Origin of the sequence: Candidatus Accumulibacter phosphatis, from assembly GCF_012939955.1 — a bacterium.
In the GTDB taxonomy this organism is placed as follows: domain Bacteria; phylum Pseudomonadota; class Gammaproteobacteria; order Burkholderiales; family Rhodocyclaceae; genus Accumulibacter; species Accumulibacter delftensis.
Map to the genome: position 1 here is coordinate 1 of NZ_SPMY01000055.1, position 54,166 is coordinate 54,166.

A 54,166-nucleotide genomic window follows, 5' to 3' on the forward strand; every position below is an offset into this window, starting at 1 on the left:
AGAACCTCGGGAGTCAGCGTCGTCCAGCTCGCGGCCTGAAAAGTGAGCAACACGACCAGCGCATTCTTGTACAGGTTGTCGTTGAAGGCGCCGAGAAACTGCGTACCGAAGAAAGGCGCGAAGCGACGGGCCTTGAGCAGACCAAACTGGGAACTCATGCAATCTTCCTTTCAAAGAAGGCGCGCGTCTCGAAGAGTGTGATGCAGCAAAGCAGTGCGTAGCCGCCGATCGACGGTGACCGCAGCGACGACGTTTTTGCAGCGGGAAGCCTGCAAAAACGCCAAACACCTAGCCGTCGGCCAGCACGAAGTCGATGCGCCCGGTTTCGAGATCGGCCTTGACCAGTTTTACCTGCAAGCGGTCACCGAGGCGATAGCGTTTTGCCGTGCGCTCGCCAAGCATCTGATGCCGGGTGCTGTCGTACTGAAAGTAATCCTCGCCGAGTTCCGAAACATGCACCAGCCCCTCGACATAGACCTCATCGAGGGCAACAAAAACGCCGAAAGGTACCACCGCCGCAATCGTTCCGGCAAAGGTTTCGCCAATTCGGTCACGCATGTAGTAACACTTCAGCCAGTTGCTGACGTCGCGCGTCGCCTCGTCGGCACGGCGCTCGGTCTGCGAGCAGTGCATGCCGATCTCCGCCCATTTGCCCGGCAAGTAGCTCGTGCCGGCGAGTGCCGCCTTGATCGAGCGGTGTACCAGGAGGTCCGGATAGCGCCGGATGGGTGAAGTGAAGTGCGTGTAATGCTCGTAGGAAAGACCGAAATGGCCGACATTGTCAGGGCTGTACTGGGCTTGACGCAGAGAACGGAGCATCACCGTCTGCAGCAACTGCGCGTCCGGACGCTCCTGGATGCTTGCCAGCAAGTCAGCATAATCGCTGGCGGTCGGATCGTCGCCGCCACCGAGGCCAAGGGCAAATTCCTTGAGGAAATTGCGCAAGGCCGTGAGTTTCTCAGGGGTCGGCCCTTCGTGAATGCGGTACAGGCAAGGATGCCGGTTGGCCTGCAGAAATCCCGAGGCGCAGACATTCGCGGCCAGCATGCACTCCTCGATCACGCGGTGCGCGTCGTTACGGTGCACCGGAACGATGTTGTCGATCTTGCCCTGCTCATTGAACAGCATCATCGTCTCGATGGTTTCGAAATCGATGGCGCCGCGTTTGCCACGCGCTTCGCTCAAGACTTTGAACAAGGCGTAGAGCGCCTGCAGCTGTGGCTGCAGGCGGCGATGAACCTCGCTTTCAGGCTGCGCCGTCCCGGCCAGCCAGTTCCAGACCTGGTCATAGGTCAAACGTGCCTGCGAACGAAAAATGGCTGCATAGAATTCGTAATCGGTGATCACGCCGCCGGCGTCGATGGCCATGTCGCACACCATCGCCAGGCGATCGACGTCGGGGTTCAGCGAACACAGGCCATTCGAAAGTTTTTCCGGCAGCATCGGAATCACCCGGCGCGGAAAATAGACCGAATTTCCGCGCTCGCTCGCCTCACGATCGAGCGCCGTCCCCGGCTGCACATAGTGGCTGACATCGGCGATTGCCACCACCAGGCGCCAGCCAGCGCCCTGGCGCTCGGCGAAAACCGCGTCGTCGAAGTCTCTCGCCGTCTCGCCATCGATGGTTACCAGAGGTAGCGCGCGCAGATCTTTTCTTCCCTCGCTATCTGAGGGCCTGAGCCGCTCCGGAAGTTGCGCCGCCTCTGCGAGAGCGCCACTCGAGAACTCGAAGGGCAGCTCGTGCTTGCGCAGGGCGATTTCTATCTCCATGCCCGGATCGGCGTAGTTGCCGAGCACTTCGACGATGCGTCCGATCGGCTTCGAATGACGACCGGGTTGCTCGATGATTTCGACGGTGACCACCTCACCCGAGCGCACGCCGCTCCTGCTGTCCGGCGTCACCAGAATGTCCTGGTTGATGCGCCGATTCTCGGGAACAACCAGCGTGATGCCGTGCTCGACCAGTACCCGGCCGACAACGCGGCTGTTCGCCCGCTCGATGACTTCGACGATAACGCCTTCGCGACGCCCTCGACGATCGACGCCGACGACACGCACCAGGGCGCGGTCACCGTGCAAGGCCTTGGCCATCTGCCTGGCTTCGAGAAACAGGTCTTCGCCGGCATCGTCGGGAACCAGGAAGCCGTAGCCATCCGGGTGTCCCTCGATTCGCCCGGCAATCAGGCTGGCGCGCTCGGGGAGAATGAACGAACCTTTGCGGTTACGCAGCAGTTGCGCTTCACGCTCCATCGCCCGCAAGCGGCGCTGCAGGAGCTCCAGTTCGTGGTTGCGGATGTCGAGCAAGACGCACAGCGCGTCGAAGCTCACCGGCTTGCCCTGCTCCTCAAGGATCTGCAGGATGTACTCGCGCGACGGCAAGGGCTGTTCATAGGTCTTCAACTCACGCTCAAGATAGGGGTCGGCACGGCGTACTGTTGATAGTTTGCTTATTGACATTTTCTTTTGTTCCTATAGAATTCGGCCTCTCTGGAAATGCCCAGGTGGCGAAATTGGTAGACGCGCTAGGTTCAGGTCCTAGTGGTGGCAACACCGTGGAGGTTCGATTCCTCTCTTGGGCACCAGTCTTAAACAACAGAAGCTCTGATCAATCAGGGCTTTTTTTTGCGTCTGAGCAGCGCAATTCCCTTGCCCGTCCAACCCCGCCCGGCAAGGCCAGGGCCGGCCACGGCGAATTGTACGCCGACTACGCTTACGATGGCCTCGCTTCCCTGCGCGACGCGCAAACCTCCAGGTCGCGTTTTTTTTCCCTGCCAGCGCTGGCACGATCCCGTCGATCCGCGCCTTCGGCCGGGCCAGCGACGGCCTGCTCCAGCCAGCGCGAGCGGCTCCCGGGAGGCGATTTTTCCGGTCGAGGGCTCCGTGTAAATGATTTTCACAACCACTAGCCAGCACCTACAAAAGTGTGGATACTACGCTGCCGGAAAGTCGCCAGCCCCGCTGCTGCGAGTAAGTTCAAACTTTGCCAACCGTTAGGATTCCCGATGACGATACGACCGGAATTAATAGATAAGCTGCGCAACAAGCGCACACAGCTGACGGAAAACGTCAGCCCAGAAAAGTTGGAAGCGCTGCACGCCAAGGGTTTGCTGTCGGCTCGCGAACGCCTTGGATCCCTCTTTGTCGAGGGAACGTTTCAGGAACTAGGCCTGCATGCCTCGCACAGTGCCACCAACTTCGGCATGGCCGAGAAAATGCTGCCCGCCGACGGCGTAGTCTGCGGCACCGGCTACGTCGGCGACATGCAGGTCGCCGCTTTCAGCCAGGACTTCAGCGTCGTCGCTGGAACACTTGGCAAGATGCAGGCCAGAAAGATCAACCGCACCATGCGCCACGCCCTCAAGAACGGTGTGCCGGTGGTGGCCTTCAAGGATTCAGGCGGCGCGCGCATTCAGGAAGGTGTCGATGCACTTTCGGGCTACGGCGACGTCTTCTACTCGAACGTCCTGCTCTCCGGCGTCGTCCCGCAGATCGCGGTGATCTGTGGTCCCTGCGCGGGTGGCGCGGCATACTCGCCGGCGCTGATGGATTTCGTGATCATGACTCGCGAAAACGCGCACATGTTCCTGACCGGTCCGCAGGTCATCAAAGCAGTGACCGGACGCGCGACGACGATGGCCGAAGTCGGCGGCGCCGAGATGCACGCCACGATCAGTGGCAACGCCCATTTCATCGCCGAAGACGACCAGCACGCCATCGGTGTGGTCAAGCAACTGCTCTCCTACCTGCCGGCCAACAATACCGAGGATCCGCCGCACGACCTGTCGGTGCCGATCGAGGAGATGGAAGATCCGGGCATCAACGACTGCATCCCGGATAGCCCGTCGGAACCGCTCGACATGTACGCCGTCATTCGCCGTCTGGTGGACAATGGCGAGCTGCTCGAAGTGCATGCGGGCTTTGCTCGCAACATCATTGTCGGCTTCGCGCGCATCAGCGGCGTCGTCGTCGGCCTGGTCGCCAACCAGCCAATGGTCATGGCCGGCGCCCTCGACCTCAATGCGGCCGACAAGGTGGCGCGCTTCGTTCGCACCTGCAACGTCTTCAACGTGCCGGTTGTGACGCTGGTCGATGTCCCCGGTTTCCTGCCCGGCGTCGAACAGGAGCGTGGCGGCATCATTCGCCATGGCGCGAAAATGCTGTTTGCCTACGGCTCCTGCACCACCCCGAAAATTACGGTCATCCTGCGCAAGGCTTATGGTGGCTCGTATCTCGCCATGTGCAGCCAGGAAATGGGCGCGGACATGGTCTTCGCCTGGCCAACGGCCGAGATCGCGGTCATGGGTGCCGAAGCGGCGGTCAAGATTCTCTATCGCAAGGAAATCGCGGCGGCAGACGATCAATCGGCGAAAGCCGCCGAAATGGCACAGGAATACCGCGAAAAGTTCGCCTCACCCTACGTGTCGGCCAGCAACTTCTACATTACCGACGTGATCGAGCCACAAGACACCCGCTGGATGGTTGCCCTGGCCCTGCGCAAAGTGCTCGACAAGCATGAACTCAGGCCGACCAAGAAACACGGCAACATCCCCATGTAACCGGCGATGGAAGGAAGAAAAACCCCATGATTACAACCGCCATCATCACATCGCTACAGGTCTACGGCATCGCCATTGTAGTGTCGTTGGTCGTCGCCGTATTGATCAAAGTGCTGGTTGTAGTGACCGGCAGGATGGAAAAGCGCCCAGCGGTCGAAGTCCCGACCGGAGACGTTTGCCCAGTGTTCCTCGGCGTTCCGGACGAAGACGTCGCGGCCTTGTCGGCGGCGATCTTCGCGGCCATTGGCCCGCACCGCGTCTTGCGCATTTCACAACCCAGCCACGGCTGGGCAGTCGGCGGTCGCGCCGCCCAACATTCATCACATACGCCGGGCCACTCGCCCGGCCGAAGCCACCGCTAACAGGAGCAACACATGCCCAGACAATTCAAGGTCACGGTCAACGGACGCGAATACGACGTCAGCGTACTGGAACTCAATGCCGGTCAATCGGCGCCATCAGCAGCGCCCGCGGCCGTGGCCGCCGCGCCACAGGCCGGGGGAAGCGCGCCAGCTGCGGCCGCCGCGGCGCCGTCCGCCGCAGCTGGCGCTTCCGCTGGCGACGGCGATATCCTCGCCGGGATGGGTGGCACCGTCGTCGAAGTCAACGTCAAGGTGGGTCAGTCGGTGGCCGCTGGTGACCGACTGATGGTCCTCGAAGCCATGAAAATGAAGACGCCAGTGATCGCGACCCGTGCCGGTCAGGTGACGCGAGTACTGGTCGCTGCCGGCGATCCCATCGAGGGCGGACAGCCCCTGTTGACAATCGCGTGAGCGGATATCAGCCGAAACCCGACACCCCACATGCTCCGCGAGTCGGTGTACACGCCGACAAGCGGAGCGGTGGGCGCCGCGGCTAGGTACGAGGACTGAAGCGCATGGAAAGCATAAATTTTCTCGATCTGTTCCAGGGTGTAGCCACTCTGATCGCCGCCGAGCCGCAGATCATGATGGGGCGTATCTTCCTGATGTTGCTGGGCTTCCTGCTCATCTATCTGGGCTCTCGGAACGTCCTGGAACCTCTGCTGATGATTCCGATGGGCATGGGCATGTCCTCGGTAAACGCGGCGGTGATGTTCCTCGAAGGCGGCAAGCCGGGAACGCTCTTCGTCGATCCCTTGATTACCGACCCGCTCCAGTTGATCAACATTTTGCAGATCGACTGGTTGCAGCCGATATACACGCTCACCTTCAGCAACGGCCTGATCGCCTGTCTGGTGTTCATGGGTATCGGCGTGCTTCTGGATGTCGGCTACGTCATGGCCCGCCCGTTCCAGAGCATGTTCATCGCCCTGTTCGCCGAACTTGGCACTTTCGTGGTCTTCCCCTTCGCCATTGCTCTCGGCCTCACGGCACCCGAAGCAGCGTCGGTCGCCACCATCGGCGGCGCCGATGGTCCGATGGTGCTGTTCACTTCACTGGTTCTCGCCAAGCATCTGTTCGTGTCGATCACCGTCGTTGGCTACCTTTACCTCGGCCTGACCTACGGCGTCTACCCGTACATGATCAAGTGGCTGGTACCGAAGCACATTCGCGGCATCAGCATGGCTGCCGATCAGGGGCCGAGGATCAGCCGTTCGCAGAAGCTGATCTTCGCCGTCGTCGCCTGCACGCTACTGTGCCTGCTCTTTCCGGTGGCGGCGCCCTTGTTCTTCTCGCTGTTTGTTGGCGTCGCAGTGCGTGAAAGCGGCCTCGAGAACTTCGCCAAGCTGCTCGGCGAAACTTTCCTCTACGGGGCCACTTTCTTCCTCGGCCTGACCCTGGGCGTTCTCTGTGAAGCGAACACGCTGCTCGACCCAACGGTCTTGAAGCTGCTGCTTCTGGGCATGCTGGCTCTGGGAGTTTCGGCGCTTGGCGGTCTGGCGGGTGGTTACATTCTGTACTTCTGGAGCGGCGGCAAGTTCAACCCGATCGTCGGCATCGCAGGCGTGAGTTGCGTACCGACCACCGCCAAGATCGTCCAGAAAGTGGCCATGGCAGCCAATCCGCATGCGATCATCATGCCGCATGCGCTGGGAGCGAACATCAGCGGGGTGATCACTTCGGCGATCATCGCCGCGACCTTCATCTCGCTCTTGCGCTAAGCGGTAGGCAGAGGCCTGCTCACGTAACAGCGCCTGACTACGCGAGTAGTCAGGCGCTGTTTGCTGTTAAAACACAACAAGCCATTCATGGTCAGCGACAAGGCCTTGCAGCAAGGCCCTGTAGAGATCACAAGGACGCCCTTATTTCTGTTCGGAGTCGTGCGGCTGTTTGGTGGAATCGGCCGGAAACCCCGGCAGGGGTATGCCGTTGAACAGTGTGCGGGTCTGCGTTTTGAGCTGGTCCTGCATCTGGTGAAGCATCTTCCGGCTCTGCTCCATATAGGTGGTCATCATCGTCTGCATCGCCGGGCCCTGGAAATTCATGAACTGCGACCACATGTCGTTCTGCATCTGGCTGTTGCTTTCCCCATAGAGGGACTGCGACTGCTCCTGCAACTTCTTCTGGAAATCGACAAAGGACTTGACGCTCGTCTCCAGGTACTTGCCGAGCATGCCCTGCATCGCATGACCGTAGAAGCGGATCATTTGCGCCAGAAGATCGGCCGTAAACAGCGGCGCGCCCGACGCTTCCTCCTCAAGAATGATCTGCAGCAGAATCGCGCGCGTAATGTCTTCGCCGGTCTTGGCATCCAGAACACTGAAAACCTCACGGGACAGGACAAGGTCCTTTACATCGGTCAGCGTGATGTAGGCGCTGGTCTTGGTATCGTAAAGGCGACGATTGGGGTATTTCTTGATCAGTCGCAGCTGCTCGGGCATGACGATACTTCCTCCATCTGCAGGTAATTCAACGAGCGCGGCCTAGCGTCTCATGGTGCGGTGCAGCACAATTATACCTTAGCAAAAACCCTTGGCAAAAACCCTTGGCAAAAAAAACAGGCCCCTCGCGGGGCCTGTCTTGACCAAGGTGCAACAAAAAAACGACTTACTGGTAGTAGAGACCACCGCAAATGTTCATCGTCGAACCGGTCATGAAGCCGGCAATATCCGAAGCGAGATAGGCACACGCGCCACCGATCTCTTCCGGCTTGGCCAGACGCTTCATCGGCACGGTGTCGATGATGCTCTGCAGGATCTCCGGTTTGATGGCCAGAACCATCTGAGTCGCCACGTAGCCCGGGCAAATGGCATTGACCGTAACGTTCTTGGCGGCGAGTTCGGCCGCGAGCGCCTTGCTGAAACCAATCACGCCGGCCTTGGCCGCCGAATAGTTGGTCTGACCAGCCTGGCCGCGCAGCCCATTGACCGAGGAGATGTTGATGATCCGTCCCCAGCCACGCTCGGCCATCTTCGCCGAAACCTGCTTGGTCATGTTGAAAAGGCTCGACAGATTAGTCGCGATCACGGCATTCCACTGCGCCTCCTCCATCCTTCCGAACATCTTGTCGCGAGTAATTCCGGCGTTGTTGACCAGAATGTCGACCGGACCTGCCTTGGCTTCAGCCTCGGCGACCATGGCCACGCAGGAATCGTAGCTGGCGACGTCGCCGGCAACACAGATGAAATCGTTGAAGCCGGCCTCGGCCATGGCTTTGTTCCACTCGTCCGGCTTGTCGAACTCCGGATGGTAGGCAGCAACCACCTTGTGACCGGCCTTCGCCAGTTCCTGGCAGATAGCAGTGCCAAGCCCACCCATGGCACCTGTAACCAAAGCAACACGTTGCGTCATAACTCTTCCTTTCCTGTTGACGAATGAAACGATTGGCGGCAATCCACCACCACGATTACAACATCTGCTGACCAAGCCAGGCGGGAACACCACCTCGGTTCGGCAAAAATCTTCAGTCCTGCACGAAAAGCAGACAAGGTGCGGCAATTTCCCCAGAGCCTGCCCAGCCCCCGGCGAAAACGCCACCCGCCATTCTCCCACGACGATCAGCTGTTGACGAGCCCCTGGGCAGCGAAGTTGAGCAAGCCGCGCACACGGCGGAATCAAACAGTCCAGCGAACGCACCGTGCACGAAGCAAATGCGCAGTGCGAGCGCCCCCCCAGAGCATCCTGGCACACTATAATGCCGGCATGTATATCATCGTGATCGGCTGGCTGTACGTTACTGTATTGATGGCGCTGACCGAAAGCAGCGTCGTTGCCGGGATACTGAGCCTGACCTTCTACGGCCTGCTGCCGACGGCACTGCTGCTCTGGCTTTTCGGCGGCCCGACGCGTCGTCGTCGCGCCGCCAGGATGGCCAGCAACGCCAGTGACACCAGGAGCGAGACCAGGGGTGGCGCAAACGACCACCCGCCGCAGGATCGCTGACGATTTCTGGCTAACGCTCATGACAGTCGAGATACCCCGGATGATGAAAGTCATGACCGTCCCCCCTCTCACTTGCAGTGCGCATTCCGGCTTACACGCCGGAATCGTTCGCCGGGCAGGGAGCATGCTCCCCGAATTCCCCGTCTCACCCCCGCCCCTTCTCCCGCAGGGGGAGAAGGGAGGTTCGTGAGTCGCTTGCGCGACTTTCACATTAAGCGTCCGCCAGCCAGATCAACGCGGCCATCCGCCCCGTCACGCCATCTCGCCGATAGGAAAAGAAGCGCTCGGCTTCGCGCAGCGTACAGCCACCCCCGCCGTAGATGGCGTCGACACCCGCGCGCTGCAGGCTTTGCCGGGCCAACAGGTAGATGTCGGCCAGCCATTTGCGCGCAGGCTGCTGCGCCGTTGGCCCATTAGCCGCAGGGATATTTCTTGCCGGCCAATCCTGTGACACCGGCAGGAATGCCGCAGCAGCCTCCTGGTGTGCACCGACGAATGCGCTACGCACCTCTTCACCAACCTCGAAGGCCTGCGGGCCAATGGCGGGACCCAGATAGGCCAGCAACCGCACACCGGGCACAGCCAGCGCTTCCACCGCCCGTTCCAGTATACCGGCCTGCAAACCGCGCCAACCGGCATGCACCGCAGCAACCACGCTGCCCGATTGGTCGCAGAGCAAGACCGGCAGACAGTCGGCGGTCATCACCGCACAGACGACACCGGGAGCACGCGCAAATGCGCCATCGGCCACCGGCACCTCGGCGACGCCAAGGCCGGCAGCGTCCACCAGGGTCGTGCCGTGCACCTGCTCCAACCAGCAGGGCAATGCCGGTAGATGATCGGCAAGACGGCGACGATTTTCGGCAACGGCGAGCGCATCATCACCGACGTGGGCGCCAAGGTTGAGGCTGGCGTACGGCGCAAGGCTCACGCCACCGTCGCGACCGGTGATCAGGCTGCGCACCCGCCTCGGTGCCGGCCAGTCGGGAAACAAGCAGCCCTTACTGCTCACCCAGCTCCTCATCGTCGTCTTCGCAGTCACCGTCACCGTCGACGATAATTACTTCCGGGCCGTCATCGTCATCGTCCCAATCGTCATCGTCCCAATCATCTGCCAGTTCCTCGTCGCTGACGCACTCGCCAGCGCGCGCCGTGACCGCCTCCAGTCGCACGCTGTCGATCAGGGCCGCCATATCGTCTGGCAAGCCCGAGCGCCAGAGCATGGCCTTGCCAGTACCCGGATGAGTCAGCGACAAACGGCAGGCGTGCAGCGCCTGGCGCGGAAATTCTACCAGGCGGGGCACGCGGCTGGCACCGCTACCGTAGGTCGGGTCGCCGACCAGGGGATGCCCGATCGAAGTCATGTGCACGCGAATCTGGTGCGTCCGCCCGGTTTCAAGCGCGCATTCAATCAGCGTGCAGGCGAGAAACGGCTCCAGAACACGGTAGTGCGTACGTGCCGGTTTACCGGTGCGCACCACGGCCATGCTGGTGCGCAAGGTCGGATGCCGGCCGATGGGAGCGTCGACGCTACCCGCACGCTCGACGATGCCCCGCACCAGGGCCTGATAGCAGCGCTTCACTGAGCGTGCCTGCAACTGCCTGACCAGATCGGTCTGCGCCTCGAGCGTCTTGGCGACCACCATCAGCCCACTGGTATCCTTGTCCAGCCGATGCACGATACCCGCCCGCGGCACTTTGTCGAGTTGCGGCGCGTAGTGCAACAGAGCGTTAAGCAAAGTCCCGCTCCAGTTGCCGTTACCCGGATGAACCACCAAGCCGACGGGTTTGTTGAGGACGATCAGGCAGTCGTCCTCATACACCACCTGCAGGGGGATATCTTCGGGCGCCGAGGATTCGGCTCGTTCGTCCGGCACTTCGGCAACTTCGATGCTTTCGCCAGCCCATAGTTTCTGCCGAGGCTCGACGACGCACTCACCGCTTACCGTCACGCGGCCCTCACGTATCCAGTTCTGTAGACGGCTGCGCGAGTGCTGCGAGAGCAAGCGCGCAAGAACCTGGTCTAGCCGTTGACCGCTGCAATCGCCAGGTACGCTCAGGGCAATCCGGGGGTTTGCGCTATAATCCGCAAGCTCGCTGTTCCGCGTCGCCTCCTCCGCCAGTGCTTCTTTCTTCTGTGGGTTTTTCATCATGCGTAGTTTAGCGGTTATCGCAACCCTTTTCCTCGCCTTGCTGGTCACTGGCTGCGGGCTTCTTCCCGACAGCAAGGATGAGACCGTCGGCTGGTCGGCCAACAAGCTTTATACCGAAGCCAAGAATGCGCTCAATGACGGCTCCTACACCACGGCCATCAAGTACTTCGAGAAGCTGGAGTCGCGCTATCCCTACGGGCGCTATGCCCAGCAAGCGCAGATCGAGATTGCCTATGCCTATTGGAAAGATCTGGAGCCGGCCTCGGCGATCGCCGCCTGTGACCGCTTCATCAAGCTGCATCCGAACCATCCGAATGTCGACTACGTGTATTACCTGCGCGGTCTAATCAACTTCAACGAAGATCTCGGTCTTCTCGGTTCGATCAGCAATCAGGACATGACTGAACGCGACCCGAAGGGGGCCCGTGAATCCTTCGACTCCTTCAAGGAGCTCGTCACCCGCTTTCCGAACAGCAAGTACACCCCCCGATGCGCTACTGCGCATGAAATACCTGGTCAACGCATTGGCGCGCCTCGAACTGCACGTGGCACGCTACTACATGAAACGCGGCGCCTATCTGGCAGCCGCGAATCGCGCCCAGTTCGCGATGATCAACTATCCTGACACGCCGTCCAGCGAAGAAGCGCTGTTCATCATGGTCAAGGCTTACGACGCCATTGGCCTGCACGATCTGCGCGACGACGCCGAACGCGTCATGCGCAAAAACTACCCGAACAGCGAATACTATCAGCGCGGCCTCGATCGTCAGGAACCGTGGTGGAAGCTCTGGTAAGCCAGACGCACTCGCAACCGCCTCGCCCAGACCGCTCAGATTGACTGCTTGATGGCCAGCACTGCCTGATTGCGCAGGGTTCTCAGCAAGGACAGCTCTTGCTCGGCGATGACGATCTCCCCTGCCCGCTGGCGGTCGGCGTAGATCATCGCCACGGGGTTACCCCTGACGCAGAGCGGAAAGACGACGAATGTTTCCGCCGTCACCGCCTGGCGATACCAGGCCGGGATACGTGGCGCGATCTTCGCGTCACGGGTATCGCCGATCAGAATATCCACCCCGTTGGCTAGGGCCGCATGAAAAAATGTCGGCGCTGAACACCAGCGAAAACCGAAAGCGTACGGCAATCTCCGGAGCCTGCGGGCCAAAACCGAAACGACCGAGCATGGCGTTGCTGCGCCCGTCGCGAACACACAGGATGACGTTCTTGAAGCCCTTCGCCCGATAGATCGTTTCCAGGATGATGCGTAGCACATCATTGAGATTGAAATCACTGATCAGGGCGTTGCTGACGTCCTGAATCCCGGCCATCAGAATGGCTTCGCTGCTCGCTGAGGCGCCGGCCGCAGCGGGCCTGACATCATCGACCGCCGGCAGCGGGGAGACATCGGGGAGAATCGTACCGGCGAGACCATCCTCCGCGGCCCGCCGCTCTGCGGCACATGCTGGTCGCCCCGCTGCGCCGCCCCAGGCCTGCATCTGCTTGCCCAGAAGGGTCTTCTGCAGATCGAGGTGCATGATGCCGGCAAACTGCGACATCTGCTCGAATGACTTGCGCAGCGTTCTCTGCAGGCCCTGCTCGTCGAGCTCTATCACGTCGCCAAAACGCAGAACAATCCGGCGCAAATCCTTCTGCGGCTGTTCGCCTCCGGCAGCGGCGAGCAGACTACACAACTCGTTGGACAATGCTGCCAGCACGCGCAAGCGATCTTCCGCATTTACCGGGCGGCGAACACTCCCGACTGGCAGCTTGCGCATGCTGCTGACGATCAGCCGCGGGAAACCCCAGCTCTGCGCGATGCCGACGCCGAGGTCTTCGAACGAGAGACCGAGAACCTGCTGTGCCGCCAGATCGTCGGCGCAGTCTTTCTGCTGCGCCAGGCGCCGGATCTCGGCGCTTTCTTCCGGGAAATAGTACTGGCTCAGCAGACGGCCGAGGTTATGGAACATCGAGCAGATGAAGGCCTGCTCGACATCCCCGCGCGTCGCGCTTTTGCTGGCGAGCTCCTTGGCCAGAAGACCGGCCAGATTGGCGCGCAGGAACTCTTCCTTGAGCTGATCGGCATTGTCCTTGTTCTGCAAGTGCTCGAAAAGCATCACCGTAATGGCGATGCTGCGCACCGCATCAAGACCGAGAACGACGATCGCCCGCGACACGGTGCTGATGCTGCCGCCACCGGCCTGCCGATAGTGCACCGAGTTCACCATCCGCAGAATCTTGTTGGTCAGGGAAAAATCCTTGAGGATCGTGTTCGAGAGCTCGGCGAGGTTCTGATTTTCCGAAGCAGTGATCCGGTTGATCGCCCCGACCGACTCCGACAGCGCCGGGAAATCGCTCTGGTGGCGCATCCGCCGGAGCAGGAATTCGATCGTGCTCTGCCGTGAATCTGCCACCGGCGCCGGCGTTTCGGGCACCAGATCGACGCCGCTCCGGGTGCCTCGACCCTGCTCACTAATCAGCTCGAAACGTCCAAGGTCCTTGCTCACGGATTTCGCTCGCTTGCAAAAAACATTATTCTAGGCGTCCTGCCTTCGCGAGCCGTGTGGAAAAAGTCACAGCCGCCACGCAACTTCCCCTCACAGCCACAGCAAGCGCGGCGCCAAACCCGTTTCTCCATAGACGACCGCGAGCTGGCTGAAAGCACGACCAAGGGCAGCGACCTGCTGCTCATCGACAGGGAAGACGAGGTAACTCGGTTCCACCGGCCAGCCAGCATGGTGATCCTCGTCGCCATCGGCGATGTTGCTGGCGGCGAAGAAAGTGCAAGCCGAAGCGGCGATTCGCTCGCGCAAACGGCGCTGGCGAGGCTCGTTCTGGTGATCCGCGAGCCGCTCTCCGGGATTGTAGGCGGTCACGATTCCCCAGCCGATCGCTTGGCTCACGGACGCTGCAGGGGCGTCCAGCGGCGCAAGCGAAGCTGGCTGACGGCGCAGAAATTCATCGAACTCAGAGCTGACGAGGCCGATGCGCAAGTCGAACACGCGCTCGGGAGTCTCCACCCGATAGGTCGTCGCCAGGAATGCAGCTTCCAGCGCGGCCTCGGCCCTGCTCACGGCTCCTCGCCCAGCGCGCCAAGGTCTTCCAGATCACCCAGCCGCGAACGCACCTCGCTTGCCGGCAGGGCTTCCACGCCACGCAGCTTGCGCTCGATCTGCCGCGTCCGCACGCCAGCTGCTTCGATACTGCGGCTAGCCTGCTCGAGCTTCCTGTGCGTGGCCTCGAGCACCTCGCCGAACTTGCCAAACTCGGTCTTGATGGCGCCGAGAACCGCCCACACTTCCGACGATCGGCGCTCGATGGCCAGAGTTCGAAAACCCATCTGCAGGCTGTTTAGTAGCGCCGCCAGCGTCGTCGGCCCGGCGATACAGATGCGCAGATCGCGCTGCAGGCTGTCCACCAGTCCCGGTCGCCGCAAGGCTTCGGCATAGAGGCCCTCGGTCGGCAGATAGAGGATCGCGAAATCGGTGGTGTATGGCGGTTCAACGTACTTGTCGTGAATCTTTCGCGCTTCGTCACGCAGGCGAACTTCCAGCGCCTTGATTGCCGTTGCCGAGGCCAGCGGATCAGCCCGTTCCTGCGCCTCGAGCAAACGCTGATAATCCTCGAGCGGGAATTTTGCGTCGATCGGCAGCCACACCGGCCGTTGCTCGTCGTCGCCGATCGCGCGACCGGGCAAACGAATGGCGAACTCGACGCGTTCCGACGACTCCGGCCGCGTGGCCACGTTCTTGCCGTATTGCTCGCTAGTCAGCAACTGATCGAGGAGCGTCTCCAGCTGCACTTCCCCCCAGCTGCCACGGGTCTTGACGTTGGTCAGCACCTTCTTCAGATCGCCGACGCCGGCGGCCAGGGTCTGCATTTCGCCAAGCCCTTTGTGCACCTGCTCGAGGCGATCGCTGACCAGCTTGAACGACTCGCCGAGGCGCTGCTCCAGCGTGGCATGCAGTTTTTCATCGACCGTGCGGCGCATCTCTTCAAGCTTGCTGGCGTTGTCGGCCTGCATCGCCCCAAGGCGGGCCTCAAGTGCCCGGCGTAGCTGCTCGAAGCGCTGCTCGTTACTGTTCGTCAGACGCGCCAGTTGCTGCGCGAAGGATTCGAGCTGCTGCGCCTGCAAACGCCCCAACTGGGCCAACTGCGAGGCAAGGGTCTGTGAGACGCGGTTCAGCGACTGCGACTGCTCCTCGCGATCACCACGCGCGGTGCTTGCCGCCTCCTGCCGACCCAGCGACAACTCCTGTCGCAAATCCCGCTCCAGCCGCTCCAGGCCCCCTTGCAGGTCGCGCAAACGGACCGCCAGCACCTCGCGCGTCGTTCCCGCGCGCAACAGCAGTGCGAGCTGCAGAACGATCAGCACCAGCGCCAGCGCACTCACCGCATACAACCAGGCCTGGCTCACTGACTTGCCTCGGAAAGACCGGCCGCAAGCTCGGGAAGTGAAGCGTGCAAGCCTCTACAGCAGGGAGAATACAACCCGGTTTCCCTTGCCCTGCGCGGACGATTCCGACTTGTCGTCCGTCTTGACGATCTCGGCCGGGTGCAGGAACAGGCGCTCTGCCGGAACTTTCTCGACGAGCAGCCAGTCGCGGACTGCTTTGGCCCGCCGATCGGCCAGATCGCGCAGATCCTGCTCATCAAGCACCGTATTGGCGAGAATCAGTGTCTCCATTTCGGCAACCGGCAGGCTCTTCGCTATCCCGAGCATGTTGCGCGGCTTCTCGAAGTCCTCGTCACGGTAGACACGCTCCAGCAGCTCCGGATACTCCTCGCTGTCCATGTCTATCGTCCCCACCGCGACATCGGCATCGCCCTTCTTGCCGGCCTCGCTCTTCAACGCCCGCAGTTTGCTGTCGAGTCGAGCGCGCTTCAAGCCCTCGGGGTCGTTCTCCGAATCGGCCTGTCCGGTAATCTCGAGCTTGAGAGCGGGCCGCTCAAGCAAGGCCTTGGCCAGTGCTTCAAGGCGTGGCTTCGCCGAGCCGGCAAGCGACGCCCGACCGGGGTCGAACTCGACGTTCGACAGCTCTTCGCCACCGCCGAATACCGAACCCAGCAAAGCGAAAGGTGAGGTAACGACCTTGACCAGAAGATTGCCGATCAACTCGCCAAGCACCCCGCCAATGCTGAATTCCGGGTCATCGAGCGAACCCGCAACCGGCAGATTGATGTCGATTTCCCCCTTGCTGTTCTTGAGCAGGGCAACGGCGAGGCTCACCGGCAGCCTGGTGGCCTCCGGGCTATCGACCGCTTCACCAAAAGTCAGTTGATCGAGAAAAATCCGATTCTCGGCAGTCAGTTGCTTCTTCTCGATTTTGTACTTGACGAACAACGACAACTTGCCTTTGTCGATTGCATAGCCCGCGTACTTGCTGGAGTACGGCGAAAGCGCGGTCAATTCGATACCCTTGACGTCTGCCTTGAGGTCAAGAAAGGGATCAGCAATCAGCGGGTTGAGCTGACCGGCTATGGTCAGCGGTGCAATGTTGTCGTAGCTCCCACGTAGATCCAGCGTTGCAAGGCTGCCATCTGCCGAAGAGAGGCCACTGATCGTGCCACCGATCTTCTTCAAATCGGCCGAGTAGTTCGGCTTGATGAAATGGTCACTGAACTTGATGTCGCCGCCGCGCAAGTTGATCTTGCCGACCTTTATCGGCAGCTGCGGCGGTTCTGCGGTAGCAACCGGCGCGACTGCCTTGCCTTCCGCAGCGATCACGGCAGTCGCCTGCTTGGCTTTATCGGCCGCCCCGGCAGCGGCCGCCCCGGATTCGCGCACGATCTGCGAGAGATTGAGCTTGCCCTGCGGGTCGATGACCACGCGCGCAAAAAACTGCGCCAGCCCCACCTCGGCGATCGACAGCGAGTTCGGATTCAGGCGCGCGTCGATGTTGGCAAACGACAAGGATTTCCACTTCAGGAAGTCGGAGGAATCGAGCTTGTCGACCGCCGCGAAGTTGGCTACCACCACTTCCCCGGTGAAACTTCCCGCCAGCTTGCCGGCCTCGGCAGCACCTGCCGCGGGCGCCTGCCGCATGCGCACATCGCCACTCAAACTCACCTGGCCACTCGAAAGGACGACGTTCAACTGCTCCGTAAAATATGGTTGCAGCGGTATCAGTTCCAGCGTCTTGACGGCAAGCTTGAGCTCGGTAAGGAGTGGAAAAAACTTGACGGTGCCGCCGACCTCGACGTCGCCCTTCGTGTTGACTCTGAAACGCGTCGCGATCCTGGCGGTCGTGCCGGGCTCGGTAGACAGGTTCTCGGCATCCACCTTCATCGCTTCGATGCTGTGCACCACTACCGGCGACATGACGGAATCTTCAAAGCGCAAGCCGAGGTTTTCCCCACGGTACTTGGCGAGCGTCAACTCCCACGGCTTCGACGAATCTTCCTGTGCGGCTTCGACGGCGCGCAAGGACGGCGGCTCGACAAACAGGATGCTGCCGTCTGCGGTACGCCGGATCAGCAGCATCGCGTCGCGCACCGCAACTTCACCAATGAGCACTTCGCGCTTGGCGAGATCGAAACGGCCGCCCTGCACCGAGAACGCCTTGAGCTTGACCCATGGCTCGGCATCCAGGCTGAACGCCAGATCGAACTCGCTCGCTGCGCTGCTCTTGCTGTCGACATTCCTCAGCCTGGCGGCAAGCCCGTCAACGCGTGCATCGAACGGCTCTCCACGCGACTCGTCGCGCCAGCGCAAGGCCCCGCCAGTGATTTCGGCTTCGCCCAGCGACCACTCGAGCGGCGAACTCTTCGCCCTCGCTTCGTCTTCAGATACCGGCCGCCGCGGGGAGGCCTGTTTCGCGCTGAAAAAGTCGACCCAGTCAATGCTTCCCTGCGTGCTGACCCGTGCGTGTATCTCTGGCTCCTCGAGCGACACCCGGTCGATCACAAACTTGCCATTCAGCGGATCCAGGCTGCCGACCACCACATCCAGACGACGCAAGGAAAGCAGCGGGGCACCGGCAGCATTCTTGACGACCAAATCCTTGAGCGCGACGCCACCCGAAATCACCAGCGTCGAACGTCCTTCCTCCTGATGCTGGAAAGCCAGCTTGAGATCGCTGTCAAGTGCGCCGGAAACGACCTCGATCGGCAAGCCATGCGGCAGGTAATCGATATACTTGCCCAGTTGCACGTCGCGCAGTTCGAATGCCACGTCGCTTTCCATCGATGCGTCAAAAGGCTTGCTCTTGCCCTGCACAAGCAGCGGCGAGCCATTGATCGATGCCGAAAAAGTCGGCTCGACGAATATTGCGGTCGCCTGCGGCAAGCTGGAGATAAACGGCAAGCCGATATTCAGCTCGCCGAGCTGGTGCTTTTCAGCAAGCATCTGATCGTCGAAATCGATCTTCCCGCGCGAGATCTGGATGTTGTTGAGCGAAAACAGGGGTGTCGGGGCGTCCGACGCCGGCTGGGCGGCGAACTCATCAATCAAGTCGGAGAAGTTGAAGCGCCCGTCGGCCAGACGCACCACTCGGACGGTCGGTGCGACCAGGCTCAGCTCACTGATCACCGGCCCGCCACGCCATAGCGAACTCCACTCAGCGTCCACCTGCAGACTGTCGAAAGCCGCCACAGTCTCGCCACCACCCTTCTCCTGAATCGCAAATCCCGCGACTTGGACCAACAATGTGTAGGGGTTTATGCGCACGCTTTCCACTGCCACCGGCCGCTGCAAGGTCTTGCTGAGCTGGTCGACCAGTACCCACTTGGCAAGCAGCGGCAGACCGAGGAAGCCGAGCACGCTGAAAACGAGCATGGCAAGCGCGAGGCGCAGCACGTATTTCTTCAGTTCGATGGAGGCCGTAGCTTGGCAGTATCTGTTGTTTCGGTCATGGCAGCAGGCCGCAAGCTGGCTGGAGGAGGCGCGAATTTAGCACGAAGGCGAGCTTCCCGCATTCGCCGTGGCCATGAAAGCACCGCAACAGCCGAACCCAGTTGAAGGGCGATTCAGAAGCTGTTCTTCCATTCGCGCAGCGCGGCAAACACGGCGACCTCATCGGCCGCCTCGGGTACCCGGCGCCGCGCCGACGCGACCACTTCCGGCGCGGCGCAGCGCAGGAAGGGATTGGTGGCCTTCTCGATCGCGATCGTCGATGGTACCGTCGACCAGCCCTTGGCGCGTGCCACCGCGACTTCATTGACCCGCCTTTGCAGACAGCGATTAGCGGGCTCCACCGCCAGTGCAAAGCGTAGATTGGCCTCGGTATATTCGTGAGCACAATAGACCGCTGTCTCGTCGGGCAAGCTGGCCAAGCGCGATAGCGAGTCGAACAGTTGCGCTGCGCTGCCTTCGAACAGACGTCCGCAACCGCCAGCGAACAGGGTATCGCCACAGAACAGGCAGCCTGCGCCATAATAGGCAATGTGCCCAAGCGTGTGTCCGGGAACGGCGAGGACCTGGAACCCTATGTCGCAGAAAGCCGCGCGAATGCTTTCTCCACCGTGTAAGGGTTTGCTCACGCCAGCAATCGATTCCGCCGCGGGTGCGAACACCTCGGCCGGGTGATGGGCAAGAAGACTCATCACCCCACCCTGATGATCGGCGTGGTGATGGGTGACGAAAATGGTGCTCAGCGACAGGCCTTCACGCTCAAGAACCTCGAGCACCGGGCGTGCATCACCTGGATCAACCACGGCCGCTGACGCGCCTTTGCGCAACAACCAGATGTAGTTATCCTTGAAGGCTGGAATGCGGATGACGTCGAACATCGCTCAATTTTGGAAGAACTGCGGAAAATGTCAATTGCTGGCCTCGACGCCTGGCTTCAAACGCCGCAGGGACGGTACGTCATGGCCTGGGAACAGGCCACTGTCGACAAAATGGTCGCCGACGTGTTCGGCTACAATGCGATTCAGTTGGGCCTGCCACAATTCGACCTGCTCGCGCAGAACCGCATCCCCCTCCGCCAACTGGTGCACGACTCGGGCCAGGTCGATGTCCTCTGCGACCTGCGGCAACTTCCCTTCGCCGCTCACAGCATCGATCTGGTGGTCATGGCGCATAGCCTTGAGTTCGACGACGACCCGCACCAGATTCTACGCGAGGTGGAACGTGTTCTGATTCCCGAAGGCGAAGTAATTATTGCCGGTTTCAATCCAATCTCGATCTGGGGCCTGCGTCGCCGGCTACCCAACTGCCCGCAACACTTTCCCTGGAATGGTCGCTACCTTTCGCTGCAGCGCCTCAAGGACTGGCTGCAATTACTCGGCTTTGAGGCCGAGCACTGTAGCTTTGGCTGCTACGCCCCGCCCTTCCGAAACGACCGCTGGCTCAAGCGTTGGCATTTCCTGGAAGCCAGCGGCCAGCGCTGGTGGAATTTTGCCGGCGGCGTCTACGTACTGCGCGCGGTCAAGCGCGTGCATAGCATGCGCCTGATCCTGCCGAGCTGGAAACAGAAGGCCGCGCCGCGCAAGGCGCTGTCGGTGCTCAGAAAAAAAAGGAAATAGCAAGACATGAATGATCAGCAAGTCGTTATCATCCACGCCGACGGCGGCTGTCGCGGCAATCCCGGGCCGGGCGGCTGGGGCGCGCTCCTGCAGGCCGGCGAGAAAACAAAGGAACTGTGGGGCGGGGAGCGAGACACGACCAACAACCGCATGGAACTGACGGCCGCCATTTGCGCCCTCGAGGCGCTTAACGGACCCGCAACGGTGCACCTGCACACCGACTCACAGTACGTGCAAAAAGGCATCAGTGCCTGGATTCACAACTGGAAGCGCAATGGCTGGCGCACCTCGGACAAGAAACCGGTGAAAAACGCCGACCTCTGGCAACGTCTCGACGAAGCGGCCAGCCGGCACCAGATCACGTGGTTCTGGGTCAAGGGACATGCCGGGCATGCCGGCAACGAACGAGCCGACGTACTCGCCAATCGCGGCATGGACGAGCTGCGTGCCAAGACCTCCTGAGCACTGACCTGCGCCCTCGGCCGCCGCCTGCCCAAGGACCGACACCAGCCACCCGCCCGCGCCGACCACAGAATCCGCGCCATCGCGAGTTCTTAACCAGCAATGGACAATGCCCATGCGCCAGATCTTTCTCGATACCGAAACCACCGGCCTGGAGCACAGGCTTGGCCACCGCATCATCGAAATCGCTGGCGTCGAGATGTGCAACCGACGCCAGACCAATCACCATTTCCACCGCTACCTGAATCCCGAGCGGGATATTGACGCCGGTGCCCTGGCGGTGCACGGCATCAGCCGTGAATTCCTGCTCGACAAGCCGCATTTTGCCGACGTTGCCGCCGAGTTTCTCGATTTCGTGCGCGGTGCAGAACTGGTCATCCACAACGCCGCTTTCGACCTTGGCTTTCTGAACGCTGAACTGGCCATGCTCGACATGGCTCCGCTGGATACCATCTGTCACGCCGTCTGCGACACTCTGCGCATGGCCAAGGATCTGCATCCCGGCAAGAAGAACAACCTCAACGCGCTGTGCGACCGCTACGGGGTCGACAACTCGCAGCGGACCCTGCACGGCGCCCTGCTCGACGCTGAAATTCTCGCCGAAGTCTATCTGGCAATGACCCGCGGCCAGGAAAGTCTGATCATCGATCTCGGCGATGACAGCGCCAGCCGCATCGCAGCGGCCCGCCCGCTGCCCTCCTCGGGTCGGCGCAAAGCCCAGGTGGTCAGGCGCGCCAGCGACGAAGAAATCGCTGAACACCAGCAAGCGCTGGCAGACCTTGACGAAACAAGCAAAGGCAAATGCCTGTGGCTGCATTTGGAGGGCGGCAGCTGATTCAAGCCATTCACCGCGTTCACCGCATTCAGCACCTGCTCTTGCTCGCTGCGCGCGTGCGCGGCTTCCTGCTCGCAGCACTGCTGACCCCTCTCCTCGCCTCACTTGTCGTCCCGGATTTATCCGCGCTGAGTGCCGCCCACGCGGCGTCGACCGTGACATTGCCGCCGCTGCAAACCTGGATCGACCTCACCCCGACAGGAGGCCGCTTGCGCGCACCACCGGGCACCTATGCTGGCCCGGCCGTGATCAGCCGAGCGATAATCATCGACGGCGACGACAAGATCACCGTCGACGGTGGTGGCAAAGGCACAGTGCTGACCGTGCGCGCCACTGGCGTGACCATACGAGGACTGCATCTGAAGCACTCGGGTGATTCGCACGACAGCCTCGACTCGGGCCTGTTGATCGAAAACGGCAGCGACAATCTGGTTGAAAACAACGTCATCGACGACGTATTGTTCGGAGTCACGCTGCAAGCCGCCAACGACAATCGCATCATCGGCAATCGCATCCGCTCCCGGCACAGCGATCCTGCCGACCGGGGCGACGGCATCCGCCTCTGGTACAGCATGCGCAACCGCATCGAGAACAACGACATCGCACGGATTCGCGACATGACGGTCAGCAACTCGCTCCACAATCGCTTCATCGGCAACCGCGTCACGGATAGTCGCCGGGCGCTGAATCTGCTTTTTTCGCACCGCACGCTGATCGAGAGGAACCGCTTTGCCAACAACTCGACCGGCATTACCAGCGTCAACTCAAGCGGCGTCATCATCCGCAACAATCAGATCATGCATTCCGTGGACGCCAGCGGCGCCGGTATCGCCCTCAAGGAAAGCGGCACGACGCTGGTTCACGGCAATGAAATCATTCACTGTGCGGTTGGCCTGATGTCCGATTCGCCGACCCATCCGATCAACCGCATCACGGTGATCGACAATCGCATCGCCCACAACTTCACGGGAATCAGCTTCTACGGCGAGAGGGGTGGCCATCTCGTCTTGCGCAATCGCTTCGAGCACAATCTCTGGCAGGCGCTGGTCGGCGAGAGCGGCCAGGGCGATCACAACGAATGGCGAGGCAACTACTGGGACGACTATCAGGGCTTCGATCAGAACGCCGACGGGGTCGGCGACAGCGCACACGAAATCTGGGCCTACGCGGACCTTATCTGGATCGAAACACCGATGGCCAAGTTCTTTCGTAGCTCACCGGTGCTCGAATTACTCGACTTCCTCGAACGCCTGGCGCCGTTTGCCTCGCCGAAGCTGGTCCTGCGCGATTCGCAACCGCAAGCCCACCGCCAGCAATAGCTGCGGCAGGGAAAACCGGCGACAAACGCGCGGCAGACATCAGTGTCGACCGCGCAAGTGGCCGCAACGGGTATCGGCTGTATGGCTTATCAGCTGTCGCTGGGGGTTTCGGGTGGACGCCTGGGCCGCCGGCCATGCCGTTTGGGTGTCGCCCGGGAATCTGGCGAACGCCCATCAAGCGACGTACCATCCGCGGCACCTTCTGCTCTCGCGGCAGGCTGCCGCTGTTCCTGCTGGCGGGGAGGCCCAGCCGGGCGCGGGCCCGTCGGGGCGGCCTTGCGTTGCTCCGGTCGACGACCTGGCCCGGAGGCGTTCTGGCGCTTCTCCGGTTGTCCTGGCATGCGGTCCGAATTTCGATCGGACTCACGGTTTCCTGGAGCCAGGGTAATTTCGAGCTCGATAATTTCATCCCATTGCGGATCGCTGCGATCGCGCTCGGGGATGGAGAGAAGTTCACGGAGCCGGCGACGCGGATCCTGGGGAGGTGATTCGTTCATTTCAGCATTATGACTCACAGCGCCGCTATCGTCCAACAACAAGCGCAGCCTTCAGCCCTGACGCATGACCCAGCCGGTAACGCCGGCTTTTGCCGCCGAGGCGGTCAGATTGCGCATGGTTGGCGGCAAAGGACGGGGGGATGGAGTCAGCCAGGAGGATGTCGAAAGTTTTTTTGGACTGCGGTACGACCGCCAGGCCTTGAAAACACCGGGCTGCAGCATTCATGCTTCAGGGCTGAAACAGCGAAGAAAAAGCAGGGCTAGCTCCCCTCCCGAAAGCCTTCCCTCGCCTGGGGCGGAACGCGATAAGCGTCGAAGCGCCTTCAGCAGCCCGCGAACGAGGACTTGCCCTATTCTGCGCCCGCTTGCAAATGCCCGGTCTTCACCCAGATTACCGTTTCAACTTCCGTGTACGGGCAGTGCGCGCTCAAGTGCGGGCTGCGCAACCAACTACCGGCAGGATAACGGCCATGTTCATCGATGAATTCGCCGCTGAGCACGAAGATCTCCTCGCCTCCCCAGTGCCGATGCGGCACGAAGCGTTCGCCGGCCGGCCATTTGACGAGCGCCACGTGCTCGACCTCGTACGAATGCAGCGGCATCACCTGCAGTCCGCCCTGGCCCGGTAGCCAGGCCGCGCTGACGGTGTCGATACGCACGCTGGCGGTATCTCCAGCGGCAAATTGGTGCAACTTCACGAACAGCACGCAACCCTCCCCGCTAAAGGGTGCATGGCCACTGCCGGGTGGATTGCGAAGATAGCTTCCGGGTCCGTAATCACCGTCTTCGTCCGAGAAAACGCCTTCGAGCACGAGGATTTCTTCGCCGCCGGGATGCAGATGGTGAGCGAAGCGAGCGCCGGCGTCGTAGCGAACGATGCTCGTCGCGTGCCCACGCTCGGCATCCTCGCGGGCCAGGGGTTTGCGCCACACGCCGGGCATCGGGGTGACTTGCCAGGGCGCGGTCGCGGTATCAATGTGCGCGGCTTCAGCGAAGTTCATGTTGAGCATGCGGGCGGTGTCCTGTGGAAACACTCGAGGATAGATCAATCCGACGCCCGGGCAACGGCCTGATCGAGCCAGGCCAGCCACCTGTCCACCGCCGCCTGCCGCTTCTCCGCAGCGTCCCGCCAGTGATAATCGCCGTTGTCGTGCCACAGAAGCGCCCAGTCGCCGCCCCAGGTATCGGCAAGCACATGGCGGCTGACCCCTTCGAGCACCCGTTGGGCACGCAAACGCGCCAGTTCGTCCGGGGACATCAACAGCGGCAGCACTGCCCGGGCGGCGGGCAGGCCAAGGCGTACCAGCGCGCGCACTTCAGCGGTGAAATCCGCGTGCAAGGGCTCGGGGGAACGATGGATATGTTCCACGAGGGATGCGATTTCATCGCTCACGGCATCACGATGGGATGGTTGGAAACGGTGTGCGAGAAGCTGATCACCACGCGCCGATTGGCGCGCAAGCGTCCCGCGTCACGCGGCTGCGTGGCACCCGGCGCCGTGCCGTGCTCGGAGAAGATCTCGGTTTCGCCGAAGCCAAAGGAGAAGGTAATGCGCGTCGCATCGACGCCGGCCAGCAACAGCAGGTTTTCTGCGACATCGGCGCGGCGCTGCGAAAGATCGGCGTTGGCGGCTTCGCCACCACGCACGTCGGCATTGCCTTCAATGGCCACCGTGACATCGGGGTAACGATCCAGGTAATCCGGGATATCCGCCAGCTTGCTCTCCTCGCCGGCCATCGGCACATCCTGATTGGTATCGAAATAGAGCACGACAGGCTCGTGCACATAGTAACCGCGGAAACGCTCGAGGGCCTCGTCGAAGACTGCCGAGGCGCTGTCCTGCACGCTGGCGTATTCGTTCTGCACCGCGCCACTGCGAATCTGGAAGCCCCACGAGATGGCGCCATATATCGTCTGGTTGTCGGTGCCCTTGGCGACGGTCTCGAAATCCAGATCGCTGTCGAATGACAGGCTGGGGAAATCGAACAGGGAGGCCGCGCCGAAATCCGTTGGCGAGCGCAGCCAGCCGTACTGGTTGTCACCGCCGACGCCAAAATGTTCGATGTAGTTGGGCGAGCCGGCGTCGCCGCGCGGGGTCGCCGAGGGCAGGTTGTCGATCATCCAGCCGGCCGGGGCGCCGCCTGGCGTGCCGGGCGTCATCTGCTCCATGCGCCCGGCCTCGGTGCCCTGTACGCCGGTATTGCCGTCGACCATGTTGCGCCAGTCCACCGGCGCACCTGAAGACGGCGTCGTCGTTCCCGAAACGTCGGTGGCGTTGACCGCCTGGACGAGGCCGATCTCCGCCGAGTAAGGCCCGTTCGGATCCGGCTGAAAGGCAATCGTTCCCGACAGACCGGGTGGTGCCGCCTGCGTCGCCATGCCGATCTCGAAAACACCGAGCGCCACCGGCATGCTTTGCATCAGGTCACACTGCAGCGCGCGTGGCTCGCCCCCCTGCTGGGCGACGTGCGCCAGTTCGTGCGCCAGCAGACGATCGCCACCCGGCGTTCCTGGCGCATAGCGGCCGGGCGCGAAGAAAATATCCTTGCCGACGGTGACCGCGTTGGCACCCATCGAGGTCGCAATCCGCCCGGCGCTGGAGCCGGAATGGATGCGCACATCCTGTGGTCCCGACCATTCGGAAGGCAGCCGCTCGCCCGCGCTGGCCTGCCGTGCCAGCCACCCACCGAGCCGATCCGCACCCGGACGCCTGCTGATCGGCGTTACGTCGGGAGCACTTCGGGCACCTCCCGCCAGCATGCGCGCACCAGCGCGCTCGGCATCGACTTCGGCGTGCTGGTCGCGCGCCGGCCGCATCGTCATCTTGCCGCGTGCGGTCAGGAATTTGGGTACGCCAGGCGTAGCGGTCGACGCTCCGCGAGAAGGAAACACGGCCTCGGCAGCCTCGCTTCGCGTCGAGGTTTTCTTGCTCTGATAAGTCATCTTCGCCCTCCTTCCTTGCGCTCAGCGCGGGAACAGCCGTTCACCATTAGCGAAACTCAAAAAGCGTTGTGCACCGCCGGCGTCGTTCCAGGTAATGTGGATGGTCAGGTGCGGAAAACGGGTAGTCAGGTCCTGCAAGGGCCCCGCCATCGCCGGAGATCGCAAAAGGCCCGCCAGCCGCACCACGCCCGTGCAAGTGGAATCTCAGCGCGCCCGGCTTGGGCGAACGCACCGTTTCAACATGGGCTCGGCTCTCAGCCACTGAACACGGGGCCAGCCAGGGCCATCAGCGTCGCGCGCACGCGTGCGAAGGCCGGCGGCGCAGCGCTGCGTTCGATGCTCACGGAATGATGCCGCTCGCCGAGTGTAGCGTCGATTTGATCACGGAAACCGTCGCGCCCCGGGGTCAAGATCTCGCCCGGTAACGCGAAGAAATCGCCCTCAAGCAGCGCGTCGACCAGCTGCCGCTGCTGCCGGAGGTCCAGGCGCCGCAGCGCTTTTTCGGGCCAGGGTGCGCTCCAGTGCTGGCCACGCGTGCAGTCACGCGTCTCGACGTAGGCGAACAGCTCACCGGCGGGCGTCACCCGGATGCGCAGGTTGCCGCGACAACTGATCGCCTGAATGCGGCGGAACTCGATTTCCGGCTGCGCAGCTGTTGAAGGCTGCCCGGTGCTCAGCTGATGCTCCACTCGGATTGAGCGATGTCGGGGGCGGTCATGCGGCCGAGCGCCTCCCACAGGGTCACGTAATGACGCGGCAGCACGTCGATGCCGTTCGACATCTGGCTCGCGGTATCGACGCCCCACACCGCCGGCCCAGGCACCCCGGCTGCAGTGACCAGCCCGGAATAGAGCGTCTGCTGGGCGCCAAGAACGCCGGTAGTGTTGTTCTGATACTCGTCAGGCAGGCCCAGCATGTGACCGAACTCGTGCTCGCCGACCGAATAGCGGTTGGCGGCATACGTCGTTTCGAAGGCATGATCCACCGCTAGGTCGGCCCGGCGGTTGGCGGCGTCGCCGGCAACCCCCACCGACCCGTGGCCAAGGACGCCAATCGGTTGCGTCACACCAAGGCCGGCAAGGAAGCTGCGCACCGCCACCGCACGCCTCTCGGAGAGGTCGACGTTATGCGTGGCGTCACCGTCGAGACTGGCGAAGCCGTCGACCTTGAGCGGGATCAACGGATCGGACGGATTCTTCTGCCTGGCCGCATCGGCGAAGGCGACAAGGGCCGGCCGCATCACCGGGCTGATGACATCCGAATCGTTGCCGAACAACACCGGTGAAGCCGCCGCCGCAGCGAGTGCGCTCTCCAGGCGCTGGCGCTCGGTGGTAGCCACGCTGCCGCTGTTGAAGTCGGGCTCCTCGCGTACGTCGGACTGGTAGAGGTCGGCGCTTGCCGGGCGCTCGGGATGCGCCACGTCGGGGTCGTTGGTGGCCGACTTGTAGTCGATCCCCGGCCCGGGGCTCTTGTGCACCGTCGTCACGTAGTGCGCTGCAGCGTCGTCGCTGACCTCGACCGGCGTCACCAGCGGGATCGCCCTGAAGTCCCAGCAGGGCTTGCTCGAGGTCAGCGTATGCTGGGCGCTCCAGCGCGCCGCGACGCGACCGATATAGGCGCTCTTGAAGTCCGTCTTTTCCGTATCGCTCCAGAAGAAGCGGCTGAGGTCTTCGCCGGCCATGGTGCGGCTGATCCGTTCAAGCATTCCCGGCGCGTTGTCGGCCGAAACGAAATTGAACTTCATCTTTACCGTCACCGGCATAAGGCCGACCAGAGGAAAGTAGTCGGCGTCGAACATGCCGAAGGTGGTCGAGGGAATATAGCGTTCGAGGTGCATATGGCGCAGCGCGAAGGCGTCACGGCGGACGCCCTCTTCCGGCGTCAGGCAGCTGCCGAAAAGGCTGTCGAAGAGTGGCGTCGGCACCGTCGGAACACCTGCCGGCAGGGGCACACCGGCATCGGTCGGTGCGGCTGCCGCGGCAGCCGCAGCCGCCGCCGCGTCCGGCGTTGTACCGGCATCGGCGGTGACCCCGGCGTCAGGCACGCGGGAAACGGTGTTGCCCGTGCCGCCGCTGACCACATGGGCGAGTTCGTGCGCGATCAGCCGGCGCCCCGAATCGGACTCGGGTTCGTAGCGGCCGGGCGCAAACACGATGTCGTTGCCGAGGGTGAAGGCGCGCGCAGCCAGTGAGCGCGCCATGCTCCCTTCGCGCGATCCGCTGTGCACCCGCACCGCGCCGAGATCACGCCCGAACCGCGGCTCGAAGAAGTCGCGCGCGGACCTGTCGAGCGGGCGACCCGCGCCCAGCCCGGGCAGCGACGCCGACAGCGGCCCGGCCCCCTCGGCCGAACGCTGGATAGCGGAAGCGCAACGGGCGCAGGGTGCCTCCGGCGTACAGCCGTGGCATCCGTCGGGCCCCATCACCGCGGCGGCGATGCGCTCTGCCTGCCGCTCGCCGGCATCTTCCGGGCGGGAGACGCTCATTCCGCGCGCCGCAAGGAATCGCGGAGTGCCGGCAGCGCGTGTTGCAGTCGTGGGCCCGGATTTGGTATGCTCAGCTGAAGAAGCTGCCATGCTGCCTCGTGCCTGAGTCGTGAATGTCATCGTCTGTCCTCCGGGTTTCGCCTGCAGTAAGCTCCTGCAAGCCGACGAGCGCATCGATCTGCCCGCCGTACTCCAGCATAGCGCATGGTCGAAGGGTCGCGGTGCACCGACTCGCGGTCCAAGCCCAGCCATGTACCCGCCGTTCCGGCGGTCTCGACCGGCAGTGCCTGGCGTCGGACCGTTGTCTGCGAACGCTGGCCGCCAGCGACCAACAGGGGCCACGGCAGGCGATTTCGGCCGCATGCATCGATCCAGGTCAATTCAATCGGCGGCGCCATCCACACAGCCGAACTCCCCCATCCCTTCACGCACGGCATGTTCGATATCGTCACCCCAGATGGAATCGACAAGGAGATAGCCGCCGAAACCAACGATAAAGCCAACCGCGTTACCGAGGAGTGGCACCTCCGAGCCAAGCACTGCGCCCGTAATCCCGGCTGCCAAGGCTCCGCCGCCCCCGGCGACCGCTGTGCGGGCACCAGTGGCGTAGTAATCAATGTCGCTATAGTCGGCATCCAGGAAGGTTTCCTGGAAGGCCATCGACCCCAGCGAGATCACCGGCGCGGCAACGGCACCGACACCGGTCGACACAAAAAGGCGTCCCCCCAGGACACCGCTGCTGGCGAGCAACCCCGGCGTTTCACCGGCAACCAGGCCACGGCTGGCCCACTGCGACAAACCCAGCGCGGCACGACTTTCCACAAGTGCACCGCCGTAGCCGACCGGAATCGACGCCCCCACATTGAACATGCTGGTCGCCACCATGCCACCATTCAAGTCGCCTTCGCCAGCATGCCACAACAGGCGACCCGACTCGGTAAGCGCCGCCAGCGCGCCACTCACCCGAGCGGCACGCGCAGCGCTTCCACCCGACACCGTCGACAGGGCATCTTCAGTCGCCATCCCGTTGGCAACCAGGCGGTGATACTCGACGACCTCAGGTGGAAAGAGGACATTGCGCTGCAGGCGAGAAACGGCCAGCGTGTTCAGACGCTGCAGGGCCATCACCGAAGCCAGGGTCGCGCGCATCGGCGCCACACGCGCACCGGCACGCTGCGCGACCTCGCCGAACACCGCCTGGATTCGCACCGTGGCATCGACATCGCCGGAAAGGATCAGCGCTTCGATCTGCGCCCAGTTCGAGATCGCCGCAGCACCCTCGCCCACAGGCGCGCCATGTACCAAGGCATCGACCACCGGCGCCAGACGGCCCGCCGACGCCCGCTCGCGCCACGCGGAGGCGAGCCCGGCGTCGACGCTGCCGGCCACCGCGCCGCGCAGGTCCCCTGACAGGGCACGGGCACGCAAGCGCGCGGTGAGCTGGGCGCGAATGGTTCGATAGGCCCGGCTGGAAGGTGACAGCGCGCGTACCTGATCCCATGACGAGTAGGTGCCGTCGCCGTGGCTTATCGGATCGGCACTCAACGAGGCCTCGATGATCGCGCGGCTGGCATCGGTCATCCGCGACGGCGACGCGCTGACCGCGCGCTCGATTCCAGCCGCAAAATCGGCGCGCGAGAGGTTTCCGCCGGCGACCATCGTCTCGACTGCGGCACGCACCGCCCCGGCATGCTCATCCGGTACCAGCAGCCGGGCGCTCGCCGCCGCATCCAGATCGGTGCCAAACTCGGGATAGACCGGGCCCAGCATGTCTGCCGCAGAAGTCAGCGTCGAGCCCTCGGCAGTCGGGCTCATCATGCGCATGAACTTGGTCAGATAGTGATCCGGATTGAGCGGGCCGCCCGTATCGACGCCGCTCATCGAGTGGGTGAGCGACTCGAGGTCGCCCGTGCGCAGATCGAGGGTATCGAAGGTCGGCGCATTGGCCTGCAGGCTGTTCAGGTCAACCACGGATGGATCAAGGATGGTGGAAAGATCCGCACCCAGATGCAGCTCTTCGAACATCGTGCCGCGCCAATTGACGCCGGCACCCCGCATAGAGGCCGGATTCGCCGGATCTGTGCCCGGCGTCACTAACGGGCGAAGGAAGGCGTCGCGAATATAGAGATCGGTCGGGTTTGCGTAGAGGTCGGTCGGCAGAATCACTGCGGTCGACGCCCCCGACAGCCGCCCGGGGACGCCGGGAAAACCCCTTGCACCCGGATCGGCAAAGCTGAAGTCTGGCCCCATGCCTGATTCCGGCCCTGCAGAGAACCCTGGCCACAACGGTGCCGGCTCCGGAGTCGGTGGAGGGAGGCGAACGGTGAGCGCCTGCGAGAAGGGGTCGTGGCTGGCGTAGAACTCGTTCACGTCCACCTGCGGCACGTTGTAGCGAGCCAAAAACCGGTCGAACTGGGCGGGCGTCAACACCTGCCCCTCGTGCTGGAAAGCCGGGCCCTCCTCACGCGCAACATCGGCCAGCACCACCGCGAGCATTTCGGGCCCGATCGGCCGGATCTCGTAGAGCGTTGTCGGCACCGCCGTGATGCGCTCCTCGGCGAGCCAGGAGTGACCCATTCCGCCACGCCGGCGACGTTCGCCGGCAAGGCGGCGCCGCAGGTGGTCGTGGTCGTAGGCAGGCTGTGAGTCCGGACGGCGATCACCAAGGTAGGCGACAACACGCTGCCAATGAGCAAGGAGTTCGGCGTTGCTCAGCGCACGCGCCGACACCGCGCAGGGATCGTAGGCGGCACCCGCTCCAGGCGGCATCAGCGAGGGACGGGCAGCGCTTGAACTGGTGGCCAGCGGCACCGCGACGCTTGCCGCATCGGCACTGGTCATTCCGGCAAACTCGTCCTCCGGGAGGCGCCTGAGCACGCCCCCACTCCGCCCTCGCTGCTGTACCACGTGCGCCACCTCGTGGGCCATCAAGGCGAGGTCGTCAGTGCGCTCGCGGGCACCGAGCCAGATATCCCGACCACGGGTGAACGCGCGCGCACCGATGGCGCGAGCAGCGCGCGCCGGCGCTTTGCCCTGATGGACCCGGATTGCACCGAGATCGGTGCCGAGGGCTGCTTCGAGCTGACCGCGCACCGCGCCGTGCAGGCCGGTGGCAGCACTGCCATTGCGTGCCGGCCGGGCATCGCCGTCGGTGCCGCGGCGGCCACCATCGCCATCGTCGGGCGGCTCTGCGCTCAGGTACTCGCGGCGTAGCGGCTGTTCATCGTTGCCGGGCTCCGCGCTCTCCTCGACGAGATCCTCTGCGCATTGCGGGCACGTCCGCCGCAGCGGCGCCCCAGGATCGTGGCCGAGAAAGCGCGGAACCGTGGACCCCGCCACCAGCGCGCGCGAAAAGGCCTCGGCCTCGTGCTCGAGCGGGTCGTCCGGCTCTCCGACCTCGAGGCGCGCCTGCACCCCATCACCGCCGAGGCAACGCGGCACACCCGGCGTCGGACGCGTCGGCCCGGCACAGTCGCAGGCCCGGCGACTGCCGGGCGGAGCCGCATCGGGCTGAGGCCGCCGGTCGAGGACGAGGCTCATCCACTGCCTCCAACGCCGGCCGGCATCTGCTTGCCGAGCTTGCGATATTCGCTGGCCAGAGCGGCGCTCAACTCCGCCTCGCCGAGAGCAGCGCCCTGCGCACCGGCCAGTGCGGCGGCAGCGAGCACCACATTGCGGATGTGCCCGCCGGGGAGATCGCAATTGGCGGCCAGCCGATTGAGCGCCACGGCATCGAGGATATTCGACTCTCCAAGGTGGGCCAACCACAGTGCCCGCCGCTCGACCGGCCCGGGAGCGAGGAATTCGATGATCGCGTCGAGCCGTCGGGTAAAGGCCGAGTCGAAGCGTGCCCGGCTATTACTGGTCAGCAAGGTTATGCCCTCGAAGCTCTCGATGCGCTGTAAGAGGTAGTTGGTCTGCTGGTTGGCGAAGCGGTCGTTGGAGTCCTTGACGTCGGTGCGCTTGCCAAACAAGGAATCGGCCTCGTCGAAGAGCAACACCACTTCGGCGTGCTCGGCGCGGGCAAACAGCTCGGCGAGATTCTTCTCGGTCTCGCCGATGTACTTGCTGGTCACCGAGGCGAGATCGACCCGGTACAGTGGCAGCCCGAGACGGGTCGCCACCCAGCTCGCGGCAAGCGTCTTGCCGGTGCCAGACGGCCCGACCAGCAACGCCCGCACACCGGGCCGGTAGCGGGTACGCGCGGCAGCGCCGAGCCCGTTGGCAAGCGTATCGCGCAGGCGGCAGCGGGCGACCAGCGATTCAAGCACCTGCCGCAGGCCCGGCGCCAGCACCAACGCCTCATCGGCAATGTCGTCATCCAAGAGCTCGGCGAGCGCGCCGAGGTCGGCACCGACCCCGCGGCGAGCCACCTGGACGACATGTTTCACAGCGGGCGTTTCACCAGCACGGGCCGCCGCCGAGCGAGCTGCCTGGCCCAGTTCGGCGATGCGCCCGGCTCCGTGGCGATGATGCGCAGCGAGCTGATCAACCGCGACCGCATCGCCCAGCGCCGCGCGCCACAGCCGGGCGCGCTCGTCGGCCGGCGGCACCGGCAGACGCCACTGGCTCACGGCGCCGGCAGCCTCGATGCTGCCCTCGAGTCCGGTGGCGACCAGCAGCGGTCCATCGTAGCCCGGAATTTCGGGTAAACGCCGTCGCTCGCCCGGCGTCAGCGCCACCTGCAACACTGGCAGACGGTCCTGCAGCCATAGCCACGGCCCCAGTCCGTGCGGCGCGTCGCCCTCGTAGAAAGCCGGGCGACGACCGCTGGCCGCGGCCACAGCAAGCGCCGCCGCACGCGCCTCGCCGGGCACGGCACTGCGCAAAACCAGCACCCGGACACCGTCGTCGCGCAGGCCGGCAGCCTGGCTGTGCGCCGCCGCGATGGTCGAATCCGGCAGCATCGGCAGCCCGTCATCTTTGCTGCTGACGCCGTCAAAGCAGCCCTCGTAGCCGGCCAACGCCATGACCAGCGGCAACGGCGTGCGTACACAGCGTTCGCACAACGGGCGATCCTGCGACTCGAGCTGCAGCAAGCCTATCCGCCGTCCGCCACCTTCGGCCAGCAGGGCCAGCGCATGGTCTTCGCCGAGCCGCTCGCACAAGCTCGCCAGCAAGCCTAGCGTGGGCCGCGCGCTGCCGACGGGGTGCTGCAGCCAGATCAGCGTCCGCGCAGCCATCGGCGTCAGCTCGATGGCACAGCTCAGCGCGGTAGCAAGGGTTTCGGGGAGGCTCAGGGCTTCGCGGGCGGCGAGAGCGTAAAGCGCATTATCGCCCGCCGGTGGACCGGACAGCCAGGCCGACATCAGCGCCTGCACTACCGCCTCACGGCCTCGTGCAGCGGGTGCCAGAACACCACCACAGCTATCGATGGAACGGCCAAGCGCTTCCAGCCAAGCCGCTTCAGCACCCTGAGCAGCGTTGCAGTCAGTCGCCAGCAACGCCAAGGCCAGATCGGCCAAGCGCGGCAATTGCGTCGCCGCAGCCCCCGTCTCAAGTCCGGGATGTTCCGGTCGGTTCATCCCTGATCCCGCCCGTAGTGAAAGCGTAGTACCCGCCCCAGCCACGGCACCCAGCCCGGGTCGACGTCCAGGCCGGCGCGACGAATGCGCAGATCGACGGCATTGAGATCCTGGCGCACATCGACATGGGTGGCGGTGATGGCGATGCGTGCCGGACGGCAGACCAGCGAGTAGAGGCCGATGCCGACATGGCGGCGCAGATGGCGGCGGCAGTGCCCGAGCCAGCGCACGGCCTCACCATCGGCCTCGCGATCGACGGCCAGCGGCAGAACGCACAACAGCCACAGCGGATCGGCGTCGGCGATCGCCAGTCGCCGCAGCAGAGTGGCGAAAATGAGCTGCGGCAGAGCGCTCGGCGCGCTGTCGTCGCCGAGGAAGTCGGCCAGGCCGAGGCGGTTCAGCAAGGGGACCAGGAGCAGCAGGCCGCCAGCGGCCGTCGCAGCATCGCTGCTCAGCAGTGCTTCCCTCTTATCGACCGTGCTCGGCGAGTCCTTGGCGAGCGCTACGGGTGGCGCTGTCAACTCACGGCCAGCTTCCGGTGCCGTCGCTGGCGACTGCGCTGCTGACGGCTCGCTGCTGGCGACGGCTTTGCCGGCACCAGGCACATTCTCGGCAACCGGCGCAGGTGGGCCATCGCTGGCCGCAGCGGCCGCTTGCGGAGGCGCAGCCAAATGCCTGGGAGGGGCGCCCATATCTGCCGCGTGCGGGGATTTTGGCACGCTGCTTGCGGCTGGCGTGGCGGCCGGCAGCGCCGCGGGCAAGGCGCCAAGCGCCGCCTGCTGAGCGGCAAGGGCTGCGTCGAAAGCGTCTGCTGCGCATCGTTTTTTATCACCGCCATCACCGCCAGTGTGGCGGGCGACGCGCCTTGTCGCCAAGGCTTTGTCCTCCCCATGATCGGCGCCGCCACGCTCCCGGCGGATGTGGTGATCGACAGCCACGCCACACAAAACCGCCATATCGAGCAGCCAGCGATGGCGGCCATCGTCGCCACCAAGCTGCCCGGCCGACCAGTCGAGCAGCGACTGCCAGTGCGCCGGCGCGCTTGGCGGCGCTTGTCGTCGGGCGCCCTTGCAGGCCAACTGCAAACGGGCCACGTCGTCGCTCCGCAGGGCGAGCACCAGTGCAGCGCAAGCCGCGTCGCCGTTGGCAAGGAGCAGCGCCATCCAGCGCGGCAATGCCGCCGGCGCTTCGGGCAACTCGGCAAGCGACAAGGCCAGCGCGCGCAGCGCCGCAGCGCGACCAAGGGTGGGTCGATAGTTCGTCACGACCAGCGGCCAGCACCACGCCTGGCGCGCAGTGTCGGCGAGCAGTAAACGCGTCAGGGCCAGGTGGGCCGTCAGCGCATCGGCAAAACGCACAGCCGGTGCGGCGCCTAGCGCCGCATCGTCGACCAGCGAGCCATCGACGGCGATCGCCGCACGGCACACCGCTTCCAGGTGCAGCGCCACCTGCTGCGGCGACACCCCGGGCGCGAACGGAGGCAGCCGCACGCGGCGCAGCAGCAGTAGCTCGGCGCCGTCGCCCGGCAGGCTGGCGGTGCGCAGCGCGTCCTCGATCAGGAAGCCGGCACGGCGAGCGAGGGCATCGGCCGGCGCGCGGATCGACAGGCGGCGGACCGTGCGCTCGGCGAGCATGAGCCTTACCTGATCTTGACGCTGGCCAGCCGCGCGCTGCTCATCGCCAGCGGGCTGTCGGCAGCGACAAACTGCACCCGGCTCTCGGCAGCCAGGTCCAGGCGGTTGCCCTCGACGTGCAGCACCGTGGTTGACACCTCGCTGCTCGCCAGATCATCGACCCGTGCTCGCGCCACCACCCGGTCGCCCTGATACACCAGCGCCTGCATGCCGACCCTGAGCTTGAGGCCGTCGATAACACGAATCGGCAGGCGAATACCGGGCAGCGCAGTCACCGGCCCCGGCAGGCGACCGGAAATGATGCGATTCACCGGCGCGTGGCTGGCGAGCAGCAAGCACATGTGCACCAGGTCGTTGACCAAGCCCTCGGCCTCGCGGTCGCCGCTCTTCATCTGCCCGAACAGCCAGTCGGCGTAGGCCTGCAACTGGCGCCGCGTCGCATAATCGAGCTCGCCCCAGCGCGGCAGACCGGCCAGGTTTCTGAGCTGTGGCGTGGCGTCGAACTGCGACAGGCGTTCGGCCCAGTCGAGACGGATCGATGGCAGCACTTCCGAGAAGGCCTCGTGCAGACAGGCGGCAATGCGCGAGAGCTCTGCGAACACTTTGGCGGCGTTGCTGGCGACGGCGCCACTGCCGTGCTCGCCATCGATCAGGTCGCCCAGCGAGACGACTTTCTCGGCCTCGGCGCGCGCCCCCTGCCAACCCAGCGCAGAAATTACCAGCGGCTCGATACGCGTGGCTGCGACGCGCAGTTGCTGCACGGCGGCGAAGCGCTTGTCTTGCAACGCAAGGATTGCGCCAGCGACGCCACGAACGGCACTGGCTGGCGGCCGCGCCGCCGCCCGCAGGTTCATGATCTGACTGCGCAACTGCGCCGACTGCATGACCCTGACCAGGAGATCGACGCGGTCGAGTTTATCGAGCAGCGCCGGCAAGCGCGCAAACCAGCGCGACGGCGCCTCGCGCACGACGCCCAGCAGATCGGCGAGTTCGTCGGGGGCGTCCTGGTGCGCCATGAGACAAGCCGGTACCGGCGCTTCGAGCAAGCCGGGATCGAGCTGGCGCATCGGCGCCGGGCTGATCAGTTCGGCCTCGCGCGGACGCTGATAGGCGACGAACTTGACGTGATCACGCAGGATCTGCGTCCGGCGATCGTTGATCGCCGCCAGTCGCGCCTCCTCCTCGGCAATCAGCGCGCGCGTCACGGCGACGTCGTGGCGCGCCTCGGCGAGGTCCTCGCCGACCGCCAGCAGCCGCTGTTCCAGCACGGCGGTCTGCTTCCTGAGGCTGTCGAGCAGCGCCTCGCTGAGCGCAATGGCGTTGCGGTAAAGCTTGATGCGACCTTCGAGCTGACGCATCAGCGCCACCGTGTTGTCGGAAAGGTCAGCGCCGTCCGAGAAATAGGCCGACTCGTCAATCTTGCTGCGCCGCGGCGCCTGCAGCATCAGCGGCAAGCGCCAGCGCTGCTTGAGCACGGTGCGCAGCGGCAGGCTACGGGGCAGGCGGTTGAGCGTGTTCTGCTCCGCGGGATCGCCACTGTCGACGATCGGCAGCGGGCGGTCGGGATTGCCCACCTCCGCCTCGGTCTCGTAGAACAGCGCCGGATCACCACGCACGCCGTGGAAGGCAATGCTCTCGAAGAGGCCGGCGCTGTCACCCCCGTCCTCGACCTCGAGTTCGTCGGCCAGCGCGATCAGACCGCGCACCGCCTCGTAGCGCGTGGACGTGGTGTAATCCTTGGCCTCGTTGGCCTTGGGCGCCGCGAGCCGCTCGGCGATGCTCACCGTGCGCACTTCCGCCTTGCCGATCAGTGGCGCGGCGTTGGTGATGTCGAAGGGAACGAAGCTCGCGCTGCCAAGCAGCAGCCGGGTATTGGTGCTGTCGCGAACCAGCGCGTTCTGGTTCACCGTCGAGCTGCCCGCCTTGAAGGTGAGTCCTTCGCCCTTCACTAGCTCCTGCGTTGCCGATGAATCTACAGTCAGCGCCTGGGCGCCGCCGCTGGCAAAGGCGCTGCCCACTGCCCGTGCCGAGGCGGTCGAAATGCTGCCGGCCGAGCCAGCCGCGCCGCCGCTGGCGAAGGCTGCGGCAGTCTGCGCACCCGCCGGCGAGCCACCGCGGGCTGCCGCCGTGCCAAACTGGGTGGCCGCTGGCGTGTTCTTCAGTTCGTCGAAGAAACCGGCGATGCGCTCGGTCGACGCAACCGCGGTCTCGGCCTGGGCAATGCTGGCCAGCGCCGGTGAGATCGCCAGGCGAGTGGCGGCGGTGGTGCCGAGCACCAGTTGCCGGACGCGATAGATGTCGGTCTGCACCTTGACGAAGTTGTAATCGACCAGATCGTCGGCGCGGTCGGCGCGACTCTTGAGGTAGGCGATGAAACCGTCGAGGCCAAGCTGGAAGATCTGGTAGCGCTCCTGGGCCGAGAGATGGCCCAGCGCCGGGTTGTCGTAGAGACGCAGTGCGGCCTCTACCTGGCCGTTCACCGCCGCGCTGGTCGGCGCGCGCAGGTCACGCGCTTGCAGAAACTGCCACACCCCGCGTGGCTGGGCGCCGGCAGGCAGAGCGCCGGAGAACCACGGCCGCTCGACATTGGCCGCCGACAGCGCACCGGCGTGGGCAAAGGCGGCAGCGCCGTCGAAAAAGGTGAACGCCATGCCGTTCAGCGCCGCGCCGACGACATCGACGCCACTGCCGGCATCCACCGGCACCTCGAGGCGCTGCCAGCGGCCCGGCCGCGGCATCGCGCCGATACGCCGACGCGATGCCGTGCCTTCCGTGCCCCAACTGATTCGGCTCAGTCCCCAGTAGGCGCGGTGGTTCCAGCCGCCGGCACTGCGCCATTGCAGCATCAGCTGCGTCGGCGGATTGTCAGGGTCTACGAAGACCCACACGTAGAGCTGCTCAGCAGCCGCCGCGGTGAAGGTGGCGCTGGCATTTTCGAAGAAATGCTGATGCAGACCGGCCGCTGGCGGCTCGCTATGGCCGCCACTTGCCGGAGCGCCGCTGCCATCGACCGGCACGACCGCCGCCGAGGCATCGAACGGTGCCCACAGATCGTTGTGGGTCATGAAATCCCAGCGCTCGTCGCCATTTTGCTGGGCAGCCGTGGGAAGAACGCTGCAGAACCACTTCCTCGGCGCACCGCCGGTGGCAATCGCACCGGTCATCGCGAACGCCGCCTGGCCGTCGTAAAGGGTGAATGCCATGCCGTCGGCAGCCAGTCCTTCGAGGCCGACCAGCGCCGCCGGCAAGCGCAACTGCACCCACTCGCCGGGCGTCGGCAAGTCGCCGGCGCGGGCGCGTGCAAGCGTGCCTTCCGCGCCCCAGTCGATCAGGTTTTCACCCCAGTAGGCGCGGTGATCCCAGCTATCGGCATGCCATTGCAGCATCAAGGTGCGCGGCGGGCGCTCGGGGTTCAGGTACACCCAGGCATAGAGCTGCTCGCCCACAGCAAGGGTGAGCGTTTCGGTGGCTGCTTCAAAGAAATGCTGGTGCACGCCGGCGCGCAAGCCCGAGCGATGCCCGCCACCGGCCGGTGGCGGGCCCCAGGGGGCGAGCGTTTCGGCTTCGAGCGCTTCTGGATCTTCGCCTAGCGCCGGCACCGCCAGCGCCTTGCCGCTGATCGCCCGGGCCAGCACCGAGGCCCGTGTGCGCAGCCCCTGACGCGCGCCGAGCGCACGCGAGCGCTGCAACTGGAAGGCGGCCAGGGTGGTGGCGAATTCCGGGTCGATCACTTCACGGATCAGCAGACGCGGCTCGAACACCGATTGCGGCACCGGTACCAACAGGCGTACGCGTTCGCCCAGCGCCAGATCGAGCGGCGCCAGCGACGCGGCCTCGGCGAGCGCGGCATCGAGTTGTTCGCTCGGCAGCGGCGCGGCGTCGAGGGTAAAACTGGCCGGAAAGAAAGCGCTCGACAAGGTGTCGAGATCGACGACATGCGCCGGCAAGAGGCCGAAAGGCGGCAAACGCACGTAGTCAGCCGCCAATGTCGCGGCGTCTGGCGCCGGGTCACCGGCCGCGGCAATCTGCTCGGCGAGTTGTTCGAAGCGTGCTTGCCACAGCGCCGGCAACCGCCAGTGGATGCCGAGGTTGTCGGCGGCGCCGCCCATGCGCCCGTAGCGGGCGCGTCCGCCGCTGCGGACGACACTGGCACGGTCGAGGAATAGCGGCGTCCAGTCGCTGGCGCAGGCGACCAGGCCGATCGGCACGCCGAAGGCCTCCCAGGGCAACGCCGCGTCGGGAGCGAGCAGGCGTTCGGCGTCGAAAATGCGCCACGCCAGCTCATTGCGCCAACGCCCGGGCGCGCCGGCCGGCAGGGTCGGCAGGCTGAGGAACTCTTCCGGCCAGGCGTACCACAGCAGCCGCGCGGCATCGCCAATGCGCCAGTCCTCGAAAGCGATCACATTGCCCTTGCCGCAAGCGTCCAGCGAACACGGATCGGTGGGATCGAACTCGCCGATGCGGTCGGCGCTTACCGGCTGCAGGAGCAGGATGCCGACTCTTGGCAACGCATCCGGCAAAGCCGCCACCACCGCGCCGAGTGTCGGGCCAAGCACCTTGGCGGCAGTGCTACTATCCTCGCCGCCGGCCCCACCCATGCCGGCAAAGGCCGACGGGTCGGCTACCGCCGGCAGATCGGCCAGCGCCACTTCCAGCGCCTGCAGCACGCGCACATCCTCGCCATCGATACTCAGGCCCTGCCCCTGCAGCAGCGCCAGGCGGGCGCCAACAAGGCCAGCCGCGCTGCTCAACAGTGCCGTCTCCAGGCCGCGCACGACGCCCGGCGTGAACGCCTGACCACGCAAGGCGATATGCCGAGCGGCCCAGTTCTGGCGACCCGACAGCGTCGGCCCGGTGAGCGTACGGCCGGCAAACAGATTCGGCCGACGCAACCACCAGCGGCCGGCGTCGGCGGCAGTTTCCGGCGCCAGGCCGACGACTTGCTCGCCAGCCAGGGGCCTGTCGATTGGTGTGATGCTCACGATCCACCTCCTTCAGTCATTTGCGGTTGCCCCCGGCCTTGCCGGTGGCCTCGCTCGTACTTGCGGCGGGCGACGCCTTGCGGCGTTTGCCCGATGGCGTGGTGGCGGCTTTTTCGCCGGCTGTGGGAGTGTCGACGGCCGGCGCGGCTTGCGCTGCTGCCCGAGTCGTCGCCGCCCCCGCCCTCGTCGGCGGGCGCGGAATCAGTGTCGGCGTCGGCGCCGCTGTCGGCGTCGTCAGTGTCGGTTTGACGGCGGGCTCGGAGGGATTGAGTGGCTGCGGTCGCAGGACCGTGCCCGCCATGCGCGACAGCTCGGCGGAGCGCAGCTTGGCGGCTGCGCTATCGGCGCTGCGCCAGTCGCCGCCGTCGGCAATCGCCGCCAGCGCCGCGGTGCTCGCCACACTGTCCGGCCGGGCGCGTTCGAGGCGGATCAGACCGTCGCCGACACCGGGAGCCGAAAGATCCGCGGCCACCCGCAGCACGGCCGCTTGATCAAGCGTTTCGGCCCGGCCGAGTTCGCCGAGAGCTGCCGCGGTGAGACTTGGCGACTCGGCGAAGCGCGGACTCGCGAGCAGGCTCTGGACTTCCAGCGCGGCGCGCGGCGTGGCGCGCGCAAAGACACGGTTGCTGGCGATGTCGAGACCCAGCGCGCTGAGCCGCGACGAATCGGTGCTCGGTTCGAGGGTGTCACGGCCAGCAAGGCGGATCGCCTCACCGGCCAGATCGTCGCGATAGGCAAGATTGCGCCGACGCACGAACCATAAATCCGGCAAGGCCGCGAGCCGTGCCCACTCGGCGTTGGAAGGATCGCCGCTATCGATCGGCAAGGGCAAGCGCGGAATGCGCAGCTGCTGAAGGATTTCAAGCGGCTTGCGGGTCGCCACCAGATTTATCGCCGCCGGGCGCAGGGTGCGCGTGCGGGTCGTCAAGCGGCTGCTCACCGCCCGCCATTCGTTGCGCGGGATCGGCGCCAGCAGCAATATCGAGGTCGATTCGAGCGTCGCCGACGGCGCTTCGAGGTCGATCGGCGGCAGCGACAGCGCCTCCTCGACCAGCGCCGGCAGTTCGTCCTCGGGGATGATCGAGAAATCGACGACCATTTCGGGCGGGAAATATCGCTGCGTGAAATCACGGCTGTCGATCATGCCGGCCGGTATCGGCCCGGCCGACGGCAACAGCGGAAAGTTCTCGCGCGCCGCGAAGCCGCGCCCGCCGCTGGCCAGCAGGAGGTCGGCGAGATGCACCTGGTGCTGGACCAGGTGCGCCAGACGCAGCGCACGCGGAGCGTAACCAAGGCCCGGCAAGTCGGCGCGATCGGCACCGAGTTCGCGACGCACCATGGCCTCGTCCACCCACACCACAACATTATTGGACAGCGCCAGCATGGCCAGCGGCAGGACGTTGGCCGACAGGCCGCGCGCACCGTCGCCGGCAAAGATCGCCGCTGCCGCGCGGCCACGCCGGGCGTCGAGGGCATCGGCGGCGCCATCATCCTGCCACGGCACGAGGACGATGGCCGTGGCTTCGACCACGTCGCCGTCTTCGACGCTACGCTGGCCAGTGATCGACGTCGGGTAGGAACCAATCGGATTATCGGTGTATTCAACCGGGCGCAGCGCCAGCACGAACAGGCCGCTGCGATTGCGCAGCGGTGGCTGCGCTACTCTGCCGAGCCCAAAACGTGCCGACAGCTGCTCGGCGCGCGGGATGTCGGCGAGCCGCAGTTCGATGGCCCGCGTCAGCAGCACCAGTTCGCCAGCGGCGGTAACGCCGTGGCCGGCCGCCACATTCACCCGATCGCCAGCGCTGCCGCGCTCGACATCGAGGCCGCTGGCCACGCCGCTGCCGGCGGCCTGGCCGAGGTCGGCTTCGCGGGTGAGGATGTATTGCTGGTCGCGAATCAGGTCGCGTGCGGCCAGGAAGCGGCCGTCGAAATAGCGAGGCCGTTCGCGGCGCGGGTCTTCGATCAGCGCCCCGGCTTCCTTGAGCCGCGCCACCTCCGCTGAGCCAAGAGTTGCGCGCGTTTCGCCAGTGATCAGGTTCATGACTCATCCTCCAGAGCGCCGCTTGGCGCGCCATTGATCTTGCGGTTCATCCGCCCAGCCCGAGTGCGCCGGCGAGCATCCCCAGGTGCGGCAACACGCGGCGGCCGCCGTTATCGACGATGGCATCGCCGCTGCGTGCCGGCGGGTCGCCAGCCGCCACCGGAACGAAGATCCGCGCCAGGAACACCGCGGTCGGATCAAGGCCGGGCGGATGCCCCGGCGGTGCCGGCAATTCGCCGGCAGCGTCGCTGCCGCCGGCGCTGCCAGAGATATCCGGCCAGCCAGCGAGGACCGCATCCTGCAAGGCGTCGCGGCGCGCTGCCGGGGCGAGAGCGGAGAGGTCGCGATCCGGCAGCGGCAGGCCGTTGAAATCATCGTCGAGGCCGTCGCCGCGCAGCACCAGATGCACCTCGAAAGCGTCCCGCAGACGCGAGGTCTGCACCGCGTCGAGGGCGTCGAAGGGCCCGCTGGCGAAAGCCGGCGTGAGTGCCTGACGACAGGTCACGAAGCGCACGAAGACATCGGCGATCACGGCCCGCGCGGGCAGCACCGGCCCGTCGGCGATGAGGCGTGCGCTGGCGAAGCGCTGCGGGTTGTCGAGCGCGGCGAGGCGCAAGCCGTCACCGCCGTCGCCTGCCAGTTCACCGTCGAACCAGCGCGTCAGGCGCAGGCACACCGGTCGCGGCAGTTCCACCAGGCGCCCGAGCCGGTCTACCGCCAGGCCGGGGGCGATACGCACTTCCTCGACCGCCTCGCCTGCCGCCGGCACCTGACGCACGCGCAAGCCGGCCAACGTCCCGCCAGCAAAAAGGCCCGTCGCGCCGGCGGCATCGGCATCCAGCCCCGCGGGCAGGCGCCGCGCTCCGGCGCCACTGACAAAAGCTAGCGCGCGAGCAAGTCGGCTGCGGTGGTAGGTCTGCTCGTCGGCAAAGTCACCGGCATCGAGCAGCATTCCCGTGGCGTAGTGCGGGCGCGCCGCGTCGGGCAGCGCGTAGAGCGGGTCGTCGGAAGGCGGGCGAAGGGGCCTGTTCATGTTTCGCTCCTGGGTTTGGCTGGCTTGGCGGGCTTGGCGGGTTTGCGCGCCCGCGCCTTGCGCGCTTCAGCGGGGGCACGGGTCGGCCGAACAACGGGGGTGAGGATTGCTGTCCACCCCGGCAACGGCGGCCGAAATAGCGTTGGCCGCGGTGGCGTTTCGACTACAAGCCGCCGGCTGACGACCACATCGACCGCCTCGGGCGCACTGCGCCGTCCATTGTTGCTCACCACCACCAACTGGAAGCGGTGCGTGCCGACGGACAGGCCGGCATCGACCACCACCACGGGTTCGGCGGTTTCGACGGTGCGCCCCTTGACAAAAGTGGTCATCGCATCGGCTCCGCTTGGCGACTCAGGGCTGACCCATGTAAGTCCACAAATAGGTCACCACACGGCCACCGCCAGCATCGAAGGACCGGCTGCCATCGAGGTTGAAGCTGGTCGCGAAGTCCACGCTGCGCGGTGCATTCAGCACGGCGGTGGGGTTTTCGGTATCGGCGACGATGACGATCACGTCGTCAGCAATCGAGCTGTTGCCGGAGTCGTCCACCACCACCAGACGGAAGGTGTGGCGCCCCAGCGGCAGCGCAGAATCGGCGGACAGGGTGACTTCGACGGTAGGGGTCTCGGTCTTGACCTCCTGGTTGATGATGAACTCGGCCATTTTTGGCTCCTTGTGTCGGGTTGAGTTGCGGGTGGTTTTACCAGCGCTGTTGCCGCGCTGCTGGCACCTAGTCTGTCAGGCGCCATCGATACTCGATGATGCGTCCGCCAGGCGCGGCGCTCGAGCCGCTGCCATCGAGGACGAAGCTGCGACCGTGCGCGACGGCCATGTCGGGGCCGGCATCAGCCACCGGCGGCACCAGCGGCAGCGGTGACAGCGCACCTGACAAACGCGGGTCCAGGCTGCCGACGCCGAGCACGTAATCGCCGTTGCCGAGGCTGCTGACGCCGAGCCGAGCCGCAATGCGCTCGCGCGGCGGGCCAAGGTAGGTATCGACACCGACCAGGCTGGCAATGCCGACCAGCAGCGGCCAGGTCGCAGTCGCCACCTGCACTTCGACATGGGCCGGCGCTTCGAGCTCGACGATGCGGCGGAGCAGGCCAAGGTCCTGTGGCTCGACGCGCTGGTGCACCAGCACCAGCGCGCGGAAGGCCAGCTGGTCGTAGAAAGCAAGCACCGCCGAGCGCTCGGCGCTCGAAATCAGCTCGTCGCGGAACAGTGCCAGCAGTTCGACGCGTTCGGCCTCGCCGAGAACCAGGGTATCGCCGACCACCGAATTGCCGCTGATGACCAGGCCTGGCAAAAGCGGGTCGTCCGCGACGTTGAGGTTCACGCCGAGCAGCGTGCTCATCAGCCGGCGCATGCGAAAGCCTTCCAGGACCACGATCTCGCCGCCACGCACGCCGCCGTCGCTGGCGATGTCGAGCGCCAGCCGCAGACCGCGCTGGCTGCCGTGGTAGCGCGCCAGCTCGCTCGAACGGACGAGCCATTCGCGCCGCCGCCCCTCCGGCAGCACGGCGTCGAAGGCCACGCCGAGCCAGCCAGCGAGCCATTCGAGCGACTCTTCCGGCACCACCACCGGGTCGCTCGCCAGATGAGCAGCGGCGACGCGGTCTTCAAGCGGAGTGAGCACGCCTTCGACGTTGCCCAGCAGACGCTCGAGGAAATCGGCGGGCGTCGCCACGCCAGGACTTTCCGCGGCGGCGCCGAATTCGCTTTCGCGATAGAGGCGCGGCAGATATTGATCACGGTAGGAGAAGCGCGAGCCGTAGGCGCGCAAGGCGGCCAGTTCAGGCGAATCACGCCCCGCGCCGAAAAACGCCACACGCACCCACAGATAGCGGCCGCTGAGAGCGCGCACGCGATGCGCGGCACGCTGGACCAGCGCCGTCCACAGTCCGGCGCGGCCGGGCTCGGGCGCGCCCCAGGCACCCAGGCCGGGATGGCCAGGCAGCTCGGAAGGCTGCCGTTCCCAAACCGCGTGCGGCACGGGCCCGGCGGGCAGTGACTCGTCGGGCAGTTCACCGAAGACATGCGCGTGCCATTCATCGACCACCGCAGGGCTCGGCTCGGCGCTCGTCGCCAACCACACCAGCAGGCCGCAGCCGACCGGCAGGCGGGCTTCGGCGTAGAGCCGGTGCCAGACCGTCCGCTGGTCGCCGCTGTCGATGAGGTGCATCGCCGCGCTGCTGAAATTCGCCGCCTCGCCGCGGCGGGCGAGGTTGGCCAGCGACAGCCGGTAAAGCGGTTCGAGCGCGCCGCCCGCCAGCGGGTAACGTGGAGGATCGTCGAGGCGATGGGCGAAAGGCGCTTCCTCGGCAGCGCTCGCCAGCGGGTAGATGTCGCCGGCCGGCTGCAGCGTCAGCGCCACCGCGGGCGAACCCCTGGGCACCCACACTGGCGCGTCACGGCGGCCCGGCACGCGCGCCACGATGGCATAGCTTCCGCCGTCGCTGAGCCAGTCGATCGCATAGGCGAAGATCGCACCGGCCAGCGTCTGCGCCGGTCCGAGCCTGGCCAGCAGCCGATCGAACAGGCGCAGGCGACATTCGCCATCGCCGAACCATGACAACAGCGCCAGCGTGCCGTCGGCGGCAAGCGTCAGCGCCTGCGGCCGCTCGCCGGCCGGCCAGACAACGTCGTCGAAAATCTTCAGCGTTGGCGGACTGGGGTTTTCGGGATCGGGGCGGAAAGTGCCCGGCGCGTAGCCAACCGCCGGCCGCTCCGGCTGGAGGCAGCCGCTGAGGTGACCGAGGCGACCGCTGGCACGTTCCAGCAGCCACACGCCGCCGCGTGGATCGGCGGCAAGACGCCAGGCCTGGAAGTCCGGTGTCGGCAAAACGGTGTCCGGCCAGCGACCGCGCAGGTCGTGCAGCAGGAGGCGTTCGCCCAGCGCCACGTAGAGCACGTCGTCGAAGCCGGCAGTAAAGTCCAGCGGTCGCTCGGTGAGTGGCAGCAAAGTCGCCACCGCCGGCAGATGACTGACGACGACGATGGCCATCGCCGCTTGCTCCCAGCGCGCGCTGGCGCCGTGCCGGTCGACCGACTGCGGCAGACGTTCGAGCGCCGCCGCGGCGATCCCGGCGGCGTCCGCCGGAGCTGCCGAGAGACGGCGCTCGCTGGCCAGGCGCAAGGCGCGGCAAGCGGCACGGTAATCGACGTGACTGCGCCCCGGCCAGTGCCGGTCGTCGGCCAGTAACCAGAAGCGCTGTCCGTTGGCATCCATCAGCACAGCTCGGGCACGACCGGCACAGCGACAGCGCTGTCGTCGGCGAAGGGGTTGGGCAGCGCCGAGAGGTCACCCGGCGCACCACCACTGCCACTGCCAGCCGGATTGTCCACAGCCACCACCGACAGCAGTTCGGGCAGCTGCCAGGCGGCGAGTTGCAGCGACTGGCTGCCGTCGGGCGTATTGCGCGTCAGCAGCCGCCATTCGCCCTTCCCGGCGATCTCGGCACGTTCGAAGAGGTTGATGCCGCCGACCTCGGCGATACCGGCGACCCGCGAGATTTCCACTTCCAGTTCACGCTCGCGCAGCGTGCGACCGAGCGGCCAGCCGGCGCCACCCGGCCCATGCGGCGGTAGCGGCCAGAGCAGCCGGCGCAAGGCCTCGCGCAGCTCGAAGAGCACGGCCTCGCGGCCGAAACCGTCGCGGATCGTCACGCCCACCGACACGCCGAGTGACACGTATTCACAGCCGATCACATACAGCTCGGTGGCCAGTGGTGTGCGCACCGACAGATGCGCATGCACGCGCTCGATGAACGGCCGGTCGGGACGCGGATTGGGCGCCTTGCCGAAGGGCTGCGCCGGCAAGACCATCACGCTGACCACGCCGGGCACATCGAAGCGTCGCTCGCGTGGCTTGAAGCGCGGCAGCAGCTCGACGCGCGCCACGTCGGTGCCCGGCACCTCCTGCGCCAGGCGACGGTAATCGTCGGCCGTCACGGCGCGCTCGCGATGGCGCAGCAGCGCGGGAATGCGCTGTTCGGCGCGGGCCAGGCTTTCGGCATCTTCACCGCCTGCGGTGGCGAGCGGCTGCAGCACCTTGATCGCCGGCATCGTCCGCGCCGCACCGACCAGCCGGGCCGAGGAGATTTCGCTCAGGCTGGCCGCCGGCAGATTGCCGGCGCGGCCACCCCCGAAGCGTCCATAGGCCAGGCGGATGCGCATCTGCCGCTCCGGCACCCGGCCGCGTACGCCATCGCCGAAGCGCAGGCTGCCGGCCTCGGCATCGAGCTCGAAAACCGCCGCCTCACGCGCCACCAGCGCGTCGGCCGAGAGGGCGGCAAGATCTTCGACCCGCTGCCATGGCTGATAAGCACGGCCTGGCTCCTCGACCTGGATGCGCAGGGTGTCGGCGTCGACCGACGCGACCGGCAACTGGAAGACCTGGTCGGCAGCGCCGGTCGATACGCCGAGTACGCGGCCTTCGAGAGTGCTGCGCTGATCGACGGCGACGGCGTTGATGCCGACCCAGGCCAGCTTGAGACTGCTGACGCCGCTTCCTGGCTTGGGCCGCAGACGCAGCCAGCCGATCAGCCGGGCGGCTTTTTCGGGATCGTCGAGGCGCGGTGGATTGTCGCCAACGCCGGCGCGCGGATTCTCGCCGACATCGTTGGCGGCTGCCCAGATCAGCGATTCGTCGGGCATCGGCAGGCGCAGCACGCCCGGCCGCGTCAGCCCGGCGGTGCTGTCGTTGGCGTCGCCGGGGAAAGGCTCGATGGTCAGGTAGTCGGCATTTATGCCGTCGGCGCCGCGCGTCACCACTTCCCACAACACCGACACGCGCGCGCGCTGGCCGACTTCCTCGAACAGCGCCGGGGCGGCGATCGCCGGCACCACGCCGACCGACAACATCGCCGTCGCGCCGCTGTCGCCGCCGCCGAGCGCCGTGCGTGCGGCGACATTCGTCGCTGCCTGCTGTTCGGGACGCTGCGCGGCGGGCGCCATCAGTGCCAGCCACAGCGCGCGATCTACGCTCAGCGCGAAGACGTCTACGCCCTCACCACTCGCCGCCTGACCGCCTTCGAAGAGCGGTGAAGCGAGATAGGCTTTGGCAGCACCGTCGATACGATGCACCTTCTGCAGACCGGCGATCACCGCCTCCATGCGCGCCGCATCGGCGTCGGCGAGCGGCTGCTTGTACCACGCCTCGGCAGCCACCGGCAGCAAGGTCGTTTCGGCCAGCGTTTCGAAGGGCAGCGGCGCCTTGATGCGCGCCCCCGCGGCGAGCGTCACGGCCGCCAGTTCGGTGGGCTGGGCAAACGCCAGACTGACGATGGCGGCAGCCGGCCGCGCCGGGCGCAGGCCCTGCCCGAGCAGCTTGAGGAAAACCAGCCGCTGGCGCTCGGGAATCAGGTTGACGCGATAGAGCAGTGCGTCGCCGAGCCAGGCGAACAGCTCCAGCAGAGTGCGACCGGGGTCGCCCAGGCGTGGGTTGGTCCATTCCGGCGTGTGCGCCGGGACGCGGGCCAGCAGATCTTCGAGCAGATCGTCGAAGCTGCGGTCATCGAGACGAGGCGGCAGGATCGGCATTAGCCTTCCTCCAGTCGAACGGTCACGGCCAGCGCGCCGGGCGTGCCGGAGCGGGCCAAGCGATAGGCGATCTCCACCCGCAGGTCGGAGGGCTTGTCGGGGACTTCGAACACTTCTACCCGGTCGAGCAGGATGCGCCGTTCCCAGCGGCCGAGCGAATCCATCACCCAGTCACGAATCTGGCGCCGGGTAGCGAGGCTGTTGGGAGCGTGCAGCAGGCGGTCGAGTCCGGCGCGAACTCCGGGCGCATCAGTTGCTCACCGGGTCGGGTGCTGAGAATCACGCGGATGCCCTGGCGCACGCTGGCTTCGAGATCCGGCCAGTCGAGTCGGCCGTGCTCGTCCGGCAAGGCGAACAGCGGCCAGCCAATCAGGGGACGCGGCAGCTGGCTGGTGCTCATGACTCACCTCCGCTCTTCTTGGGGAAGGGGATGCAGATCTTGATGAACATCATCCAGCGGAAAAACAGATCGAACAGCGACAGGAAGATGTTCAGCACGATGAAGGCGCAGATGGTGATGATCGGAATATTGAAGCTGCAGATCCAGCCGAGCTTGAGGCCATTGTCGGCCGGCTCCTTGCCGTCCATCAGGTCGAGCGGATCGCCGCCGAGCAGGTTCTGCATCGACGCCGGAACGGTGAACGCGACGTTGGGCTTGAGCTTCTTGAGCATCTCCTTGTCGCTCGGGTCGGGCAAGGCAATCTGTAGCGGCGGCGCACCGCTGCCTTCGTACCAGGGGGCAATTACAAAAGCCGGGCTGTAGTCGCCCCACACCGTGCGGGCCGGGCAGACACCTTCGGGCTTGAGACGCACGAAGGCGCGCAGCACGTAGCGCGCACCCGGGTCGTCGAAGCGTCCGGCGACGCCGCTGACGGCCTCGAAACGCAGACGCAGGCAGGCCGACAGGGCGCGCAACAGGGCATCGCCGGTAGTGGCGTCGAGCGCCGGCCAGCCCGCCGGGATGGTCGGCGCCGGCGAGATCGTCTCATCATTGAGCAGGATGCGGCTGGCCGCGGCGAGGAAATCGCCCGCCGGGCGGCTGCCGGCGATTGGCTTGCCGACGGCGTCGGCGAGCGGCAGGGCAATGCCGTTGAGCACCTCCATCAGCGAATCGGCTTCGGCGCTGTCGCCGAAAGCGTCGAACTCGACAGCCAGTTGGCGCAGCAGGAGCAGGAGGCGCTTCATCATGCTGCGCTCGGAGTCGCCCGGATTGCCGGCGATGCTCGCCAGGTCGGGCGTCAGAGCACGGCCCGGCCGCGGGAAGCTGTCGGCGAGGCCGCGCAGCGGGCCGACCAGATGCTCCTTGAAGTCGGCCGTCGTCGGACCGAACGCGGCCTCGTCGAACTCCGGCGCGCCGCCCTCGGCTTTCTCGCTGCTGGTGGTCGGGATCAGGCCGTAGAACAGCGTCGCAGCTGCCGCCTTGCAGACGTCGGGCGGAGCGACGAACATCGGCACCACCGATTCGTTGAGCAGCGCATCTTCCTGCGCCGCCAGCAGCGTGCTCACTTCGCGGTCGAGGACCGGCTGACCGGTCGTCGGCCGGCTCAGTCGGCGCAGTGCTTCGGGGTCGTGGCGATTGCCGCGTGCGGCGCCGTCGGCGGCCGCGGCGATGTTTGCCCAGCCTTTCAGGCTGTCGCCGGCGCGCATCCAGCCCTGCTTCACTTCATTCCCCTTGGCATCGCGCACCAGCCGACGGATGACCATGCCGGCTCCCTCCACCCGCTGCGGGTCGATACGTGGCTCGCCCGGTGTATCGCAACGCGCTTCCATCACCGCCAGGTTGAACTGGCGCTGAATCGGCTGGAAGAGCTTGAGCACTGGCGACCCTTCGGCGGCGCGACGAATGCCTTCGACCAGCTCCTGTTCACTCTTCTGCCCACTTTCCTGCTCGCTCTTGACCACCGGCGCAGCGGCCACCCGCCCGCCGGCGAGACCCAACTGGCGGCTGGCATCGCGCAGCTTGTTGAAAAGCTCGCGGCCCCTATTGCGTTTGCTGCGCGACCGGGTGTCGCTAGCGGTGGCCATGCGGGTCGGACGCGCCAGACTGTCGCGCAGAGCGATGCGCCCATTGGCATCGCGCAGACTGGCCAGCACGGCTTCGATGAAGTCGTCGTCGCTGCGCTGCAGGATCGCCGGCGCGCCGCCAACGGCAAGGTCGCGCGGGGCCGAGAGGATCACCTCGTGATGGCTCACCATATGTTTCCCGCTCCCGGTGTGTAGCTGGTGGAGATAACCGACGTCGCCTGCAGGACCTCGCATTTGACGATGCCGGAAAACTTGGCCATGGCTGTATCGACGGTGACCATGCCGGCGCTGACCTTGACCTGCGGTGCTTCGACCTTGACCTCGGCACTGGCGGTGATGCTGATCCGTGCCGCCTCCATGACGACCCGATTGCCGTTTGAGTCCTCGACGGTGACCTTGCCCGGTCCGTCGGAGAGTGTAAGCTTCTGCCCACCCGGCGTTTCGAGGACCAACTGTTCCTGACCCTGCTGATCATCCAGGGTGACGGTAACGCCGTTCTTCGAGCGAATTCGCTTGAAGCGATTGCCCTCGTCGCCGAGTTCGGCCGGTGCCGCGTTGGCACCGCTCCACAGCCCACCGACGACCAGTGGATAGCGTGGATCGCCTTGCAGGAAGACGACCAGCACCTCGTCATCGACATCGGGCATCAGGAAAGCGCCGCGATCGGCACCCGCAAAGGGGCACACCACGCGCGCCCACAGCGGTGCGTCCTGACCCTCGAAGGCATCGAAGGCGAGCAGGCGAATCTGCACCCGATTGCGGCGTTCCGGGTCGGCGATGTCCACGACCCGTGCCAGCTGGGCGCCGTTGAGCCATCCGGCGGCGGGCTGAAAATGCGGCGCACGATCCATCAGGAGGCCTCCCCGAGATACGCGCACTCGCCGACGAACTCGGTGCGATAGCCGGCGCGCAGGTCGTAGCGGTGACGCGCCTCGACGACGTAGTAGCTGTTGTCCCAGCGCGCGGAAAGGCCAGTGACCGCTACCGTGCTGCCAACGCGGAGTTGGGCATTGCCCTCGGCAACGGCGTCGAGACGCACGAAGCGGCGCGCGCGTTGATCGAAGGCCGCCTCGGCCACTGCCTGCGCTTCGGCGTCGGTCGCCAGCGCCAGGTGACCAAGGTGTTCACTGCGCCGTTCGAACGCGCGGCCAAGCCAGTCGGCGCCACTCGTACCGCTGCCGGGCCCGCCGTGGCTGAGACTGCCGACCTCGGCGCTGACGGCGCTGCCGCCGACCGGATCCCAGCCCGCGGCGGTGATGCTGCTCACCTGTTGCGCGAGATCGGCCACCACCCGGGCGCGTGCCAGCTGGCCATGCAACTCGAGGCTGAGTTCACCCCGACGAACCTCGCCCCGCGGTGCCACCTGCAGTTCCTCGCCGACGATCTGCAGGTCGGCGTCGAAACGCCCAAGCAGCCGCCGCAGGAAAGCGAGATCGCTCTCGTTGAGTTGCGCCCAGGTAGCGATCGGCTCGGCCAAACCCTGCACCGAAGGACGCAGGCCGAGCTCGTTGGCGACGGCATTGACCACGTCGGCCGGCGACATGTCACTGTAGACCTTGCTGCGGCGCGCCATGCGGGCGCGACCCAGCGGATCTTCGGCAAGCACCACCAGTTCGGGCGGCGAGCCCTGCGCAAATTCGGCCTCGAAGCCGCTGACCACGCCACGGAAAAGCTCTCGGGCCTGCGTTTCGTCACCGGCATAGACTTCGATGGCCGTGCCAAGCGCAAGCCGAGAACCGTCTTCGAAGGCATATTCCGCACCGGCGTCGGTGGTACTCGCCCAGTTCGAGAAGCGCAGTTCGGCGGTACTCATACCCCCCTCGGATTCCTCGATGCGCATGCCGATGAGCAGTTCAGAAACGCGCAGGTCCTCCTGTCCGGCGAGGCGCAGCGTCGGCCGCGCACGATAGACCGCGGATTGACTGACGGAGGTTTCGGCAGGCATGGTCGCCAACTCCTAATCGGCGTGCCAGCGCTGGCGACGCTCGTTGCGCAGCGCGAGTTCGCGCAGCGTCGCTTCGACTGCCGCAGCCTCGCGTGCCGCATCGGGCGCCGGCGCGGCACTGGTCGACTGCGCGGCTTCATGATCCGGCCGGACCTCGGCCTGCATCTCTTCGATCATGATCGGCATGAATCGCTCCTTTAATGTGAAAGTCGCGCAAGCGACTCACGAAACTCCCTTCTCCCTCGCGGGAGAAGGGGCAGGGGAAGAGGGAAACGGTCATGACTTTCATGATTTGGGGTGTCTCCACGTGTCATGACCGTTAATGTGAAAGTCGCGCAAGCGACTCACGAAACTCCCTTCTCCCTNGCGGGAGAAGGGGCGGGGGTGAGGCGGGGAATTCAGGGAGCATGGCTCCCTG

At 65.3% G+C, this 54,166-nt stretch carries 41 protein-coding genes, 1 tRNA gene and 2 pseudogenes; 11 read left to right on the top strand and 33 right to left on the bottom strand.

Annotated features, from left to right (window positions below):
* Both E4Q23_RS24130 and rnr read right to left on the bottom strand, forming a co-directional pair.
* A pseudogene (locus tag E4Q23_RS24130) lies at positions 1 to 158 on the bottom strand (MFS transporter); the annotation flags it as partial.
* A 130-nt stretch (positions 159 to 288) separates the two neighbouring features.
* Positions 289 to 2,457 (bottom strand): ribonuclease R, encoded by a 2,169-nt coding sequence (gene rnr, locus E4Q23_RS17730; RefSeq protein ID WP_169067874.1) that lies wholly within the window; start codon positions 2,455 to 2,457, stop codon positions 289 to 291.
* 38 nt (positions 2,458 to 2,495) lie between these two features.
* On the opposite strand from rnr, the gene E4Q23_RS17735 reads away from it, so the two are divergent.
* The 5 genes from E4Q23_RS17735 to E4Q23_RS17755 all read left to right on the top strand — a co-directional run bounded on the left by E4Q23_RS17735 (position 2,496) and on the right by E4Q23_RS17755 (position 6,639).
* Positions 2,496 to 2,582 (top strand) — tRNA-Leu (locus E4Q23_RS17735).
* A gap of 420 nt (positions 2,583 to 3,002) precedes the next feature.
* Positions 3,003 to 4,556: an acyl-CoA carboxylase subunit beta gene (locus tag E4Q23_RS17740; protein WP_169067875.1), complete on the top strand. Its 1,554-nt coding sequence runs from the start codon at positions 3,003 to 3,005 to the stop codon at positions 4,554 to 4,556.
* 26 nt (positions 4,557 to 4,582) lie between these two features.
* Entirely contained in the window at positions 4,583 to 4,918 is a 336-nt protein-coding gene (locus E4Q23_RS17745; RefSeq protein ID WP_169067876.1) for a hypothetical protein, read from the top strand.
* 12 nt (positions 4,919 to 4,930) lie between these two features.
* Entirely contained in the window at positions 4,931 to 5,329 is a 399-nt protein-coding gene (locus E4Q23_RS17750; RefSeq protein ID WP_169067877.1) for a biotin/lipoyl-containing protein, read from the top strand.
* A 104-nt stretch (positions 5,330 to 5,433) separates the two neighbouring features.
* The gene (locus tag E4Q23_RS17755; protein WP_169067878.1) at positions 5,434 to 6,639 is read left to right on the top strand and encodes a sodium ion-translocating decarboxylase subunit beta; all 1,206 of its coding nucleotides are present in this window, start codon (positions 5,434 to 5,436) and stop codon (positions 6,637 to 6,639) included.
* 141 nt (positions 6,640 to 6,780) lie between these two features.
* Here E4Q23_RS17755 and phaR read toward each other — a convergent pair whose 3' ends face one another.
* A complete protein-coding gene (phaR, locus tag E4Q23_RS17760; protein ID WP_169067879.1) occupies positions 6,781 to 7,359 on the bottom strand; it encodes a polyhydroxyalkanoate synthesis repressor PhaR in 579 nt (192 codons plus the stop codon).
* A gap of 166 nt (positions 7,360 to 7,525) precedes the next feature.
* Positions 7,526 to 8,269: an acetoacetyl-CoA reductase gene (gene phbB, locus E4Q23_RS17765; RefSeq protein WP_169067880.1), complete on the bottom strand. Its 744-nt coding sequence runs from the start codon at positions 8,267 to 8,269 to the stop codon at positions 7,526 to 7,528.
* A 306-nt stretch (positions 8,270 to 8,575) separates the two neighbouring features.
* On the opposite strand from phbB, the gene E4Q23_RS17770 reads away from it, so the two are divergent.
* A complete protein-coding gene (locus E4Q23_RS17770; RefSeq protein ID WP_423753360.1) occupies positions 8,576 to 8,860 on the top strand; it encodes a hypothetical protein in 285 nt (94 codons plus the stop codon).
* 211 nt (positions 8,861 to 9,071) lie between these two features.
* Here E4Q23_RS17770 and pgeF read toward each other — a convergent pair whose 3' ends face one another.
* Entirely contained in the window at positions 9,072 to 9,884 is an 813-nt protein-coding gene (gene pgeF, locus E4Q23_RS17775) for a peptidoglycan editing factor PgeF (protein WP_169067881.1), read from the bottom strand.
* Positions 9,862 to 11,013 (bottom strand): 23S rRNA pseudouridine(1911/1915/1917) synthase RluD, encoded by a 1,152-nt coding sequence (gene rluD, locus E4Q23_RS17780; RefSeq protein ID WP_248595548.1) that lies wholly within the window; start codon positions 11,011 to 11,013, stop codon positions 9,862 to 9,864. Before rluD ends, pgeF begins: the two co-directional genes overlap by 23 nt.
* Between rluD and E4Q23_RS17785 the strand changes: the two are divergent.
* Positions 11,012 to 11,807, top strand: a pseudogene (locus tag E4Q23_RS17785) (outer membrane protein assembly factor BamD). The gene rluD and the pseudogene E4Q23_RS17785 overlap by 2 nt on opposite strands.
* Positions 11,808 to 11,842: 35 nt before the next feature.
* Here E4Q23_RS17785 and E4Q23_RS24135 read toward each other — a convergent pair.
* The 6 genes from E4Q23_RS24135 to gloB all read right to left on the bottom strand — a co-directional run bounded on the left by E4Q23_RS24135 (position 11,843) and on the right by gloB (position 19,737).
* Positions 11,843 to 12,085, bottom strand: a complete 243-nt coding sequence (locus E4Q23_RS24135) for a hypothetical protein (RefSeq protein ID WP_248595549.1) — start codon at positions 12,083 to 12,085, stop codon at positions 11,843 to 11,845.
* A complete protein-coding gene (locus tag E4Q23_RS17790; RefSeq protein ID WP_336511726.1) occupies positions 12,057 to 13,514 on the bottom strand; it encodes an HDOD domain-containing protein in 1,458 nt (485 codons plus the stop codon). Before E4Q23_RS17790 ends, E4Q23_RS24135 begins: the two co-directional genes overlap by 29 nt.
* A 90-nt stretch (positions 13,515 to 13,604) precedes the next feature.
* A complete protein-coding gene (locus tag E4Q23_RS17795) occupies positions 13,605 to 14,081 on the bottom strand; it encodes a DUF3293 domain-containing protein (RefSeq protein ID WP_169067882.1) in 477 nt (158 codons plus the stop codon).
* Positions 14,078 to 15,424, bottom strand: coding sequence for a DNA recombination protein RmuC (locus E4Q23_RS17800; protein ID WP_169067883.1), 1,347 nt, complete (start codon positions 15,422 to 15,424; stop codon positions 14,078 to 14,080). The genes E4Q23_RS17795 and E4Q23_RS17800 overlap by 4 nt, the downstream gene beginning before the upstream one ends.
* Before the next feature lie 54 nt (positions 15,425 to 15,478).
* Positions 15,479 to 18,784, bottom strand: a complete 3,306-nt coding sequence (locus E4Q23_RS17805) for a DUF748 domain-containing protein (RefSeq protein WP_169067884.1) — start codon at positions 18,782 to 18,784, stop codon at positions 15,479 to 15,481.
* A gap of 191 nt (positions 18,785 to 18,975) precedes the next feature.
* Complete coding sequence (gene gloB, locus E4Q23_RS17810) at positions 18,976 to 19,737, bottom strand: hydroxyacylglutathione hydrolase (RefSeq protein ID WP_169067885.1); 762 nt, start codon at positions 19,735 to 19,737, stop codon at positions 18,976 to 18,978.
* A 27-nt stretch (positions 19,738 to 19,764) separates the two neighbouring features.
* Here gloB and E4Q23_RS17815 point away from each other — a divergent pair, with 27 nt between their 5' ends.
* From E4Q23_RS17815 to nosD, 4 genes are all read left to right on the top strand, one after another.
* On the top strand, positions 19,765 to 20,475 hold the full coding sequence (locus E4Q23_RS17815) for a class I SAM-dependent methyltransferase (protein WP_169067886.1): 711 nt from the start codon (positions 19,765 to 19,767) through the stop codon (positions 20,473 to 20,475).
* Between the two features lie 6 nt (positions 20,476 to 20,481).
* Positions 20,482 to 20,937 carry a ribonuclease HI gene (rnhA, locus tag E4Q23_RS17820; RefSeq protein ID WP_169067887.1) on the top strand — a complete coding sequence of 152 codons (456 nt, stop codon included), beginning with the start codon at positions 20,482 to 20,484 and terminating at the stop codon, positions 20,935 to 20,937.
* A 115-nt stretch (positions 20,938 to 21,052) separates the two neighbouring features.
* A complete protein-coding gene (dnaQ, locus tag E4Q23_RS17825; protein WP_169067888.1) occupies positions 21,053 to 21,772 on the top strand; it encodes a DNA polymerase III subunit epsilon in 720 nt (239 codons plus the stop codon).
* Positions 21,739 to 23,091: a nitrous oxide reductase family maturation protein NosD gene (gene nosD, locus E4Q23_RS17830; RefSeq protein WP_169067889.1), complete on the top strand. Its 1,353-nt coding sequence runs from the start codon at positions 21,739 to 21,741 to the stop codon at positions 23,089 to 23,091. The genes dnaQ and nosD overlap by 34 nt, the downstream gene beginning before the upstream one ends.
* Positions 23,092 to 23,938: 847 nt before the next feature.
* On the opposite strand, the gene E4Q23_RS17835 is transcribed toward nosD, so the two are convergent.
* The 21 genes from E4Q23_RS17835 to E4Q23_RS17930 form a co-directional block, all read right to left on the bottom strand.
* A complete protein-coding gene (locus tag E4Q23_RS17835) occupies positions 23,939 to 24,598 on the bottom strand; it encodes a cupin domain-containing protein (protein ID WP_169067890.1) in 660 nt (219 codons plus the stop codon).
* Positions 24,599 to 24,633: 35 nt separating this feature from the next.
* Positions 24,634 to 24,981 (bottom strand): hypothetical protein, encoded by a 348-nt coding sequence (locus E4Q23_RS17840; RefSeq protein ID WP_169067891.1) that lies wholly within the window; start codon positions 24,979 to 24,981, stop codon positions 24,634 to 24,636.
* Complete coding sequence (locus tag E4Q23_RS17845; RefSeq protein WP_169067892.1) at positions 24,978 to 26,531, bottom strand: eCIS core domain-containing protein; 1,554 nt, start codon at positions 26,529 to 26,531, stop codon at positions 24,978 to 24,980. The genes E4Q23_RS17840 and E4Q23_RS17845 overlap by 4 nt, the downstream gene beginning before the upstream one ends.
* 254 nt (positions 26,532 to 26,785) lie before the next feature.
* Entirely contained in the window at positions 26,786 to 27,220 is a 435-nt protein-coding gene (locus E4Q23_RS17850; protein ID WP_169067893.1) for a hypothetical protein, read from the bottom strand.
* On the bottom strand, positions 27,205 to 29,016 hold the full coding sequence (locus E4Q23_RS17855; protein WP_169067894.1) for an eCIS core domain-containing protein: 1,812 nt from the start codon (positions 29,014 to 29,016) through the stop codon (positions 27,205 to 27,207). Before E4Q23_RS17855 ends, E4Q23_RS17850 begins: the two co-directional genes overlap by 16 nt.
* A gap of 381 nt (positions 29,017 to 29,397) precedes the next feature.
* Positions 29,398 to 32,556, bottom strand: coding sequence for a DUF4157 domain-containing protein (locus E4Q23_RS17860; protein WP_169067895.1), 3,159 nt, complete (start codon positions 32,554 to 32,556; stop codon positions 29,398 to 29,400).
* Positions 32,553 to 34,541, bottom strand: a complete 1,989-nt coding sequence (locus tag E4Q23_RS17865; RefSeq protein ID WP_169067896.1) for an ATP-binding protein — start codon at positions 34,539 to 34,541, stop codon at positions 32,553 to 32,555. The genes E4Q23_RS17860 and E4Q23_RS17865 overlap by 4 nt, the downstream gene beginning before the upstream one ends.
* A complete protein-coding gene (locus E4Q23_RS17870) occupies positions 34,538 to 36,175 on the bottom strand; it encodes a hypothetical protein (protein WP_169067897.1) in 1,638 nt (545 codons plus the stop codon). Before E4Q23_RS17870 ends, E4Q23_RS17865 begins: the two co-directional genes overlap by 4 nt.
* A gap of 5 nt (positions 36,176 to 36,180) precedes the next feature.
* Positions 36,181 to 41,157: a hypothetical protein gene (locus tag E4Q23_RS17875; protein WP_336511727.1), complete on the bottom strand. Its 4,977-nt coding sequence runs from the start codon at positions 41,155 to 41,157 to the stop codon at positions 36,181 to 36,183.
* Between the two features lie 16 nt (positions 41,158 to 41,173).
* The gene (locus tag E4Q23_RS17880; RefSeq protein WP_169067898.1) at positions 41,174 to 43,201 is read right to left on the bottom strand and encodes a hypothetical protein; all 2,028 of its coding nucleotides are present in this window, start codon (positions 43,199 to 43,201) and stop codon (positions 41,174 to 41,176) included.
* A 46-nt stretch (positions 43,202 to 43,247) separates the two neighbouring features.
* Entirely contained in the window at positions 43,248 to 44,234 is a 987-nt protein-coding gene (locus E4Q23_RS17885) for a hypothetical protein (RefSeq protein ID WP_169067899.1), read from the bottom strand.
* Positions 44,231 to 44,566, bottom strand: a complete 336-nt coding sequence (locus tag E4Q23_RS17890) for a hypothetical protein (protein WP_169067900.1) — start codon at positions 44,564 to 44,566, stop codon at positions 44,231 to 44,233. The genes E4Q23_RS17885 and E4Q23_RS17890 overlap by 4 nt, the downstream gene beginning before the upstream one ends.
* A gap of 22 nt (positions 44,567 to 44,588) precedes the next feature.
* Entirely contained in the window at positions 44,589 to 44,900 is a 312-nt protein-coding gene (locus tag E4Q23_RS17895) for a hypothetical protein (protein ID WP_169067901.1), read from the bottom strand.
* A 67-nt stretch (positions 44,901 to 44,967) separates the two neighbouring features.
* On the bottom strand, positions 44,968 to 47,466 hold the full coding sequence (locus tag E4Q23_RS17900; RefSeq protein WP_169067902.1) for a phage tail protein: 2,499 nt from the start codon (positions 47,464 to 47,466) through the stop codon (positions 44,968 to 44,970).
* A complete protein-coding gene (locus E4Q23_RS17905; protein ID WP_169067903.1) occupies positions 47,466 to 49,778 on the bottom strand; it encodes a putative baseplate assembly protein in 2,313 nt (770 codons plus the stop codon). The genes E4Q23_RS17900 and E4Q23_RS17905 overlap by 1 nt, the downstream gene beginning before the upstream one ends.
* Positions 49,778 to 49,945: a hypothetical protein gene (locus E4Q23_RS24140; RefSeq protein WP_336511728.1), complete on the bottom strand. Its 168-nt coding sequence runs from the start codon at positions 49,943 to 49,945 to the stop codon at positions 49,778 to 49,780. The genes E4Q23_RS17905 and E4Q23_RS24140 overlap by 1 nt, the downstream gene beginning before the upstream one ends.
* The gene (locus tag E4Q23_RS24145) at positions 49,942 to 50,178 is read right to left on the bottom strand and encodes a GPW/gp25 family protein (protein ID WP_248595551.1); all 237 of its coding nucleotides are present in this window, start codon (positions 50,176 to 50,178) and stop codon (positions 49,942 to 49,944) included. Before E4Q23_RS24145 ends, E4Q23_RS24140 begins: the two co-directional genes overlap by 4 nt.
* Entirely contained in the window at positions 50,175 to 51,971 is a 1,797-nt protein-coding gene (locus tag E4Q23_RS17915) for a hypothetical protein (RefSeq protein WP_169067904.1), read from the bottom strand. Before E4Q23_RS17915 ends, E4Q23_RS24145 begins: the two co-directional genes overlap by 4 nt.
* The gene (locus E4Q23_RS17920) at positions 51,968 to 52,654 is read right to left on the bottom strand and encodes a phage baseplate assembly protein V (RefSeq protein WP_169067905.1); all 687 of its coding nucleotides are present in this window, start codon (positions 52,652 to 52,654) and stop codon (positions 51,968 to 51,970) included. The genes E4Q23_RS17915 and E4Q23_RS17920 overlap by 4 nt, the downstream gene beginning before the upstream one ends.
* Entirely contained in the window at positions 52,654 to 53,748 is a 1,095-nt protein-coding gene (locus tag E4Q23_RS17925) for a phage late control D family protein (protein WP_169067906.1), read from the bottom strand. Before E4Q23_RS17925 ends, E4Q23_RS17920 begins: the two co-directional genes overlap by 1 nt.
* Positions 53,749 to 53,760: 12 nt before the next feature.
* Positions 53,761 to 53,934 (bottom strand): hypothetical protein, encoded by a 174-nt coding sequence (locus E4Q23_RS17930; RefSeq protein ID WP_169067907.1) that lies wholly within the window; start codon positions 53,932 to 53,934, stop codon positions 53,761 to 53,763.
* Positions 53,935 to 54,166 lie beyond the last annotated feature (232 nt).

Bases quoted from the DNA above. Each gene is read 5' to 3' on its own strand.
- rnr (WP_169067874.1), bottom strand. From the start codon at position 2,457: ATGTCAATAAGCAAACTATCAACAGTACGCCGTGCCGACCCCTATCTT.
- E4Q23_RS17740 (WP_169067875.1), top strand. From the start codon at position 3,003: ATGACGATACGACCGGAATTAATAGATAAGCTGCGCAACAAGCGCACA.
- E4Q23_RS17745 (WP_169067876.1), top strand. From the start codon at position 4,583: ATGATTACAACCGCCATCATCACATCGCTACAGGTCTACGGCATCGCC.
- E4Q23_RS17750 (WP_169067877.1), top strand. From the start codon at position 4,931: ATGCCCAGACAATTCAAGGTCACGGTCAACGGACGCGAATACGACGTC.
- E4Q23_RS17755 (WP_169067878.1), top strand. From the start codon at position 5,434: ATGGAAAGCATAAATTTTCTCGATCTGTTCCAGGGTGTAGCCACTCTG.
- phaR (WP_169067879.1), bottom strand. From the start codon at position 7,359: ATGCCCGAGCAGCTGCGACTGATCAAGAAATACCCCAATCGTCGCCTT.
- phbB (WP_169067880.1), bottom strand. From the start codon at position 8,269: ATGACGCAACGTGTTGCTTTGGTTACAGGTGCCATGGGTGGGCTTGGC.
- pgeF (WP_169067881.1), bottom strand. From the start codon at position 9,884: ATGAGGAGCTGGGTGAGCAGTAAGGGCTGCTTGTTTCCCGACTGGCCG.
- rluD (WP_248595548.1), bottom strand. From the start codon at position 11,013: ATGATGAAAAACCCACAGAAGAAAGAAGCACTGGCGGAGGAGGCGACG.
- E4Q23_RS17805 (WP_169067884.1), bottom strand. From the start codon at position 18,784: ATGCTCGTTTTCAGCGTGCTCGGCTTCCTCGGTCTGCCGCTGCTTGCC.
- gloB (WP_169067885.1), bottom strand. From the start codon at position 19,737: ATGTTCGACGTCATCCGCATTCCAGCCTTCAAGGATAACTACATCTGG.
- E4Q23_RS17815 (WP_169067886.1), top strand. From the start codon at position 19,765: ATGTCAATTGCTGGCCTCGACGCCTGGCTTCAAACGCCGCAGGGACGG.
- rnhA (WP_169067887.1), top strand. From the start codon at position 20,482: ATGAATGATCAGCAAGTCGTTATCATCCACGCCGACGGCGGCTGTCGC.
- dnaQ (WP_169067888.1), top strand. From the start codon at position 21,053: ATGCGCCAGATCTTTCTCGATACCGAAACCACCGGCCTGGAGCACAGG.
- nosD (WP_169067889.1), top strand. From the start codon at position 21,739: ATGCCTGTGGCTGCATTTGGAGGGCGGCAGCTGATTCAAGCCATTCAC.
- E4Q23_RS17835 (WP_169067890.1), bottom strand. From the start codon at position 24,598: ATGCTCAACATGAACTTCGCTGAAGCCGCGCACATTGATACCGCGACC.
- E4Q23_RS17845 (WP_169067892.1), bottom strand. From the start codon at position 26,531: ATGACTTATCAGAGCAAGAAAACCTCGACGCGAAGCGAGGCTGCCGAG.
- E4Q23_RS17855 (WP_169067894.1), bottom strand. From the start codon at position 29,016: ATGAGCGTCTCCCGCCCGGAAGATGCCGGCGAGCGGCAGGCAGAGCGC.
- E4Q23_RS17860 (WP_169067895.1), bottom strand. From the start codon at position 32,556: ATGAGCCTCGTCCTCGACCGGCGGCCTCAGCCCGATGCGGCTCCGCCC.
- E4Q23_RS17865 (WP_169067896.1), bottom strand. From the start codon at position 34,541: ATGAACCGACCGGAACATCCCGGACTTGAGACGGGGGCTGCGGCGACG.
- E4Q23_RS17870 (WP_169067897.1), bottom strand. From the start codon at position 36,175: ATGCTCGCCGAGCGCACGGTCCGCCGCCTGTCGATCCGCGCGCCGGCC.
- E4Q23_RS17880 (WP_169067898.1), bottom strand. From the start codon at position 43,201: ATGAACCTGATCACTGGCGAAACGCGCGCAACTCTTGGCTCAGCGGAG.
- E4Q23_RS17885 (WP_169067899.1), bottom strand. From the start codon at position 44,234: ATGAACAGGCCCCTTCGCCCGCCTTCCGACGACCCGCTCTACGCGCTG.
- E4Q23_RS17890 (WP_169067900.1), bottom strand. From the start codon at position 44,566: ATGACCACTTTTGTCAAGGGGCGCACCGTCGAAACCGCCGAACCCGTG.
- E4Q23_RS17895 (WP_169067901.1), bottom strand. From the start codon at position 44,900: ATGGCCGAGTTCATCATCAACCAGGAGGTCAAGACCGAGACCCCTACC.
- E4Q23_RS17900 (WP_169067902.1), bottom strand. From the start codon at position 47,466: ATGGATGCCAACGGACAGCGCTTCTGGTTACTGGCCGACGACCGGCAC.
- E4Q23_RS17905 (WP_169067903.1), bottom strand. From the start codon at position 49,778: ATGCCGATCCTGCCGCCTCGTCTCGATGACCGCAGCTTCGACGATCTG.
- E4Q23_RS24145 (WP_248595551.1), bottom strand. From the start codon at position 50,178: ATGAGCACCAGCCAGCTGCCGCGTCCCCTGATTGGCTGGCCGCTGTTC.
- E4Q23_RS17920 (WP_169067905.1), bottom strand. From the start codon at position 52,654: ATGGATCGTGCGCCGCATTTTCAGCCCGCCGCCGGATGGCTCAACGGC.
- E4Q23_RS17925 (WP_169067906.1), bottom strand. From the start codon at position 53,748: ATGCCTGCCGAAACCTCCGTCAGTCAATCCGCGGTCTATCGTGCGCGG.
- E4Q23_RS17930 (WP_169067907.1), bottom strand. From the start codon at position 53,934: ATGCCGATCATGATCGAAGAGATGCAGGCCGAGGTCCGGCCGGATCAT.